The organism is Methylosinus sp. RM1 (genome assembly GCF_011378635.1).
In the GTDB taxonomy this organism is placed as follows: Bacteria; Pseudomonadota; Alphaproteobacteria; order Rhizobiales; family Beijerinckiaceae; genus Methylosinus; species Methylosinus sporium.
The window spans coordinates 1-55,086 of sequence record NZ_WOVC01000010.1; the positions used below are offsets into that span (position 1 = coordinate 1).

Annotated in this window: 55 protein-coding genes and 1 riboswitch; of the genes, 28 read left to right on the top strand and 27 right to left on the bottom strand. The window is 65.3% G+C overall.

Annotation, left to right across the window (positions count from 1 at the left end):
* Positions 1-86: 86 nt before the first annotated feature.
* Positions 87-347 (bottom strand): hypothetical protein, encoded by a 261-nt coding sequence (locus FMZ75_RS09060; RefSeq protein WP_166142330.1) that lies wholly within the window; start codon positions 345-347, stop codon positions 87-89.
* Between the two features lie 240 nt (positions 348-587).
* Here FMZ75_RS09060 and FMZ75_RS09065 point away from each other — a divergent pair, with 240 nt between their 5' ends.
* Positions 588-1,115 carry a gamma carbonic anhydrase family protein gene (locus FMZ75_RS09065; RefSeq protein WP_166142332.1) on the top strand — a complete coding sequence of 176 codons (528 nt, stop codon included), beginning with the start codon at positions 588-590 and terminating at the stop codon, positions 1,113-1,115.
* Positions 1,116-1,157: 42 nt separating this feature from the next.
* Here the strand turns inward: FMZ75_RS09065 and FMZ75_RS09070 are convergent, their stop codons facing one another.
* On the bottom strand, positions 1,158-1,775 hold the full coding sequence (locus FMZ75_RS09070; RefSeq protein WP_142861847.1) for a transglutaminase-like cysteine peptidase: 618 nt from the start codon (positions 1,773-1,775) through the stop codon (positions 1,158-1,160).
* A 387-nt stretch (positions 1,776-2,162) separates the two neighbouring features.
* Here FMZ75_RS09070 and FMZ75_RS09075 point away from each other — a divergent pair, with 387 nt between their 5' ends.
* Together FMZ75_RS09075 and FMZ75_RS09080 are read left to right on the top strand one after the other, a co-directional pair.
* Positions 2,163-2,654: a Spy/CpxP family protein refolding chaperone gene (locus tag FMZ75_RS09075; RefSeq protein WP_166142334.1), complete on the top strand. Its 492-nt coding sequence runs from the start codon at positions 2,163-2,165 to the stop codon at positions 2,652-2,654.
* Positions 2,655-2,706: 52 nt separating this feature from the next.
* Positions 2,707-3,150, top strand: a complete 444-nt coding sequence (locus tag FMZ75_RS09080; RefSeq protein WP_166142336.1) for a hypothetical protein — start codon at positions 2,707-2,709, stop codon at positions 3,148-3,150.
* A 16-nt stretch (positions 3,151-3,166) separates the two neighbouring features.
* Here the strand turns inward: FMZ75_RS09080 and FMZ75_RS09085 are convergent, their stop codons facing one another.
* From FMZ75_RS09085 to recA, 3 genes are all read right to left on the bottom strand, one after another.
* Positions 3,167-3,595 carry a universal stress protein gene (locus FMZ75_RS09085; protein ID WP_108917840.1) on the bottom strand — a complete coding sequence of 143 codons (429 nt, stop codon included), beginning with the start codon at positions 3,593-3,595 and terminating at the stop codon, positions 3,167-3,169.
* Positions 3,596-3,825: 230 nt separating this feature from the next.
* Positions 3,826-6,492, bottom strand: coding sequence for an alanine--tRNA ligase (gene alaS / locus FMZ75_RS09090; RefSeq protein ID WP_166142338.1), 2,667 nt, complete (start codon positions 6,490-6,492; stop codon positions 3,826-3,828).
* Positions 6,493-6,746: 254 nt separating this feature from the next.
* On the bottom strand, positions 6,747-7,826 hold the full coding sequence (gene recA / locus FMZ75_RS09095) for a recombinase RecA (protein WP_161912649.1): 1,080 nt from the start codon (positions 7,824-7,826) through the stop codon (positions 6,747-6,749).
* Positions 7,827-8,136: 310 nt separating this feature from the next.
* Here recA and pyrE point away from each other — a divergent pair, with 310 nt between their 5' ends.
* Positions 8,137-8,730, top strand: coding sequence for an orotate phosphoribosyltransferase (pyrE, locus tag FMZ75_RS09100; protein WP_166142340.1), 594 nt, complete (start codon positions 8,137-8,139; stop codon positions 8,728-8,730).
* Positions 8,731-8,742: 12 nt separating this feature from the next.
* Complete coding sequence (locus FMZ75_RS09105; RefSeq protein ID WP_246728869.1) at positions 8,743-9,075, top strand: cytochrome c; 333 nt, start codon at positions 8,743-8,745, stop codon at positions 9,073-9,075.
* Positions 9,076-9,079: 4 nt separating this feature from the next.
* Here FMZ75_RS09105 and FMZ75_RS09110 read toward each other — a convergent pair whose 3' ends face one another.
* The 3 genes from FMZ75_RS09110 to FMZ75_RS09120 form a co-directional block, all read right to left on the bottom strand.
* The gene (locus FMZ75_RS09110) at positions 9,080-9,508 is read right to left on the bottom strand and encodes a DUF3617 family protein (protein WP_207783358.1); all 429 of its coding nucleotides are present in this window, start codon (positions 9,506-9,508) and stop codon (positions 9,080-9,082) included.
* A 169-nt stretch (positions 9,509-9,677) separates the two neighbouring features.
* Positions 9,678-10,169 carry a peptidoglycan-binding protein LysM gene (gene lysM, locus FMZ75_RS09115; protein WP_166142342.1) on the bottom strand — a complete coding sequence of 164 codons (492 nt, stop codon included), beginning with the start codon at positions 10,167-10,169 and terminating at the stop codon, positions 9,678-9,680.
* Between the two features lie 84 nt (positions 10,170-10,253).
* On the bottom strand, positions 10,254-10,898 hold the full coding sequence (locus FMZ75_RS09120; protein ID WP_166142344.1) for a GDSL-type esterase/lipase family protein: 645 nt from the start codon (positions 10,896-10,898) through the stop codon (positions 10,254-10,256).
* A gap of 81 nt (positions 10,899-10,979) precedes the next feature.
* Here FMZ75_RS09120 and FMZ75_RS09125 point away from each other — a divergent pair, with 81 nt between their 5' ends.
* The 4 genes from FMZ75_RS09125 to FMZ75_RS09140 all read left to right on the top strand — a co-directional run bounded on the left by FMZ75_RS09125 (position 10,980) and on the right by FMZ75_RS09140 (position 15,149).
* Positions 10,980-11,474 (top strand): DUF2165 family protein, encoded by a 495-nt coding sequence (locus FMZ75_RS09125; RefSeq protein WP_166142346.1) that lies wholly within the window; start codon positions 10,980-10,982, stop codon positions 11,472-11,474.
* 123 nt (positions 11,475-11,597) lie between these two features.
* Complete coding sequence (locus tag FMZ75_RS09130) at positions 11,598-12,869, top strand: cytochrome-c peroxidase (RefSeq protein ID WP_166142348.1); 1,272 nt, start codon at positions 11,598-11,600, stop codon at positions 12,867-12,869.
* Positions 12,870-12,971: 102 nt separating this feature from the next.
* Complete coding sequence (locus FMZ75_RS09135) at positions 12,972-14,642, top strand: mucoidy inhibitor MuiA family protein (protein WP_166142350.1); 1,671 nt, start codon at positions 12,972-12,974, stop codon at positions 14,640-14,642.
* Between the two features lie 72 nt (positions 14,643-14,714).
* Positions 14,715-15,149: a heme-binding protein gene (locus FMZ75_RS09140; RefSeq protein WP_036292728.1), complete on the top strand. Its 435-nt coding sequence runs from the start codon at positions 14,715-14,717 to the stop codon at positions 15,147-15,149.
* Here FMZ75_RS09140 and FMZ75_RS09145 read toward each other — a convergent pair.
* Both FMZ75_RS09145 and FMZ75_RS09150 read right to left on the bottom strand, forming a co-directional pair.
* Positions 15,115-15,744 (bottom strand): GDSL-type esterase/lipase family protein, encoded by a 630-nt coding sequence (locus FMZ75_RS09145; RefSeq protein ID WP_166142352.1) that lies wholly within the window; start codon positions 15,742-15,744, stop codon positions 15,115-15,117. The genes FMZ75_RS09140 and FMZ75_RS09145 overlap by 35 nt on opposite strands.
* Before the next feature lie 159 nt (positions 15,745-15,903).
* Complete coding sequence (locus tag FMZ75_RS09150; RefSeq protein WP_166142354.1) at positions 15,904-16,608, bottom strand: RluA family pseudouridine synthase; 705 nt, start codon at positions 16,606-16,608, stop codon at positions 15,904-15,906.
* A gap of 140 nt (positions 16,609-16,748) precedes the next feature.
* Between FMZ75_RS09150 and FMZ75_RS09155 the strand changes: the two genes are divergently transcribed.
* Complete coding sequence (locus FMZ75_RS09155; RefSeq protein WP_036292732.1) at positions 16,749-16,931, top strand: hypothetical protein; 183 nt, start codon at positions 16,749-16,751, stop codon at positions 16,929-16,931.
* A gap of 44 nt (positions 16,932-16,975) precedes the next feature.
* On the opposite strand, the gene FMZ75_RS09160 is transcribed toward FMZ75_RS09155, so the two are convergent.
* Positions 16,976-18,094 carry a HupE/UreJ family protein gene (locus tag FMZ75_RS09160; RefSeq protein ID WP_246728873.1) on the bottom strand — a complete coding sequence of 373 codons (1,119 nt, stop codon included), beginning with the start codon at positions 18,092-18,094 and terminating at the stop codon, positions 16,976-16,978.
* A gap of 188 nt (positions 18,095-18,282) precedes the next feature.
* Here FMZ75_RS09160 and nikR point away from each other — a divergent pair, with 188 nt between their 5' ends.
* The 3 genes from nikR to FMZ75_RS09175 all read left to right on the top strand — a co-directional run bounded on the left by nikR (position 18,283) and on the right by FMZ75_RS09175 (position 22,576).
* On the top strand, positions 18,283-18,741 hold the full coding sequence (gene nikR, locus FMZ75_RS09165; protein WP_166142356.1) for a nickel-responsive transcriptional regulator NikR: 459 nt from the start codon (positions 18,283-18,285) through the stop codon (positions 18,739-18,741).
* Between the two features lie 104 nt (positions 18,742-18,845).
* Positions 18,846-21,119 carry a TonB-dependent receptor gene (locus FMZ75_RS09170; RefSeq protein WP_166142358.1) on the top strand — a complete coding sequence of 758 codons (2,274 nt, stop codon included), beginning with the start codon at positions 18,846-18,848 and terminating at the stop codon, positions 21,117-21,119.
* 251 nt (positions 21,120-21,370) lie between these two features.
* Positions 21,371-22,576 (top strand): DUF2235 domain-containing protein, encoded by a 1,206-nt coding sequence (locus FMZ75_RS09175; RefSeq protein WP_166142360.1) that lies wholly within the window; start codon positions 21,371-21,373, stop codon positions 22,574-22,576.
* A gap of 13 nt (positions 22,577-22,589) precedes the next feature.
* On the opposite strand, the gene FMZ75_RS09180 is transcribed toward FMZ75_RS09175, so the two are convergent.
* Positions 22,590-22,856, bottom strand: a complete 267-nt coding sequence (locus tag FMZ75_RS09180) for a BrnA antitoxin family protein (protein WP_166142362.1) — start codon at positions 22,854-22,856, stop codon at positions 22,590-22,592.
* A gap of 178 nt (positions 22,857-23,034) precedes the next feature.
* Between FMZ75_RS09180 and dnaG the strand changes: the two genes are divergently transcribed.
* The 6 genes from dnaG to FMZ75_RS09210 all read left to right on the top strand — a co-directional run bounded on the left by dnaG (position 23,035) and on the right by FMZ75_RS09210 (position 30,426).
* On the top strand, positions 23,035-24,951 hold the full coding sequence (dnaG, locus tag FMZ75_RS09185) for a DNA primase (protein WP_166142364.1): 1,917 nt from the start codon (positions 23,035-23,037) through the stop codon (positions 24,949-24,951).
* Between the two features lie 239 nt (positions 24,952-25,190).
* Positions 25,191-27,200 (top strand): RNA polymerase sigma factor RpoD, encoded by a 2,010-nt coding sequence (gene rpoD, locus FMZ75_RS09190; RefSeq protein WP_108917854.1) that lies wholly within the window; start codon positions 25,191-25,193, stop codon positions 27,198-27,200.
* A 107-nt stretch (positions 27,201-27,307) separates the two neighbouring features.
* Complete coding sequence (locus FMZ75_RS09195; RefSeq protein WP_142861877.1) at positions 27,308-27,580, top strand: DUF2442 domain-containing protein; 273 nt, start codon at positions 27,308-27,310, stop codon at positions 27,578-27,580.
* 43 nt (positions 27,581-27,623) lie between these two features.
* Complete coding sequence (locus FMZ75_RS09200) at positions 27,624-29,393, top strand: N-6 DNA methylase (RefSeq protein WP_166142366.1); 1,770 nt, start codon at positions 27,624-27,626, stop codon at positions 29,391-29,393.
* A gap of 39 nt (positions 29,394-29,432) precedes the next feature.
* Entirely contained in the window at positions 29,433-30,050 is a 618-nt protein-coding gene (locus FMZ75_RS09205) for a Uma2 family endonuclease (RefSeq protein WP_142861868.1), read from the top strand.
* Between the two features lie 4 nt (positions 30,051-30,054).
* The gene (locus tag FMZ75_RS09210; RefSeq protein WP_166142368.1) at positions 30,055-30,426 is read left to right on the top strand and encodes a DUF983 domain-containing protein; all 372 of its coding nucleotides are present in this window, start codon (positions 30,055-30,057) and stop codon (positions 30,424-30,426) included.
* Positions 30,427-30,447: 21 nt separating this feature from the next.
* On the opposite strand, the gene FMZ75_RS09215 is transcribed toward FMZ75_RS09210, so the two are convergent.
* From FMZ75_RS09215 to xoxF5, 5 genes are all read right to left on the bottom strand, one after another.
* A complete protein-coding gene (locus FMZ75_RS09215) occupies positions 30,448-32,913 on the bottom strand; it encodes a TonB-dependent receptor (RefSeq protein ID WP_246728875.1) in 2,466 nt (821 codons plus the stop codon).
* A 142-nt stretch (positions 32,914-33,055) separates the two neighbouring features.
* A complete protein-coding gene (locus FMZ75_RS09220; protein ID WP_166142370.1) occupies positions 33,056-33,631 on the bottom strand; it encodes a PQQ-dependent catabolism-associated CXXCW motif protein in 576 nt (191 codons plus the stop codon).
* Positions 33,628-34,539 (bottom strand): substrate-binding domain-containing protein, encoded by a 912-nt coding sequence (locus FMZ75_RS09225; protein WP_166142372.1) that lies wholly within the window; start codon positions 34,537-34,539, stop codon positions 33,628-33,630. The genes FMZ75_RS09220 and FMZ75_RS09225 overlap by 4 nt, the downstream gene beginning before the upstream one ends.
* A 14-nt stretch (positions 34,540-34,553) precedes the next feature.
* Positions 34,554-35,033 (bottom strand): c-type cytochrome, methanol metabolism-related, encoded by a 480-nt coding sequence (locus tag FMZ75_RS09230; protein WP_108917883.1) that lies wholly within the window; start codon positions 35,031-35,033, stop codon positions 34,554-34,556.
* Positions 35,034-35,170: 137 nt separating this feature from the next.
* Entirely contained in the window at positions 35,171-37,006 is a 1,836-nt protein-coding gene (gene xoxF5 / locus FMZ75_RS09235; RefSeq protein WP_108917860.1) for a lanthanide-dependent methanol dehydrogenase XoxF5, read from the bottom strand.
* Between the two features lie 311 nt (positions 37,007-37,317).
* Between xoxF5 and FMZ75_RS09240 the strand changes: the two genes are divergently transcribed.
* The gene (locus tag FMZ75_RS09240; RefSeq protein WP_207783361.1) at positions 37,318-38,241 is read left to right on the top strand and encodes a quinoprotein relay system zinc metallohydrolase 2; all 924 of its coding nucleotides are present in this window, start codon (positions 37,318-37,320) and stop codon (positions 38,239-38,241) included.
* Between the two features lie 51 nt (positions 38,242-38,292).
* Complete coding sequence (locus FMZ75_RS09245; protein ID WP_166142374.1) at positions 38,293-39,141, top strand: quinoprotein dehydrogenase-associated SoxYZ-like carrier; 849 nt, start codon at positions 38,293-38,295, stop codon at positions 39,139-39,141.
* On the opposite strand, the gene FMZ75_RS09250 is transcribed toward FMZ75_RS09245, so the two are convergent.
* From FMZ75_RS09250 to FMZ75_RS09280, 7 genes are all read right to left on the bottom strand, one after another.
* Positions 39,107-39,754 carry a thiamine phosphate synthase gene (locus tag FMZ75_RS09250; protein ID WP_166142376.1) on the bottom strand — a complete coding sequence of 216 codons (648 nt, stop codon included), beginning with the start codon at positions 39,752-39,754 and terminating at the stop codon, positions 39,107-39,109. The two genes, FMZ75_RS09245 and FMZ75_RS09250, sit on opposite strands and share 35 nt — an antisense overlap.
* Before the next feature lie 394 nt (positions 39,755-40,148).
* Positions 40,149-40,943 (bottom strand): thiazole synthase, encoded by a 795-nt coding sequence (locus tag FMZ75_RS09255; RefSeq protein ID WP_142861873.1) that lies wholly within the window; start codon positions 40,941-40,943, stop codon positions 40,149-40,151.
* Between the two features lie 44 nt (positions 40,944-40,987).
* A complete protein-coding gene (locus FMZ75_RS09260) occupies positions 40,988-41,212 on the bottom strand; it encodes an integrase (RefSeq protein ID WP_166142378.1) in 225 nt (74 codons plus the stop codon).
* A gap of 53 nt (positions 41,213-41,265) precedes the next feature.
* Complete coding sequence (gene thiS, locus FMZ75_RS09265) at positions 41,266-41,463, bottom strand: sulfur carrier protein ThiS (RefSeq protein ID WP_166142380.1); 198 nt, start codon at positions 41,461-41,463, stop codon at positions 41,266-41,268.
* Positions 41,384-42,445 (bottom strand): FAD-dependent oxidoreductase, encoded by a 1,062-nt coding sequence (locus FMZ75_RS09270; RefSeq protein WP_166142382.1) that lies wholly within the window; start codon positions 42,443-42,445, stop codon positions 41,384-41,386. Before FMZ75_RS09270 ends, thiS begins: the two co-directional genes overlap by 80 nt.
* 27 nt (positions 42,446-42,472) lie before the next feature.
* A riboswitch (TPP riboswitch) is annotated at positions 42,473-42,622 on the bottom strand.
* 55 nt (positions 42,623-42,677) lie between these two features.
* Positions 42,678-44,966, bottom strand: a complete 2,289-nt coding sequence (locus tag FMZ75_RS09275) for a YfhO family protein (RefSeq protein ID WP_166142384.1) — start codon at positions 44,964-44,966, stop codon at positions 42,678-42,680.
* Positions 44,967-45,052: 86 nt separating this feature from the next.
* Positions 45,053-45,463 carry a helix-turn-helix domain-containing protein gene (locus FMZ75_RS09280; RefSeq protein ID WP_108917866.1) on the bottom strand — a complete coding sequence of 137 codons (411 nt, stop codon included), beginning with the start codon at positions 45,461-45,463 and terminating at the stop codon, positions 45,053-45,055.
* Positions 45,464-45,540: 77 nt separating this feature from the next.
* Between FMZ75_RS09280 and FMZ75_RS09285 the strand changes: the two genes are divergently transcribed.
* Positions 45,541-46,158, top strand: a complete 618-nt coding sequence (locus tag FMZ75_RS09285) for an FMN-dependent NADH-azoreductase (protein ID WP_166142386.1) — start codon at positions 45,541-45,543, stop codon at positions 46,156-46,158.
* Positions 46,159-46,282: 124 nt separating this feature from the next.
* Here FMZ75_RS09285 and FMZ75_RS09290 read toward each other — a convergent pair whose 3' ends face one another.
* Positions 46,283-46,477, bottom strand: a complete 195-nt coding sequence (locus FMZ75_RS09290; protein WP_108917868.1) for a hypothetical protein — start codon at positions 46,475-46,477, stop codon at positions 46,283-46,285.
* A 409-nt stretch (positions 46,478-46,886) separates the two neighbouring features.
* On the opposite strand from FMZ75_RS09290, the gene mch reads away from it, so the two are divergent.
* The 5 genes from mch to fae (FMZ75_RS09315) all read left to right on the top strand — a co-directional run bounded on the left by mch (position 46,887) and on the right by fae (FMZ75_RS09315) (position 51,117).
* The gene (gene mch / locus FMZ75_RS09295; RefSeq protein WP_166142388.1) at positions 46,887-47,864 is read left to right on the top strand and encodes a methenyltetrahydromethanopterin cyclohydrolase; all 978 of its coding nucleotides are present in this window, start codon (positions 46,887-46,889) and stop codon (positions 47,862-47,864) included.
* Positions 47,818-48,789 (top strand): RimK family alpha-L-glutamate ligase, encoded by a 972-nt coding sequence (locus tag FMZ75_RS09300; protein WP_166142390.1) that lies wholly within the window; start codon positions 47,818-47,820, stop codon positions 48,787-48,789. The genes mch and FMZ75_RS09300 overlap by 47 nt, the downstream gene beginning before the upstream one ends.
* Positions 48,782-49,645, top strand: a complete 864-nt coding sequence (locus tag FMZ75_RS09305) for a triphosphoribosyl-dephospho-CoA synthase (protein WP_166142392.1) — start codon at positions 48,782-48,784, stop codon at positions 49,643-49,645. The genes FMZ75_RS09300 and FMZ75_RS09305 overlap by 8 nt, the downstream gene beginning before the upstream one ends.
* 137 nt (positions 49,646-49,782) lie before the next feature.
* Positions 49,783-50,292 carry a formaldehyde-activating enzyme gene (gene fae, locus FMZ75_RS09310; protein WP_108917871.1) on the top strand — a complete coding sequence of 170 codons (510 nt, stop codon included), beginning with the start codon at positions 49,783-49,785 and terminating at the stop codon, positions 50,290-50,292.
* A gap of 258 nt (positions 50,293-50,550) precedes the next feature.
* Entirely contained in the window at positions 50,551-51,117 is a 567-nt protein-coding gene (gene fae / locus FMZ75_RS09315; RefSeq protein WP_108917872.1) for a formaldehyde-activating enzyme, read from the top strand.
* 443 nt (positions 51,118-51,560) lie between these two features.
* Here fae (FMZ75_RS09315) and FMZ75_RS09320 read toward each other — a convergent pair whose 3' ends face one another.
* Positions 51,561-52,271 carry a HisA/HisF-related TIM barrel protein gene (locus FMZ75_RS09320; protein ID WP_166142394.1) on the bottom strand — a complete coding sequence of 237 codons (711 nt, stop codon included), beginning with the start codon at positions 52,269-52,271 and terminating at the stop codon, positions 51,561-51,563.
* Positions 52,272-52,438: 167 nt separating this feature from the next.
* Positions 52,439-53,041 (bottom strand): TetR/AcrR family transcriptional regulator, encoded by a 603-nt coding sequence (locus FMZ75_RS09325; RefSeq protein WP_108917874.1) that lies wholly within the window; start codon positions 53,039-53,041, stop codon positions 52,439-52,441.
* A gap of 101 nt (positions 53,042-53,142) precedes the next feature.
* Here FMZ75_RS09325 and FMZ75_RS09330 point away from each other — a divergent pair, with 101 nt between their 5' ends.
* Positions 53,143-54,570 (top strand): coniferyl aldehyde dehydrogenase, encoded by a 1,428-nt coding sequence (locus FMZ75_RS09330; protein ID WP_166142396.1) that lies wholly within the window; start codon positions 53,143-53,145, stop codon positions 54,568-54,570.
* Positions 54,571-55,086 lie beyond the last annotated feature (516 nt).

Consider the following 55,086-nt stretch of genomic DNA (forward strand, 5'->3'; position numbering starts at 1 on the left):
GGAGAATCGCCGGTGGCCGCCGCAAGCCGCTCGCTCGCTACGGCGCTATGAAAAGCGCGCGTCGCAAGCGGCTTGCTCCCGAGCTGCTACACCACCGGTGGGGGCACGACCTCGACGATATCTAGAAGCCCGACAGCCACCCCTCCACGCTTTGCCAAAAATGCATATTTGTGGCGCGGTTCGAATCCGGGCGGGAGAGCATTCAAGAACTCATGGGCCGCATTACTGCGTTTCGAGACACCATCGACACGCAGAGAGTAGTTGGTGAGATCATCGAATATACCGTCTATTTCGCTCAGATCGCCCGAAGTGACTGGCGAAAGAGATACGGTGATATCGTCTTGCATAACGTCTCCAGCATTTTTGTCGCGAAACTGCCAACTGGTCGACACTTGTTTTCTGTTTTTCGTAATGTCGGAGAATAGAGAGTCTTGCGACGACCGCAATGACCGCTTCTGGCGCATTGGCGAAATTCAAACCGACCCATAACGCGGTTTCCTCTTCGCGGCAAAAACTCTAGAAAGTCCGGCGAAGCCCCTGCGCGTCTCTCCGAGACGTCGCCGAAAGGGGCGCGGGAGACGAGGATCATGCCGCTCTACAAGCTCGACGGCGTCGCGCCGCGCGTGCCGGCTTCCGGCCGTTTTTGGGTCGCGCCGGACGCTCGGATCATCGGCCGCGTGCAGCTCGAGGAAGACGCCAACATATGGTTCGGCTGCGTGCTGCGCGGCGACAATGAATGGATCACCGTCGGCGCCCGCACCAATGTCCAGGACAACTGCATTTTCCATACGGATATGGGCTTTCCGCTGACCATCGGCGCCGATTGCACCATCGGCCATGGCGTCATTCTGCACAGCTGCGTCATCGGCGAGGCGAGCCTCGTCGGCATGGGCGCGACGATCCTCAATGGCGCGAAAATCGGCCACAACTGCCTCGTCGGGGCCAATTCGCTGGTGACGGAAAACAAGGAATTCCCGGACAACAGCCTGATCGTCGGCTCGCCGGCCCGCGTCGTGCGCACGCTCGACGAGGGCGCGCTGGCGCGCAATCTCGAATCGGCGAAGCATTATGTCGAGAACGCCGAGCGCTATGCGAAAGGGCTGGAGGCGATCTGACCGTCCCGGCGCGCCCTTCGCAGGGGCGCGCCGACCGCCGGCTCAGCGCGCGGCGAAGCGGGGCGCGTTCGGATCGTCGATCGCCACCCAGACATTCTGATCGAGCTGCGACTGCCGCTTGACGAAACGATAGGGCGTGTTGGTCCAAGGGCGCACGGCGTCGTTCATATTGTCGAGGACGAACTCGCCGCGATTGGTCTTGACGGTCAGAATCGCGTGACCGTCGCCATTCTTCTCCTTGACCACCGTCATCAGCAGCGCGGCGCGCGGATAGCCGAGCTCGACCAGCAGACGGCGCTTCATCAGCGCATAATCCTCGCAATCGCCCTTGCCGTCGGTGGGATAGTCCCAGCGATCGACGACGCCCCAATGCTCCATGTCGGAGACGGGCTCGATCGCGTGATTGACCTTCGCGTTGATGCGCTGGAGGTCCTTGTAGGCCTTGGCGGTGAGATCGATATCGCGCGGAGCGGAGGCGTCGACGTCGCATTCGCCGCGATAGCGATGACAAAAGTCCAGCCATCCGTATGGGACGCTGGTCTCGGCTCCGAGAGCCGCATGGAGCAGGGGCTCGGAGGCTGCGCGCGCAGGCGCTCCCCAGAAGGAGAATGCGCCGGCCAGCGCCGCGCTCATCGTCAGTCTCGCCACTCTACGCAACATTCTCGTCGTCTCCCCGATGTGAAGACGAGAATAGATTTATTGTTTTGCCCGCTCCGTAAGTAGATAGCTCAGTTTTTCAGCGAACACGTTTAGATTTTATGGGTTTTTTCGTAAGTATAACGAATTGCGCCCGAAATAGGCGAAATTTCGCGGTATTTTCGATATGCTATTGAAAATATGCGATATCGATGGCCGCCCGAGGGGCCGCCGCGGATCGTTCGAGGCGCCACGCCTGCCCTCGCGGGGCCCATTCGTTAACGCCGGAGCCCTATTCGTCGTTAACGGGCTCGCCTCGGCGGCGGCGGGGGAAATCACGGCGGCGGCCATGGTTCGGTCTCAAAGGCGGCGTAAGAACTCAAGCCGGGTTTCCATCGGGGTTCGACGACGATGTTGCTGCGCTTTGCAATTGCCTTGGCGGCGAGCTTTCTCGCCTTCGTCGTCTGCGACGCGCCGATCGCCGAGCCGCTCAACCGTGTGGCGGAAAATCCCTTTGTCGCGCGCCGCAGCCCGCTCGAGAGCCATATGGACGAATGGCGGCTCGCCCTGCGCCTCTCGGGCGAGCAGGACCGGCTGTTCTCCACTTTCGCGGAGCAATTGCATGTCGTGGTTCGGGACCGCGACGCCGCCATCGTCGCCGCCGCGATCGACCGCAATCGGGAGGGCGCGCCGCGCGATCCCGGCGAGCCGCTCCGCGCGCGCGCCGATCGTCTGAGCCGCCATGTGGAGAATTTACGCGCGCTCGCCGACGCCGAAACGAGCTTCTTCGCCTCTCTGTCCGTCGAGCAGCGACGCACAGCGGATCGCGTCATGCCGCGCGATGTGCTCGGCGCTCATGACCTGTTCCGCCGCCGCGGAATTCGCCCGGACCGAAATGGCTAGAATTTCCATGCGCACGCTCGCCGCAGCCCCCTCCCCTCGTCGGACGCAGGGAATGAAATCCGTTTCGGACGCCCGCGCCGCGCGCTGTGGGGGACTTCGGGTTCTTTTGGCCTGCGTTCTCTCTATGATGGCGCTCGCGCCTGCGGCCTCCGCCGCCAACGGCCCCGACAGGCCGCCGACCTTCGAGCCCGCCGCGCCGCCGGCGCTCGCCGGAAAATCGGCGCAGCCGGCGCAAGCGCGCAAGCGCCTGACCAAATTCGAGGCGCGACGCATTCGTCACGCCTGCCAGGGGCGCGCCAATGAGCGCGGCCTCGGCGGCCCCGAGCGCGAAGCTTTTTTGGGTCGCTGCTATTTCGGCCGCGTCTCGACCCGCGTCGAGCGCCAGCAATGCCGCCAGGAGGCGGCGGCGCGCGGCGTCGAGCGAGGGAGCCTGCGCGCCTATATCCGCGACTGCGTGCGGGACCGGCTGCGCGCCAGGGAAGAGAGAAAGAACTGATAGGCGGCCGGCGCGCTCAGCGCCGCACCACCAGCACCGAGCATTTGGCGTGGCGCACGATCGTCTTGGCGTTGGAGCCGAGAAGATAGGTCGACATCGCCGGCCGATGCGAGCCGAGCACGATGAGATCGGCGCCCCACTCTTGCGCTTCCGCGAGCACCTCCGGATAGATGGCGCCGAAACGCACCACTGTCGTCACCTTGTTCTTGGGATAGTCGAGCTTGGCGGCGACATCGGCGATTTCCTGCTCCGCCGCGGTGCGCAATTCCTCGTCGAAATTCGGCGGGATGTAATCGAGAAACGCCACCGGCACGAGAGATTGCACATTGACGAGGCGAAGTTCGGGCTGCGCCTGGCCTTTGGCCAATGCGAGCGCTTCGTCGAGCGCGAGGCGCGTCAGCTCCGGCTCTGTCAAATCGAGGGGAATGAGGATTTTCTCATGCATGGGCGCTCCTCCGCTCGGGCAACCAACCGATCATGGCCCCGAGATCGTGATGTAAGGCTCGCGCTCCGGCGTTTTTAGCGCTCGAGCGCGCGACCGAACGTCGCGCGGCCTCTTACGATGGGACGACGTCGGCCGGCGCGCCGCCAGCCGATTATATGGCGTCCGACTCGCGATTGCGCTGCGGGAAAATATTTAGGAGACGAGTGACGCCGGCGCGATCGCCCTCGGCTTCACTGCGCGGCCTTTTGGCGGAGCGTCTCCTCGACCGCCGCGAGCGCCGCATCGAGCGCCGAAGCGTCGGGACCGCCGGCCTGGGCGAGATCGGGCCGCCCTCCTCCGCCCTTGCCGCCGAGCTTCTCGGAAGCGGCGCGCACCAGATCGATGGCGTTGAAGCGGGCGGTGAGATCGGCGGTGACGCCGACGACAACTCCGGCCTTGCCGTCCGTGGAGGCGTTGGCGATGGCGACGACGCCGGAGCCGATCGTCTTCTTGGCCTCGTCGACGAGGGACTTCAAATCCTTCGCGTCTATGCCGCCGACGGCTTTGGCGAACAGCTTGATTCCAGCGACGTCGCGAACAGGCTCCGCCGCGCCATTGCCGCCGCCGCCCATGGCGAGCTTGCGCTTGGCGTCGGCGAGCTCGCGCTCCAAAGTCTTGCGCTCCTCGATGAGGCTGGCCAGCCGCGCCGGGGCTTCCTCGACGGAGGTGCGGACGAGAGCGGCGATCTCGCGCAGCGCCTTGGCCTCGGAGACGAGCTGCGCGCGGGCGCCTTCCGCCGTCTTCGCCTCGATGCGGCGCACGCCCGAGGCGACCGCGCCCTGCGAGACGACGCTGATGAGGCCGATGTCGCCGGTGCGGCGCACATGCGTGCCGCCGCAGAGTTCGACGGAAAAGGCGCGATCGGCGTCGACGGGCGCATGGCCCATGGCGACGACGCGCACCTCGTCGCCATATTTTTCGCCGAACAAAGCGCGGGCGCCGGAACGAATGGCCTCGTCCTGGCCCATCAGCCGGGTCTCGACCGGGGCGTTGTCCTGCACCACTTCGTTGGCGATCTGCTCGACGGCGGCGATCTCTTCCTCGGTCAATGGCTTGGGATGGGTGAAGTCGAAGCGCAGCCGATCCGGCGCGACGAGCGAGCCCTTTTGCGCGACATGATCGCCGAGCACGCGGCGCAGCGCCTCGTGCAGAATATGCGTCGCCGAATGATTGGCGCGCACGGCGTTGCGGCGAGCGTGCTCGACCTCGAGCTCGAGCGCGAGACCCGGCGTGAGCGCGCCCTCCTCCACCACGCCCTCGTGAACGAAGAGGCCGTGAACCTTCTTTTGCGTGTTGGTGACGCGAAAGCGCACGCCCTTGGCGCGCATCACGCCGATGTCTCCGATCTGGCCGCCGGACTCCGCATAGAAGGGCGTCTGATTGAGCAGCACGGCGCCGCGCGCGCCGGTCTCGAGCCGGAAGGTCTCCGCCCCTTCGTGGAGAAGGGCGACGATCTGGCCCTCGGACTTTTCCCGATCATAGCCGAGAAACTCCGTCGCGCCGAGACGCTCCTCGAGCGCGAACCAGACGGCCTCGGTCGCCGTCTCGCCAGAGCCGGCCCAGGCCTTGCGCGCCTCGGCGCGCTGGCGCTCCATGGCGGTCTCGAAAGCGGCCTTGTCGACGACGATGCCGCGCGGTCGCAGCGCATCCTCGGTGAGATCGAGCGGAAAGCCGTAAGTGTCGTAGAGCTTGAACGCCGTTTCGCCGGAGAAGCTCGCGCCGGCCGTGAGCGAGGCGCTCTCCTCGTCGAGGATCGAGAGGCCGCGCACGAGAGTCTGGCGGAAACGCGTCTCCTCGGTCAGCAGAGTGTCGCGAATGAGGCTTTCGGCGCGGGTCAGCTCGGGATAGGCGAGGCCCATTTCGGAAACCAGCTCGCGGACGAGGCGATGCATCAAAGGCTCGGCGGCGCCGAGAAGCTGCGCATGGCGCATGGCGCGGCGCATGATTCGGCGCAGCACATAGCCGCGGCCCTCATTCGAAGGCGTCACGCCATCGGCGACGAGAAAGGCCGACGCGCGCAGATGATCGGCGATGACGCGGTGGCTCGCCGCCTGTGGTCCGGCGGAATCGACGCTTGTCGCCTCCGCGACGGCGCCGATGAGGCGCCGGAAGAGATCGACCTCGAAGACCGATTGCACGCCCTGCAGCAGCGCGGCGATTCGCTCGAGGCCCATGCCCGTGTCGATGGAGGGACGCGGCAGCGGCGCGCGCTCGCCCGGCGCGGTCTGCTCATATTGCATGAAGACGAGGTTCCAGAACTCCAGGAACCGATCGCCATCCTCGTCCGGGCTGCCGGGCGGGCCGCCGGCGACGCTGTCGCCCTGATCGAAGAAAATCTCGGAGCAAGGGCCGCAGGGGCCGACGTCGCCCATGCTCCAGAAATTATCCGCGGTCGGAATGCGGATGATGCGATCGTCAGAGAAGCCGGCGATCTTTTTCCACAGCGAAAAGGCTTCGTCGTCGTCGTGATAGACGGTGACCAGCAGCTTCTCGCGCGGCAGGGCCAGCTCGCGGGAGACGAAATTCCAGGCGAGCTCTATGGCGCCTTCCTTGAAATAATCGCCGAAAGAGAAATTGCCGAGCATCTCGAAAAAGGTCAGATGCCGCGCCGTATAGCCGACATTGTCGAGATCATTGTGCTTGCCGCCGGCGCGCATACATTTTTGCGCGGTGGTGGCGCGCGCGTAATGGCGCTTCTCGAAGCCGGTGAAGACATTCTTGAACTGCACCATGCCGGCGTTGGTGAACATCAGCGTGGGGTCGTTCTGCGGGACGAGCGGCGAGGATGCGACTTTCTCGTGTCCATTGCGCGAGAAATAGTCGAGGAAGGTCGAACGGATCTGGTTGACGCCACTCATATCGGTTCTTGTCGCCCGCTTGTTCGGCTCGAAAAGCCATCGAACGCGCGCTCGGCCGTAACCGTCGCAGGGAAAAGGAAAAGGCCCGGCGCGAACCGAGCCCTTCTAGAGCATTTGTCCGCGAAGTGGAACAGGCGGCGCGGCTCGCGGAAGGGGATGACGCTTCGGAAGTCTTCGCGCCGCGACCCCACCCCGGACGGCTGCGCCGTCCGACCCTCCCCCTGAAGGGGAGGGTGGGCGTTCGCTGTCTGCGATCAGTCCTCGGCGCCGTCGCCCTCGCCCTCGCCGCCGGCGTCGAGAATGCGCTCGGCGATGAGGCCGGAATTTTCGCGGATCGCCTGCTCGATCCGCTCGGCCGCCTCTTTGTTCTGCTTGAGAAAGGTCTTGGCGTTCTCGCGGCCTTGGCCGAGTCGCTGGCTGTCGTAGGAGAACCAGGCGCCGGATTTCTCGACGACGCCGGCCTTCACGCCGAGGTCGATCAACTCGCCGACCTTGGAGACGCCCTCGCCATACATGATGTCGAACTCGACCTGCTTGAAAGGCGGGGCCACCTTATTCTTGACCACCTTCACGCGGGTCTGGTTGCCAGTGACCTCGTCGCGGTCCTTGATGGAGCCGATGCGGCGAATGTCGAGACGCACGGAAGCGTAGAACTTCAAGGCGTTGCCGCCCGTGGTCGTCTCCGGCGAGCCATACATGACGCCGATCTTCATGCGGATCTGATTGATGAAGATGACGAGCGTGTTGGAGCGCGAGATGGAGGCGGTGAGCTTGCGCAGCGCCTGGCTCATCAGGCGGGCCTGCAGGCCGGGCTGCACCTCGCCCATCTCCCCCTCGATCTCGGCGCGCGGCGTCAGCGCGGCGACCGAATCGATGATGAGCACATCCACCGCGCCGGAGCGCACGAGCGTGTCGGTGATCTCCAGCGCCTGCTCGCCCGTATCGGGCTGGGAGATCAGCAGCTCCTCGAGATTGACGCCGAGCTTGCGGGCGTAGACCGGATCGAGCGCATGTTCGGCGTCGACGAAGGCGCAGACGCCGCCCTTCTTCTGCGCCTCGGCGATCACATGCAGCGCCAGAGTGGTCTTGCCCGAAGATTCCGGCCCATAAATCTCGACGATGCGGCCACGCGGCATTCCGCCGACGCCGAGCGCTATGTCGAGCCCGAGCGAGCCGGTGGAGATCGTCTCGATCTCGACGGCCTTCTGATTCTTGCCGAGCCGCATGATCGAGCCTTTGCCGAAGGCCCGCTCGATCTGCGACAAAGCGGCGTCCAGCGCCTTGGTCTTGTCCACGGATGTTCCTTCCACGAGGCGGAGATTGGCTTGGCTCACGGCGATGATTCCTTCTGGCACGGGGCGGGCGGCAGGCGCAACGCGAGATGCGGCCCTGAAGCGAAAGAGCGGTGAAAGACTTGTGAGGATCGGACCGGTATCGGACGCGAAGATCGGATGGGCAGATTGTATCGCATTTGTTCTCTTCGCCAAGTTCTTTTTTTGTTCCGCTTGCATTTTTCGCCCCGCCTCCCGCGCCGGCGCGGGCCGAGGGAAGGAACCGGCTTGAAGTCCGCGAGTTCCTCGGCGTAAGGGACGCGAGCCGGCGCAAGGCGCCGTTCTTCTATCGACAGCGGAGTTTCGACAGCCAATGAGCGATTTGCGCGCTTCCCGTCCCGACGCCGTTCTCGATCCCGCCGATCCGCGCTGGGGGCGGCTGCATCGGCTGATCGACACGCATTCGCTGCTGCGCGGCGATTTCACGCTCTCCTCGGGCCGCAAGAGCAATTATCTCTTCCAGCTGCGCCAGACGACCATGCTGCCGGAGGGCGCGTATCTCATCGCCGATATCGTCGTCGACTATATGAGGGCGCAGGGGATAAAGGGCGTCGGCGGGCTGGCCGTGGGCGCCGTGCCCATGGTGGCGGCCATCGCCGCGGTGAGCTTTCCCAAAGGCGCGCCGGTCGAGGCTTTCTTCGTGCGCAAGGAGGCCAAGGGCCATGGCGCCAAGGAGCGTATCGACGGCTATGTGCCCAAGGGCGGCGAATCGCTGATCGTGGACGATGTGGCGACGACGGGCGGCTCTATATTGGAGGCCATCGCCGGCATGACGGAAGAGCATCCAGAGGCGAAAGCGACGCGCGCGCTGGTGGTGATCGACCGCGAGGAAGGCGCCGCGGAAAAGCTCGCCGAAAAGGGAATCACGCTGGCGTCGATCTTCAAGCGGAGCGACTTCACCATATAGAGGAGCTGCGACATGATTTGTCCGAAGCCGATGATTTTTGCGTTATTCGCTTCCACGGCCGTCGCGGCGCCCGCGGCCGCGCAATCGAGCGATCCGACGGCCGGGCGACGCCTCGCCGCCTCGCTCTGCGTCGAATGTCACCGCATAGACGAGAAGACGCCGGCCGAGAACGAGGCCGCCAAGGCGCCGAGCTTCGTCGATGTGGCGCGCATGCCGTCGACGACGGAGCTGGCGATCAAGGTCTTTCTGCGCAGCTCGCATCGCAACATGCCCAATCTCATCCTCACGCCGGATGAGATCGACTCGCTCTCCGCCTATATCGTCGGCCTCGCGCCCAAGCGTTGAGGCGTCACGGCTTCGGGCATTCGGGCTGCAGAAATTTCGCGTCGATCGTGAAGCCGGAGCGCTCGCGCGTGACGCCGCTCTTTTGCGTGAGCGTCGTCTTCGATTGCGCGCGATACCAGCTCGAGAAATCGCCGGTGAACAAGAGACTCGTCACTTCGCGCGCGCCATGGAGATCGCATGAGAAGGTGACGATGACCTCGCCGCCCTGCGCGGATTCGACCGTCGGCTTCGTGCAATTGTCCTGCGGAACGCCGAGCAGGCCGTCGCTCGCCTCGATGCAGACGTCATGCGCCTGCAATCCCACTTCCGGCGATATGGTCTTTATGCGCCAGAAGCCGGGCCGACGCTGCGGGAGACTATCCGCCAACGCGCTCGCGGCAAGCGGCAATATCACGGCGATGAGCGTCGCGCGACACACAGTATGGAGGTTCAACTCTTCGCCTCGATGACCGATGATCTTATACCGCGCGGAATATGTGACGCGCGCCTTTGCGAGGCAATTCGTTTTCGATATCGCGCGCGATTTCGAGAATAGCTCCCGCGCGCGCATCCCTATTTTTCCCGCATGACGCGGCCTCCCGAAGGAGGCCGCGCGACAGAGATCAGGCCTGGCCGGCGGCGCCTTGGGCCTTGGGAATGCGCAGCACCTGACCGGGATAGATCTTGTCGGGATCGGAGAGCAGCGGCCGATTGGCGGCGAAAATCTCCTCGTATTTTCCGCCCTTGCCCTGGCCATATTGCGTCTCGGCGATCTTCCACAGCGTGTCGCCCTGGCGCACCTTGTAGAAGAGCGATTCGGTCTCCTGCTTGCCGACGACGATATTGCTCTCGACCTGCGAGACGCCCTTGGTGTTGCCGACGGCGAGCACGATCTTCTCGGCGTCGCTGGTGGAGGCCGCCTTGCCGCCGAGCTTCACCTTGTCGCCCTCGACCGAGATTTCGATCTTGGAGGCGTCGAGACCCTTCTTCTCGATCTCCTTCTTCAGCTCATCGGCGGGCGCAGCGGCGTTCTCGGTCGCGCCCTTGGGCGAAGGCGCATTCTTGTCGATCTTGTCGCCGCTCTTCGAGTTGTTCCAGAAATTGAAGAGACCCATTTTCTCGACCTCCTTCGCGCTTTGGCGTGAGCGCGAGCGCCGGTGGAATTGCGCCCGCGCCGCGTTACATAGGGCGCGCCGCGCTCAGGCGAGCCCATCGCGAAGAAGGCGCTCTTTCGCCGCCCGCACCCATAGCTTCGCGGCGAGCGGCGAGAAATGCAGGCCGTCATCGGTCATCTCCGGCAGCCGCACGCCCTCGTGCGAGAGCTGCGTCGCGAGATCGACGGCGGCGAGCCCGCGCGCCTCGGCGAGCGCGCGCATCAGCGCATTGATCTCGTCTATGCGCGGCGCCATCGCCGCATCGGCGACATGGGGCGCGAGCATCAGAACGCCGCGCGCATCCTCCGGCAGGCGGCGCAGCAGCGCACGAAAATCATTTTCGATCTGCGCGAGCGGCGCCGCGTCGAAGAGAAGATCGTTCAAGCCGCCGTCGATGACGAAGCAGCGCGCGCCCATCATGCGCGCCTCGACGATTTGCGCGCCTATATCCTTCAGCGTCGCGCCGCCGAGGGAAAGGCGCAGCACGTCGAAGGGACGCCGACGGAGCGGGCGCCAATCGCATTGCGCCGCGAGACTGTCGCCGACAATAGCGTAGCGCGGCGGCCGCAGACGCGCGACCCGCCGATGCAGCGCGATACGAAAGGCGCGCCGCGCGCCGGCGTCGGAGACGACGAGCAGCGCGCCGAGGAGCAGCAGGAGAAAGACGAAAATGAAAAGAATTTGCGTCACTGTCGCGATCATCGCCCTCGCCGCCTCGCCCGCGTCATCGGCGGGACATAGATCGGAATCGACTCCGGGGAGGACCCACGCATGATCGCCCGCATCGCCAAGATCCTGCTCACCGCCTGCGCCGGCCTGCTCGGCCTCGTCACCGGGCTCGGCAATATTTTCGATTATGGCACGAATTTCGAGGTCCTTCGCCATGTCGTCTCCATGGACACGACTCACGCCGACGCCGCGCTGATGAGCCGCGCCATTCTCTCCGACACGCTGCAGCGGCTGCTCTATGCCGGGATCATCGCGACGGAGCTCGCCTATGGGGCGCTCTGCCTCTATGGCGCGCTGCGGCTTTTTGGCGCACGAAAGGGCGATGCGGCGCGCTTCGAAACGGCGAAGCAATGCGCCATAGGCGGGCTCGCGCTCGGCTTCGCGCTCTATTTTTTCGGCTTCATGATCATCGGCGGCGAATGGTTCCAAATGTGGCGTTCCATTGATTGGAACTTCCAGCAGCCGGCGTTTCGATTCATCGGCTCGCTCGGCCTCATCCTGCTCTTCGTCGCTCAGCCGGAGCCCCCGCGCGGCTGAAGCGGCGAGAGCATTGTTTGGAAGCGATCCAATCTATGGAGTTTGACGGAATTAGCGCCTCTTCACTAGATTTCGCGCGCCTCGCTCATTCGGAGAGTCCGCTCTCCCGATCGGAGACTCTCAATGGCGCTCGCCATTCGATCGCGCCTCTCGATAGTGTCGCGCGCCTTTTTCTTTCTGCTCGCCGCGGCCGCGCCGGCGGCGAGCTTCGAATCGACGACGAGCGACGCGCGGGCGGCCGATGAAGCCGGCCTCACGCCGCGCGAGCTGCTGGGCAAGCGGATTTTCGAGGACAAGAGCCTGTCCGAGCCCGCCGGCCTCTCCTGCGCCTCCTGCCACGATCCCGCCAAGGCGTTTCAAGGCAATAACGGCTCGCCCATCACGGCGCTGGCGCGCGGCAGCCGGCCGGATGCGCTCGGAACGCGCAAGACGCCGTCGCTCGCTTACGTCTCCTTCAGCCCGCGCTTTCATTTCATGAAGAAGGAGGACGAGGAGACCGGCGCGACCGAGCTCGTTCCCGCCGGCGGCCAATTCTGGGACGGACGCGCCGATGATCTGGCTGCGCAAGTGGAAGGGCCGCTGCTCAATCCGCGCGAGATGAACAATCCGTCGAGAGCCGCCGTCGTCGAGAAGATCAAATCCGGCGCCTATGCCGATCTCGCGCGGCGCGTCTATGGCGCGAAGATTTTCGACAGCGACGCCGCTTTCGATAAATTGGCGCGCGCCGTCGCCGCCTATGAGAGCAGCGCGCGCTTTCATCCCTTCTCGTCCAAATTCGACGATGTTCTGCGCGGACGCGAGAAATTGACCGCTGAAGAAGCGAAGGGCTTCGCTCTGTTCAAGGACAAGAACAAGGGCAATTGCCTCGCCTGCCATGTCGGCGAGGAGAAATCGCGCCGGCCGCAAGACTGGCTGTTCACCGATTTCAGCTATGACGCGCTGGGCGCGCCGCGCAACGCCGCCATTCCCGACAACAAAGACCCGGCCTTTGTCGATCTCGGCCTCTGCAAGCGCGAGGGCCTCGCGAAGATCGCGCCGAAAGGCTTCGACATCGACAGTCTCTGCGGCCAGTTCAAGGCGCCGAGCTTGCGCAATGTCGCCGTGACCGGCCCCTATCTGCACAATGGCGTCTTCGCCAGCCTGCGCGATGTCGTCGCCTATTATGCGACGCGCGACACCGACCCTGCGCGCTGGTATCCGAAAAAGGACGGCGCGACCGCGAAATACGACGATCTGCCGCAAAAGTTCCACGACAATGTGAACGTCAAGGAAGTTCCCTATGATCGCAAGCCGGGCGAAACGCCGCGGCTCGACGAAGGCGAGATCGACGCCATCGTCGCCTTTCTGCGCACGCTGACCGATCGGCCCGCGCCGGTCGCCAGAGCCGAGAAATAAAGCCGAGAAACAGAACGTCTCCGGCCGAAGCGCCGGCTCCGCCGCGAAAAGGACATAAGCATCGGGCCGGATGGCGCCGTCTTTCCTCGAGGAGGCGGCCCCATGCGGCTTCGTGTTTCCGCTCTCGTTTGCGTATCATCGATCGCGCTGTCCTCCGCATGGGCGAAGGAGACGATCATCGAGGCGGCCTCGGCGGTCGACGGCGTCGTCGTCCATCCCGACGCCGCGACGGTGACGCGCAGAGCGACGATCGATCTTCCCGCGGGGGCTTCGACCATCGTGCTCGCGAACCTGCCCGCCGGGCTCGACGCCGATTCGCTGCGCGTCTTGGGCGAAGCCGATGGCCGTGCGACGATCGGCGCCGTCGAGACGCGATTCGCTCCGGCGGATGCGCGCGCGCCGGATACGGCGATCGAGATCAAGCTGAAGCAATTGCGCCGGGCGCGCGAGAGCCTGCAGGCGACGCTGGATGCGCTCGCCGGCAAGCAGGCGATGATCACGCGCTATTCACAGGCCGGGCCGGAGAAGCTCGGGCCCGAGGCGCGCCCTCTCGCGATCGGCGAATGGAACGCCGCTTTCGAGACGATCGGCGCCGCGCTCGCCAAGACCGGCGAAGAATTACGCACGGCGCGCGCCAGGGCCAAGGATCTCGACGATGAGATTCATGCGCTCGAAGCGGGAGGCGGCGAACGCAAAATGCAGCGCCCGGCGCGCGAGGTCGCGATCGCCGTAGAATCGGCGAGCGGCGGAAAGCTGCGATTGACGCTCACCTATCTCGTCTCCGGCGCCTCTTGGCGGCCCGCCTATGACGCGCGGCTCGACACCGGCGGCAAGGACGGCAAGCCGCAGATCGAGCTCACCCGTCGCGCCGCGGTGACGCAGAACACGGGCGAGGATTGGAGCGACGTCGCGCTCTCCGTCTCGACGACGCGTGCGCATCGCAGCGCATCGGCGCCGGATGTGCAGCCGCAGCGCGTCGGCTTCTACGAGCCGCCCGTTCTCTATGCGGAAAAGCTCGCCGCTCCGGTCGCCGCAGCGCCCGAGCGCCAATTGCGCAGAGCCGACGCCAGGGCTTCGGCGCCCGCGCCCGTCCCCTTGGAACAGCAGACGGCGACGCTCGAATCCAACGCCTATCAGGCCAGCTTCAACATCGCGGGCCGCGTCGGCGTGCCCGGCGACGGAAGCTCGAAGAGCTTCATTCTCTCGTCGCGCCGCATCGAGCCGACGCTCGCCGCGCATATCGCGCCGGCGCAAGATCCGACCGCCTTTCTCGAGGCGCGCATCGTCAATGACGAGGACGCGCCGCTGCTGCCCGGCCCCGTCGCCGTGCAGCGCGACGGCGTTCATGTCGGGCAGAGCCGCATCGCTTTCGTCGCGCCCGGCGAGGCGGTCGAGCTCGGCTTCGGCGCCGACGACAAGATCAAGGTGACGCGCGCGCCGGTCAAGCGCGTCGAAAACGAGCCGAGCTGGTTCGGCCAGACCAAATATGAGACGCGCGACTTCAAGACGACGATTCGCAATCTGCATGATTTCGTCGTCCCGGTGACGGTGGTCGATCGAACGCCTTTTTCCGAAAACACGGCCATTACGGTGGAGACGCTGCCACAGACCACCGCGCCCACGACGAAGCAGGTGGCGGACAAGCGCGGCGTGATGGCCTGGAGCTTCGACGCCAAGCCCGGCGAGACGAAAGAGCTGCGCCTCGCCTATCGGGTCAAATGGCCGGCGGAGCGCGACATTGTGACACAGCCGGCGCCGATCGCGCAGAGATGACGGACTTGAAAGGGACTTCGGCGTAGCCATTTGTGTGGTGTCGCGGCGCTCGCGCGACGAGGAGAGTCCCTGATGCATGTCAATATCGCCGCGGCGGAGGCCGCCATCACCGCCGCGCGCAAGCGCGCCGCCGAGCTCGGCACGAAAATGTGCATCGCCGTCGTCGATTCCGGCGCCGATCTGAAAGCCTTCTATCGCATGGACGACGCCTGGGTCGGCAGCATCGACATTGCGATCAAGAAGGCGAAGACGGCCGTCTTCTTCGGAATGCCGACCGGCGAGATCGGCAAGCTGTCGCAGCCGGGCGGCCCGCTCTTCGGCATAGAGCATTCCAATGACGGGCTCATCACCTTCCCCGGCGGCCTGCCCATCGTCGATGAGGATGGCGTGCTGGTCGGCGCGATCGGCGTCAGCGGCAGCTCGGTGGAGAATGACCATGCCGTCGCGCAGGCCGGCGTCGCCGTCGTCGGCGTCAGCGATCTGCCGGCGCATCCTTGGCGAACGTGAGTCCGCGGTCGAGCCACGCGCGCCATTGCGGCGCCGCGCCGATGAAATCGGCCAGCGCCGCATAGCCGCCGCAATTGGGGTGGGCGCCGTCGCCGGCGGCCGCCTCTTGAAGAAGCACGCCGCAGCTCGCGGCGAAGCCGCGCATCTCGATATAGGGAATGCGCAGCTCGGCGCAGAGCTTTTGCAATTGCGGGCACAGACGATCGATGCGCGCGGCGCCGGGCAGAAACGGCCCGACCATCAATACGGGCGCGAGCGGCACGGCCTCGCGCAGCATTTGCTTCGCATTGGCCAGCGTCTCCTCGAGCGGAACGCGCGCGCGGTCCGCTTCCTCCTCCACGCAATCATTGGCGCCGAAGGAAAACAGCAGACGCGCGTCGCAATCTTCCGGCAGACGACCCCGCGCCTCCTCCCGCCAGCGCGCGGCGATATCGGCGCTGGTGTCGCGGCGGACGCCGAGATTATAGGCGGTGACGTCTCGCCCCGCCCGGCGCTCGCGCGAGACGAGCCGGCCCACCCAGCCGAGACCATCATCGTCGCCGGTTCCATTGACGAGGCTGTCGCCGAAAAAGCAGATGCGAACCGGCGTGGTCATGCGCGCCCCCGGATAGATTTGCGCGGCGTCGCCGCTTCCTTCTCCCCGCTCGCGGGGAGAAGGTGAGGATGAGGGGCCAGGGCATGAGCCACAAACGGAAAACGCCCCGAGCCCCTCACCCCGGCCCTCTCCCCGCTCGCGCGGGGAGAGGGAGAATTTTCATTCTCCTTCCGCGCGCCATCCGCAGAGCGCCAGCGCTTCGCGCATATGCGCGGGCGCCGGGGCGCGCACGACGATGCGCTCCTTGTTTTCGCGCATCGGAATGTCGATCTCGCGCGCGTGAAGATGCAGCGGCGGCGCGCCTTCGCGCTTGCCATGGCCATAGACGGGATCGCCGAGCATGGGCCAGCCCATGGCCTGGCAATGAACGCGCAGCTGATGCGTGCGGCCGGTCTGCGGCCTCAGCTCGAGGAAGGCGAGATCATTGCCCTGCGCGTCGCGAGCGCGGCCCAGCACGCGCCAATCCGTCTGCGCCGGCAGGCCCAGCGGATCGGGCCGCATCCACCAGCCGCGCGTCGAATCGAGCCGGCCGAGCGCCATGTCGATATGGCCCTCCTCCGCGGAAGGCGCGCCTTCGACGATCGCCCAATAGGTCTTTTTGATGCGCCCGTCGTGAAACAGTCTGCCGAGCCGCTCCAGCGCCTTGCGGTGGCGGCCGAGCACGAGGCAGCCGGAGGTGTCGCGATCGAGCCGATGGGCGAGCGCCGGCGCGCGCGGCAGGCCGAAGCGCAGAGCGTCGAAATGGTCCTCCAGATTCTCGCCGCCCTTGGGGCCGCGATGCACGGGCAGGCCGGCGGGCTTGTCGACGACGAGCATCAGCCCGTCCCGATAGAGGAGGCGCGAGACGAGATCATCCGGTGTCATGGGCGTCATCCTGATCGAATCGGCGATTTCGCGTGAGGGAAGGCGTCCCGCCCTTGCCGCCGTGTGGCGCGCGCTAGCTAGAGACATGCGGAGCCAGCCCTTCTCCCGAGGGCCAGCGATAGAGAACAACGGAGAGCACCATGGCCGAAGAAGACCAAGTCGACCGCCTGATGACGCGGAACGCTTATATTTTCGCGGGGGTCGGAGCCGTGCTCGGCGCCGTGATGGGCGCTGGCGTCGTCGGCTTTCCCGCCGCGATCGGAACTGTGATCATCGGCGCGCTGCTCGGCGGCATTCTCGGGTCCTTCATCGTCACCAAGTGACCCGGCCGAGCGACACGGAGCGCGGCTGCGCGAAGCCGCCGCGCTCAGGCCGAATGGCCAAGATGCGCGAGCACGAAATCCAGCGCGCCGACGCGCTCCAGCAGCCAATAGGCGCCGAGCAGCGCGATCGCCGCCGACAGCGCATAGACGAGCTGCGGGCTGCGCTTGCCGCCGGTCTGCTTGTCGATGAAGAGCAGCGCCGGCACGAAGACCAGCACGATCGCCACCTGTCCGAGCTCGACGCCTATGTTGAAGGAGGCGAGCGCCGGCAGCACCGCATTCGCCGGCACGCCCAGCTCCTTCAGCCCGCTGGCGAAGCCGAAGCCATGGACAAAGCCGAAGAGAAACGTGTCGCGCCAGCGTCCATCGACGCGGCGCGAGAAGAAATTCTCGACCGCGACATAGATGATCGATGCGGCGATCGCCGCCTCGACCCATTGCGAGGGCAGCGTGACGATATCGAGCGCCGCCAGCGACAGAGTGACCGAATGCGAGACGGTGAAGGCGGTGACGATCTTCACCACCGGCCACACGCGCGTCGCCCAGAGAAGAATGGCGATGAGGAAGGAAATGTGGTCGTAGCCGGTGAGAATATGCTCGACGCCGGCCTGCACGAACTTCCACATCAGCTGCCACACCGTCTCCAGCGGCTTGGAGAGATCGAGCGGCGCATCGGCGGGATAGAGCATGGTCTCGCCGGCGTTGGCGCCGGTCAGCGTGACGAGATGCTTGGCCTTGGAGCCCGCGGCCGCCAGAAGCTCTTTCGCGTCGTAGAAAATCTGGCCGGAAACGCTGGCGCAGTCGAACGTCAGCGTCACCAATGCGCTGTCCGCATTGGTGGGGTCCTCTCCGGAATAGTCCACGCGGCCGGAACAGGCGTGGCCATCGGCGTCATGCATGGAGACCCGGCGCTGAATCAGCTTGCCGATCTCGGCCTCCAGCACACCGGGCTGCGATAGCTCGACGCCGGAGCGCTCCGCCATGGTCTGCGAGAAGATGCGCTCGAGATCGGTCGCCAGAAAGCCGACGTCGACCCGATAGGAATGGTCCTTCTCGGGCGTGATCTTGACGGTGGAAATATCCGCCGTATGGGCGAAGGCCGGCGCGATCGATGCGAGCAATGCGGCGACGACGAGCGGCAAGCATTTCAACGACCAGCTCATTTTCGAAGGACTCCGGGCAAGCCTGACGGGCGGGGCCGCGACAATGCCCGACGCCGCGAAAATGGACAAGACCGCGCGCCGCTCGGCCCGCGCGCGATTGCGGGGCCGCGCCTGGACGGGTAAAAACAACGAGATGCGGCCGGAGCTTTTCATTGGAATCCGGGACCGCCGCGAGGGGAGCGTCCGATATGCAGCGTGTCACCATGACCATCGACGACGATCTCATGGCCGCTCTCGACCAGTATATGGAGGCCGGCGGGCATCAGAATCGCTCGGAGGCGGTGCGCGATCTCGTGCGCGCGGGCCTACTGAAAAAGCCCGAGGCCGACGGCGGCGACCGCCCTTGCATCGGCGCGCTCGTCTATCTCTACGATCACGAGACGCGGCAATTGTCGAAGCGGCTGATGCACGACCATCACAGCCACGCCGACCTCTCCATCGCCGCCCTGCATGTGCATGTCGACGCCGAGACCTGCCTCGAGGTCTCGCTGCTGCGCGGCCGCAAATCCGAGGTGGAGCATTTCGCCCGACATGTGATCGGCGAGCGCGGCGTGCGCTACGGCCAGCTCGTCGTCGCGCCCGCCGAGGCGCATGCGCCGGAGAGCGCCTCCACGCAAAAGCCCCACCACGGCCACAGCCACGCCTGAGGCTGTGACACAAATGCAACGCTGCGGGTAAATCCGTAAGCGGGTCGTTGCCACGGCCGCACTCGTATGATCTGATAATAAAAAAATCATACGAGGGGGCGGAGATGATTGGCCGGCGAGTTGGCGAAGTTTCGGCATTGGCCCTGGCGACCGCCCTTTTCGGCGCCGCCGCCATCGCCCAGGAGGCGCTCCCGGACATAGACGTCGGCGCGCCCATCGCGGCCGCGACGCCGGCGGCGGCGGCCGCGCGCTCGGACGATGCGCAAAAGGCGAAGGTGCGGGTCGAGGCGGCCAGCGAAACCGTCTTCAGCGGCCAGCAGGTCAACGCCGTTCCCTTCGCCCGTCCGGGCGAGGCGCTCGAGATCGTGCCCGGCCTCTCGGTCACGCAGCACAGCGGCGAGGGCAAGGCGAACCAGTATTTTCTGCGCGGCTTCCAGCTCGACCACGGCACCGATTTCTCGCTGACGCTGGACGGAATGCCGATCAACATGCGCACGCATGGCCACGGCCAGGGCTATGCGGACGCCAATTTCCTGATCCCGGAGCTGCTCTCCTCCGTCGTCGGCCGCAAAGGTCCTTATTACGCCGACAAGGGCGATTTCTCCTCGGCCGGCTCGGTCGATATGCAATATATCGACAAGCTCGATCACGGCTTCTTCCGGGCGACGGGCGGCAGCTTCGCCTATGGGCGACTGCTCGGCGTCGACAGCTTCGAGGTGAATGGCGGCAATTTGCTCACCGCCATCGAATCGAGCATATACAGCGGCCCGTGGACGCGGCCGGACGAGATGCGCAAGATCAATTCCGTGCTGCGCTGGTCGCGCGGCACGCAGGAGGACGGCCTCTCGATCACGGCCATGGCCTACGCCAATCGCTGGTTCTCCACCGACCAGATCCCATCGCGCGCCGTCTATGGCAACGTCCTTCCGCTGTGGGGCAATATCGACAGCACCGACGGCGGCGACGCCTCGCGCTTCAGCCTCTCGGCGCGCTGGAGCCAGACGGAAGGCCCGCATTCCTCCCGCGTGGAAGCCTACGCGATCCGCTCGACGCTCGATCTCTACAACAACTTCACCTATTTCCTGTCGCATCCCGATATAGGCGATCAGTTCCGCCAGTTCGACCGGCGCACAGTGCTCGGCGTCAACGCGCAGCACGCCTATAAATACGAGGTCGCCGGCCTGCCGATCGAATCGCGCATCGGCTTCGAGAGCCGTTACGACAATATTCGCGTCGGCCTGCAGGACACATGGCGGCGCCAGCCCTATGACACGGTCGTCAACAGCCATGTCGCGGAAGGCAGCGTGGGCCTTTGGACCGACACGACGGTCCGCTTCACGCCCTGGCTGCGCGCCACAGGCGGCGTGCGTTTCGACTATTTCGCCGCCAGCGTCGGCAGCCTTCAAGATCCGCTCTCCGCGCCCAAGGACGGCAATGGCGATCCGATCTGGACCGGCCCCTGGAACAGCGGCTCCAAATCGGCGACGATGGGCAGCCCGAAGGTGGGCGTCGTCATCGGCCCCTTCGAGCAGACCGAGCTCTTCCTCAATTTCGGCGAGGGGCTGCATTCGACCGACGCGCGCGGAACCGTGACCCGGCTGAGCCCGGCCGACGGCTCGAATGTCGCGTCCATTCCCTTGCTGGTGAAGCAGCGCGGCGCCGAGATCGGCGTGCGGACCACGCGCCTGCTCGAGGGGCTCGAATCCTCGGTCGCCTTCTGGTGGCTGAACAATGATTCTGAGAATCAGTTCGAGGGCGATTCCGGCAGCACCGCCTTCGGCCGGCCGAGCCGGCGCTATGGCGTGGAAATCATCAATCACTACACGCCCACCTCCTGGCTGCGGATGGAGGGCAGCGTTTCGCTGTCGCATGCGCGTTTCCGCGGCGTCGACCAGCAGCAGGCGCTCGCCTGGATCGATCTTCTGCAGCCCGGCTCGTTCCAATATGGAACCTATGTCGGCAACGCGCCCGGCAATTACATTCCCGATTCGCCCAACATCGTCGCCATGGGCCAGATCGAAGTGGGCGAGACGACCGGCCCCTTCGCGGCGCTGCGCTATCGCTATCTCGGCGAGCGCCCGCTGACCGAGGACGGCGCCTTCAAATCGCCGGCGACCGGAACGCTCAATCTGCGCGCCGGCTATCGCTTCGACAATGGCTGGAGCATTCAGGCCGACGCTTTCAACGTCACCAATTCGCGCTCCGACATGATCACCTATGGCTATGGATCGCTGATCCCCTCCGATCCGCTCTATGGCCTGTGCAAGGCGGGCGTCGCGCCGGGCAATGTCTGCTCGGTCGGCGTGATGGGCCGTCATTTCAAGCCGATGGAGCCGCCGGCCGTGCGCGTGTCGATCACCGGCCCGCTGCCCTTCTGAGCTGCGGTCGCATCAGTTTCTCGCACCGATCTGGCGCCCCGCGGAAAGCTCGGCTAGGCTGAGCGTTTCGCTGGGCGGCTTTTTGCGCGCCGCAGCGATCCGCTAGAGTGATTCCGGTTCGGATCGAACCGGAATCACTCTCCTTGTTCTGCCGTGTTTTCTTCCCGCGAACCGGTTCCCACTTCGCTGGAAAACACTCTATTGCGGCGCGCGATTTTTTCGACGCTCCGGTTTTTGCGAAAGAGACGTTTATGACCGCGACCAAGCCCAAGAAGAAGCTCGTGATCTTTTGCGACGGCACGTGGAACGAGCCGACCGAGCGCGGCACCAATGTCGTGCGAATGCTGCAGGCCACCGATTTTGTCGACGCCGACGGCAATCCGCAGCTCACCCATTACATCGCCGGCGTCGGCACGCGCAAAGACGAGAAGGTCATCGGCGGCGCATTCGGCTTCGGCATCTCCGACAATATAAAGGACGCCTACGCCTTCATCGTCAGCAATTACGAGCCGGGCGACGAAATCTATCTCTTCGGCTTCAGCCGCGGCGCCTATACGGCGCGCAGCATCGCCGGGCTCATTCACAATCTCGGCGTGCTGAAGCGCTGGAATCTGCCGCTCGTCTCCATCGCCTATGACCATTACAAGGACAGGGCCGCGGAGTGGCGCCCGGGCGGCGCCTCCGCGCAGACATTCCGCGACGAGAATTGCCACCCCTATCCGACCAAGATCAAATTTCTCGGCGTGTGGGACACGGTGGGCGCGCTCGGCGCGCCCTATGGCGAAATTCTCGGCCGGCTGTTCGACAAGCTCTTCAAGACGAGCTTCCACGATGTGACTCTGAGCGCGAGCGTCGATTCCGCCTATCACGCGCTGGCGGCGGACGAGCGTCGCTGGCCGTTCCGGCCGACGCCGATCGCGCTCACCGATTATCATCTGGAGCGCGATGCGAAGAACATCGCCGAGAAAGGCTTTCCGCTCTACAAGCAGCGCTGGTTCCCCGGCGTCCACTCCAATGTCGGCGGCGGCTATCAGGAGCACGGCCTCTCCGACTATGCGCTGGTGTGGATGGCCGAACGCGCAGCGGAGAATGGCCTGAAGCTGTTGAAATTCGCCGATGTCAAATTCTCCGTCGACCGGCCCTTTTCACCCGATCCGACCGAGAAAATTCAAAACAGCCAGACGCTGGGCTACAAGCTCGCCACGACGCTGCTCGTCAAGCTGCCGGCGGCTTTCGGCCTGCCCTCCGTCTATCCGAAAGCGGATCAAGGGCTCGCGAAGCACGCCAGCTGGGGCGGGGATTACATCCGGCCGATCGGCCCCGACGAGGATTTCGCTCCGGTTCGCGAGAAGGCCGAGATCGACCCCTCCTATCGCCCGAAGCAGCTGACGACGATCGGCGTTCCCGTCGCGCAGGAACAGGAAAAGGCGAAGGAGAAAGAGCGCGAGCCTGCGTGAGAAGCGCCCGGGCTCAGCGCAGGCGCTCTCTCATATAGCCGCGCAGGACGGCGTTGATGCGCCGCTGATAGCCGGGACCTTCCTTCTTGAAGAAGTCGATGAGGTCCTGGTCCAGGCGGATGGAGATCGCCTGCTTCTTGGGCGGAATGACGACCTCGGCCTTGCTCCAGTCGATCGGCTCGAGTTCCGCCCAATCGGGATCGCTCGCGATCGCCGCGTCGATTTCAGCGTCCTCTCGATCGCCCGTGCGCTGCGCGGTCCCGCTCGATCTGTCCTTCATTCCGCTTCGCCCCGCATTCCGGTTCGCCCCGCGGCTCGAGCCTAGCGCTCGACGAAGGGATGCGTATATACAACCGCATTGCATGTCGAGTGGGCTGCCGACCGACCGTGTTGTGGGTAGCGGGCACAAAGCCGACGCCGCGCGCGCCGAATGCGTCGACAATGCTACTAGGGACACGATGCGATACCCTCCCTCCTTCCTCGATGAAATTCGCGCCCGCGTGCCGGTCTCGGCCGTGGTGTCGAAGAAGGTCAAGCTCAAGAAGGATCGGCGCGAATGGCGCGGGCTTTCTCCCTTTCAGGCGGAGAAGACGCCCTCCTTCTATGTCAACGACCAGAAGGGCTTCTTTCATGACTTCTCCTCCGGCAAGCATGGCGACGGCTTCACCTTTCTGATGGAGACCGAGGGCCTCACCTTCCCCGAGGCGGTCGAGCGGCTCGCCGGCATGGCCGGCCTGCCCATGCCGGTGGAGACGAAAGAGGCGCAGGAGGCGGAGCAGCGCCGCGGCTCTCTGACCGAAGTGCTGGAATGGGCGGCGCAATTTTTCGAGAAGCAGCTGCGCGGGCCCGCCGGCGCCGAGGCGCGCGCCTATCTCGCCCGCCGCGAGCTCGGGGAAAAGGAGCAGGCGCAGTTTCGACTGGGCTTCGGGCCGCAAGATCGCTTCACATTGCGCGACCATCTCGCCGCCAAGGGCGCCAGCGTCGAGACGATGATCGAGGCTGGACTGCTCGTCCATGGCGAGGACATCGCCGTCCCCTATGACCGTTTCCGCAATCGGATCATCTTTCCGATCTCAGACCGCTCCGGCCGCGTCATCGCCTTCGGCGGGCGGGCGATGGAGAAGGACGCCAAGGCCAAATATCTCAACTCGCCGGAGACGCCGCTCTTCCACAAGGGCGCCAATCTCTACAATCTGCACAACGCCCGCAAAGCCGCCCATTCAGCGGGAAACATCATCGCCGTCGAGGGTTATGTCGACGTCATCGCCATGACGGCGGCCGGCTTTCCGCAGACGGTGGCGCCGCTCGGCACGGCGCTGACGGCGGACCAATGCGCTCTGCTCTGGAATCACGCCGAGGAGCCCATTCTCTGCTTCGACGGCGACAAGGCCGGCCGCGCCGCCGCCTTTCGGGCGATCGACACGGCCCTGCCGCTGATCGGCCCCGGCCGCAGCCTGCGCTTCGTGCTGCTGCCGGACGGCCAGGACCCGGACGAGCTCTTGCGCTCCGCCGGCCCTTCCGCCTTGGCCGCGGCGGTGGCGGCGGCGCGGCCTCTGGTCGATCTCCTATGGGCGCGGGAGACGGAAGGCGTCCCGCTCGACACGCCCGAGCGCCGCGCCGGGCTCGAGCGTCGCCTCGCCGAGCTCGGCCGCGCCATCGCCGACGAGAGTTTGCGCCGGCACTATCAAAAAGAATTCTCCGACCGCTGCGATTCGCTGTTCGGCCGCACGCGCGGCCAATTTCAGCGTAGGCCCGAGGGGCGGCGCCCCGGCGGACAGCAGCAGCGCTTCCGCCGCGATGCGGAGCCCATGCGCGGCCCGCTGACCATCGGCGCGGCGCTCGCCAATTCCCCGCTCTATCGCGGCACGACGCCCGCCATCGCCCCGCGCGAGGCGCTCATTTTGTTGATTCTCTTGAATCACCCGGAGCTGCTCGCGGCCAATCTCGAGGCGGTTGCGGCGCTGGACTTCGCCTCCGCCGAAGGCGAGCGGCTGCGCGCCGTGCTGGTGCGCAGCCTCGCCGACGGAAGCGGCGCGCGCGAAGAATTCGCTCGCGCCGCCGCCGAAGCCGGGCTACAAGCATTTTGCGAGAAATTGGCCGGCATGGGAGCCCATGCGACGCTGTGGAGCGTGCGCGCAGAGGCGGCTCCGGCGGACGCCGGCGAGAGCTTGCGTCAAGCTCTCGTCTTGCAACATCGCGTGCGCGCATTAGATAAAGAACTTCGGAAAATCGAGGCGAGGTTGGCGATTGCCCCCAACGACCACGATTCCGCGCGTTTAAGCGATATTCAGGCGCAATTGAACGCGCTCGATGGAACCGAAGCCGCTCTCGACGGGTTCGGTTCCCAATCGGGCCGTTCGCTGAGAAGCCTTTGACCCGCAAGCCGAACGGCCGACGAGCCAAAGCTCTACGGATTTGGTTAGGCGGACGTTAAGCCCTGGCCGCGACTGTGGGCTGGAGCGAATCGGTCGGGTCCGTTGCGGTGTCCGCCGGCTTGTCATGCGGTCGGCGCTGTGGTTTTCGTTAAAATGCGGCGAGCGAGAAAGTAAACGATCCCGGCATGGCGCAGCCTTCGGCTCGGGAAGGCGGCGTGGGGTGGGGCTTGGAGCGAAGAATGGCGAAAAAAGACGACGAGAAGGTCGAAAACGAGGGCGCAGTGGCAGTGGAGACCGCCGACGGTCCTCTGCTCGACCTCAACGACGCCGCCGTCAAGCGGATGATCAAGCTCGCCAAGAAGCGCGGCTTCGTCACTTATACCGAGCTCAACGCCGTTCTGCCCTCCGAGGAAGTCTCCTCGGACCAGATCGAGGACGTCTATGCGATGCTCCAGGAGATGGGCATCACCGTCTCCGAGGGCGACGATCCGGACGACGCCGAGGGCGAGGAGCAGCAGGAGGAGGAGGAGGCCGAAGGCGGCGAGCTCGTCGAGTCGCCCCGCGCCACAGCCGTCGCCACGCGCAGCTCGGAGCCCGCCGACCGCACCGACGATCCCGTCCGCATGTATCTGCGCGAAATGGGTTCGGTCGAGCTTTTGTCGCGCGAGGGCGAGATCGCCATCGCCAAGCGCATCGAGGCCGGCCGCGAGGCGATGATCGCCGGTCTCTGCGAGAGCCCGCTGACCTTCCAGGCCATCATCATCTGGCGCGAGGAGCTCGAGGCCGGCAAGGTCCTGCTGCGCGACATCATCGACCTCGAGGCCACCTACGCCGGCCCCGAGGGCAAGAACGCCGGCAAGCCGCCGGTCACGCCGTCCGATCTCGCGCCGGCCACCGCGCCGCGCTCGCCGCCGGCCGCGCTGGGCGACGCCGGCGCGCCGCCGGAGGAGGCTTTCGAGGAGGAGGACGACCTCGAGAATTCCGTCTCGCTCTCCGCCATGGAGACCGAGCTGAAGCCCAAAGTGCTGGAGACCTTCGCCCGCGTCGCCGACGCCTATAAGAAACTGCGCCGGCTGCAGGATCAGAATGTCGAGAACAAGCTCAAGAACGAGACGCTGACCCCGGCGCAGGACCGCAAATACAAGCAGCTCAAGAAAGAGATCGTCACCGACGTCAAATCTCTCTCCTTGAACCAGAACCGTATCGAGGCGCTGGTCGAGCAGCTCTACGACATCAACAAGCGCCTCATCGGCTATGAGACCAAGCTGCTGCGCCTCGCCGATGCGCAGGGCGTGCAGCGCGAGGACTTCATCGACAAGTTCCAGGGCTCGGAGCTCGATCCGAAATGGATCATGCGCGTCTCCAAGCTCGGCTCGCGCGGCTGGAAGGAATTCGTCGCCAACGAGAAAGACCGGATCAAGGAGCTGCGCGGCGAGATTCACGCGCTGGCCACCGAGACGGGCCTCGAGATCGCCGAGTTCCGCAAGATCGTCCATATGGTTCAAAAGGGCGAGCGCGAGGCCCGGCAGGCGAAGAAGGAAATGGTCGAGGCCAATCTGCGCCTCGTGATCTCCATCGCCAAGAAATACACCAATCGCGGCCTGCAGTTCCTGGACCTCATCCAGGAGGGCAATATCGGCCTGATGAAGGCGGTCGATAAGTTCGAATATCGCCGCGGCTATAAATTCTCGACCTACGCCACCTGGTGGATTCGGCAGGCGATCACGCGCTCCATCGCGGATCAGGCGCGCACGATCCGCATTCCGGTGCATATGATCGAGACGATCAACAAGATCGTGCGCACCTCGCGCCAGATGCTGCACGAGATCGGCCGCGAGCCGACGCCGGAGGAATTGTCCGAAAAGCTCGCCATGCCGCTGGAGAAAGTGCGCAAGGTGCTGAAGATCGCCAAGGAGCCGATCAGCCTGGAGACGCCGATCGGCGACGAGGAGGATTCGCATCTCGGCGATTTCATCGAGGACAAGAACGCCGTTCTGCCGATCGAGGCGGCGATCCAGTCCAACCTTCGCGAGACGACGACCCGCGTGCTGGCCTCGCTCACGCCGCGTGAAGAACGCGTGCTGCGCATGCGCTTCGGCATCGGCATGAACACCGACCATACGCTCGAGGAAGTCGGCCAGCAATTCTCGGTGACGCGCGAGCGCATTCGCCAGATCGAGGCGAAGGCGCTGAGGAAGCTGAAGCATCCGAGCCGAAGCCGGAAGCTGCGGAGCTTCCTGGACAATTGAGCTATTGGCGATGCCGACGATCGCTTCGTTCTACGGCATCGCCATTCGGATGTACCTCGAATCAAACTGGCGTCGCCGCGAGACGTTGGAGCAGATCGATGGGTTCGATGCCGAACGAGGTCGTTCAGATCGCGGCAGTAGGCCATTACTGCATCGCTGTCCGTTTTCAGGATGGCGCCTCGGGCCTTCACGACTGCTCCTCGCTCCTTCGGGAGGAAGGTCCGATGGCAATTCCGTTTCGTGATCCCGAATTTTTTGCGAAGGTCCGGCTCGAGGACGGCGCGCCGACATGGCCGAACGGCTACGACATGTGCCCGGATTGGCTGCGGATGGAAATGGAAGCCGGCGGCGAATTGTCGGGGCCGCTCGCAGCGGAATAATTCGTCGCCGCTGTGAGCGGCAGCAGTCGGCGCATTCGCATTCATGGATGAACCAGTCTCCCGAGGACGACTTTCCGAAGGACGCAAGCGCCGCGGCGTCGTCTACACGCCCGCCCCCATCGCCCGTTTTCTCGTCGCCCGCACCATTGCGCTGTCGCTCGACGAGCGGCGCGCGGCGCTCCTCGCGCAGCATGGCGGATGCGAGACGCCCGCCTTCTGGCGCGCATGGCTCGACGCTCTTCGTTCCTTCAAGATCATCGATCCCGCCTGCGGCGATGGCGCGCTTCTCGACGCCGCCTTCGACGAAATGGCGCGACGCTATAAGGAGATTACGTTCGGCGCCATGATCGCGCTCGATGTGGCGCGCGAGACCATCGCCAATAATCTCTTCGGCGTGGACATAGATGCGCGCGCGGTGGAAGCCGCGCGCCGCACGCTATGGAGCCGATGCCCGCAGATCGCTCTCGATCCAAACAATCCGCACGACAATTTGCGCGTCGGCGACAGCCTCATCGACGATATTGCGGCGCGCGGCCGCTTCGATATCGTCATCGGCAATCCGCCCTATGTGCGGATGGAATATCTCAAAGCCGCGAAACCCTATCTCGCGAAACATTACGCCGTCGCCGCGGAGCGCGCCGATCTCTACGCCTATTTCTTCGAGAAAGGCGTGCGATTGCTGAAAGATGGCGGTCGGCTGGGATTCATCTCCTCGTCGAGCTTCTTTCGCACCGGCGCCGGCGAGAGCTTGCGCCGCTTCCTCACGGCAAATGCGATGATCGAGAGCGTCGTCGACTTCGGCGATTTGCGTGTCTTCGACGAAGTCGTCACCTATCCGGCGATCGTGACGCTGAGGAAGAGCGCCGAGCGCGGCGATCTTTCCTTTGTTTTGTTGAAGGAGCGCGCGCCGAAGGACCTCGAAACGGAGTTTGCGGAGAAAGCGCGGCGCATGCCGCAGGCTCGGCTCGGCGCCTCCGTCTGGCGTTTCGAGGAGGAGGCGCTGGCGCTGCTGCGCGACAAGATCGCGCGGGGCCGCAAGACGCTGCGCGAGGTCTATGGATCGCCGCTCTGGGGGATCAAGACGGGGCTCAACGACGCTTTCGTCGTCGATGGCGCGACGCGCGACGCGCTCGTCGCCGCCGATCCGCGCAGCGCCGAGATTTTGAAGCCCTATATGCGCGGCGCGAGCATCGGCCGCTGGCGCAGGGCGAGCGAGGACTGGCTCGTCGATGCGCCGAAAGGCGCTTTCGACATTGCGGAATATCCGGCCGTGGAGGCATGGCTCACGCCTCTGCGCTCGCGGCTGGAGCGCCGCGCCACGCGACAAAAATGGTTCGAGCTGCAGCAGGCGCAGCTCGCCTATCGCGCCGGCTTCGCGGCGCCGAAGATCGTCTTTCCGGACATTTCGCAAGGGCCGAAATTCGCGCTCGACGAAAGCGGCGGCCTCATCGACGCCACCTGCTTCTGTCTGCCCTGCGCCGATCTCGCGCTGCTCGCCTTTCTCAATTCACGGCTCTGCTGGTTCCTGCTGCATTCGGTGTCCAATCCGCTGCGCGGCGGCAAATGGCGGCTGCGGCTGAAGGCGCAATATTTGGAGCCGCTGCCGCTGCCCGACTGCGACCCGCAGGCCGCGGACCGGCTCACGGCGCTGGCGCGCGCCAATTGCGATGCGGCCGCCGACCCCGACGATGCCGAGCGCCTCGCCGAGATCGAAATCCGGGAGAGGGAGATCGATGCGATCGTCTACGATCTCTTCGGCTTGTCCGCGGCGGAGGCGGAATTGCTGGAAGCCTCGCTCGCCGGCCAATATTGACACGCGAAATCCCGCCGGGATTGCGCTATATTGCGCTGCATGAACCCGCATCTGCGCCCGATCGGCCTTCCGCTCGAGACTCAGGCCGCCGAGGGACTCCCCCGGCGCTGCTGGAGCGTGGCGGAAATCGAGGAGATGCTGCGCGCCGGCATCATCGATGACGACGAGCGGTTCGAGCTGATCGGCGGGGAGGTCGTGCCAATGTCGCCCAAGGGCGCCCGACACGAATGGGTGAAGGGCGAAGTCAATCGTTTCCTCCAGAAGGCGGCTCCCGCCCATTTGGCCATTATCCCGGAGACCACGCTGCGCCTCGACGCGCGCACTTTCGTCGAGCCGGATTTCTGCGTCTTTCCACGCGGCCTCCCGCTGACGGCCCTCGACGGGCCGGCGCTGCTGCTGGCGATCGAGATCGCCGATTCGAGCCTCGCCTATGACAAGGGCCGCAAGATCGGCGTCTACGCCGCTTTCGGCGTGCGCGAGGTCTGGGTCGTCGACGCCGTGCGGGCCGTGACCTTCGTTCATCGCCGGCTGGGCGCGGCGGGCTATGCCGAGATCGTCGAGCTCGCCGGCGGAGCGCGCCTCGAGCCCATGCTCGCGCCCGAGCTCTCCTTCAGCCTCGCCGAGCTCGGCGTGACGCCCGGCGCGGAAACGCAGTGATCCCATGACGCCGACGACGATCGCCCGGCCCTCGACGACCACCGCGCTGCTGCGCGGCTTTCTGCGCAAATGCCCCCGCTGCGGGCAGGGCGCGCTCTTCGACGGCTATCTGAAGCGCGCCGACGCCTGCCCGCATTGCGCGGAGAGTTTCATCGGCGTCGACGCCGATGATGGCCCGGCCTGGCTCACCATCGGCGTCGTCGCCCATATCATCGTGCCGCTGCTCATATTTCTGGAGACGCGCGCAACGCTGTCCTATGGCGCGGAGGCGGCGCTGGTGCTGTCCGCGACCATCGTCTCCACCCTGGCGCTGCTGCCGCTCTGCAAAGGCTTTTTCATCGCGGCGGTGTGGGCGTTGGCGAGAAAGGCCGGCTGATCGCCTCGCGCCGATCCTCGATCAGAAAAACTTCACGCGCAGCGTGCCGCCGACAGTCCGCACCGTGTCGGGCAAGCCGATCGTCGTCGGACTGGTCGCCGTGCCGGGACTGAAAGAGTCCATTGGCCGGACGTCGGCGATGTTCTTCGCCCAGACGTTGAGGCTGTAGCGGTCGTCGTCGGTGCGAACGCCGAAGCCGAGGTTGATCAAAGCGTAAGCGTCTTGCCAATAATGAATGACCGCGGTCGGGTCCGTGAGCTCGGATTTGTCGCGCCAGGCGACATTGGCGTAGGTGAATCCGGTGACAGGACGATTCGCCCAATCGCCGAGGCCGTCGAAAATCACGCCGAGCGGACGCTCGTAGTTGAAACCCACGTTGAAGGCGAACGTCGGCACATCGTTGAAGCGCGAATGCGACCTCGACACCTGGGTCGGCGCCGCCACGGTTCCGCCGCTCCATGTCCAGGCGGCGTCGAGCGGAGCATCGTCGAAGTCGATCCAACGCGGCTCGGTGATGGCTCCGGCGAAATTCACCCACAGGCCTTCATAGGCGTTCCAGCGGCCGTCGAACTCGAAGCCGCGCAGGCGGGCGTGCTTGGCCGTGCCGAGATAGGTCTGCCGCGTCGGCACGCCGTTGGCGTCGACGACGGAGGTGTCGACGAAATTGGTCTGGAAATTATAGAGATCGTTCCAATAGAAATTCGCATTGATGATCAGCGTCTCGTCGAACCAATTGGTCTTGACGCCGATCTCATAGTCCCATGAGGTCTCGGGTTTGGTGATGACGGGCTGGAACTTCTGGAACACGCCGCCGACGAATATGGCCTGCGCGCCGGTGTTGACGGCGCCCGCCTTCTCGCCGCGTCCGACGAGACCGTAGAAAGTCACATTCTCGGTCGCCTTGTATTGCGGATTGAAAATGCCGGTGAGCGCGTTGAGCGTCGCCTTCTGTCCGCCTGTGTCGTAGAAGCGCTGCCCGCCGCCGGCGACGATCGCATCGACCTGCTCGACGATCGTGCCATTGCCCGGAACGATCGTGTTCCAGCTGAAATTGGAGCCCGAGCGCACCTCCCAGCTGTCGCGGAGCCCTAGGGTCAGGCTGAACTGCTCGTCGATATGATAGGTGGCGTTGCCATAGGCGGCGATCTGCAGGTCTCGCGCCTTGCCGTCGCGATTGTTGGTCATGTCGCGCAGCAGACGCGGTGCGCTGAACCAAGCCGCGGCGTCCGAGCCGAAATTCGTGTAGGACCGGTTCCAGACATATTCGTAGAAGGAGAAAAGGCCCACCTTCCACTCCACTGGCTGGTCCTCGGGGGAGGAGAGTCTGAACTCCTGGGAGAACTGCTCCACATAAGTGTTCGAGGCGGTGTTGGTGATCTCGGTCAGATTATTGCCGCCGGTGTTGCGCGGCAGCAGGCGGAACTTGCCGAAGGCGGTGATAGACGTGAAAATGTTCCGGCCGACCTCGACGTTCAGCTCGTTGGAGACGAGATGCTGGCGCTCGTCGAGCGTGCCGAGCCTGGTGTTGAGCGACTTGTAGGGATCGAGCGTCAAGACCGAACGCCCCAGCCGGCTCTGGAGATTTTGGAAATAGCTGCGGGCCGGCGTCGTGCCATTGGCGTAGATCAACGACGTGTCGCCGATCGGACCGCTGGCGCTGTTGTTGTATTCGTGCGAGGCCGAATAATTGAAAATCAGCCGGTCGGTGAAATTCTCGCCGACATAATAGAGCTGCCCGCGCACGCCCCAACGATTGTCGCCCGGCATGCTCGCGCCCGATATCTGATCGAAGAAATAGCCGTCGCCCTTGTCGTAATAAGCGGCGATGCGATAGGCGAGCTTGTCGTCGATGATCGGCCCGGTGGCGTTGAACTGCTGGAGAACATGCAGATGATTGCCGAACTGGGTCTCGAAGACTTCTTTGCGCTGGAAGGACGGAAGCTGCGTGCGGATCACGATGGAGCCGACCGTCGTGTTCTTTCCGCCATTCGTTCCCTGCGGGCCGAGTGCGACCTCGAGCGATTCGGTGTCGATGAAATTCGCCCATTGAAAGCCGACATGCTTCAGGAACACATTGTCGACCATGAAGCCGGTGTCGAACTCCGATCCGTCGCCGGCTCCCGCGCCTTTGGCGACGCCGCGGATCGCCGGACGCGAGGTGCGTGGATTTCCGAGGCCCGGATTGTAGCTCGGCAGTTTTTGGGCGAAATCGCGCAGATTGTAGAGCTGCTCGCGTTCGGCGGTCTTGGGATCGACGACGACGATCGGACGCGGGATTTTCAACACCTCGACCTTTCGCTTCGACAATTCGCCCGGGAGCCCCGGGTCGCCGGCTCCGACGACGACATCGGCGATTTGCGCCTCCTCGGCGCGCGCGAGAGCGGCGACGGCCGCGGCCAAAGCGAGCGCGGACGACATGGTCAGCATCGCGCGCAGAAGCGCGGGGTAGGCGAGGAAGCAGCGGCGCGGCGCGAGTTCGAAAGTCATGAAGGCCCCCATATATATCTATAATCATACTAGATAAATATATTTATGTGACGCGTGCAAGCACGAATCGTCTGCAGTGCCGCGTTCGATGTCGGCCGCTCGCTCGTCGAGCGAGGCTATTATCCCATCACTGCAACAGGATTTAGTCCGGGCGCAGCGCCGGCTCGCGCAGCTCCAACGGATGGCCGGCGGCGGACCAGCCATCCGTGCCGCGAGAAAACCAGGAGACATTCGAATAGCCGAGCGCGAGCGCCCGCTTGGCGGCGTTCCACGACATCCAGCAATCGGCGAGGCAATAGAAGACGAGCGGCCGGCTTTTGTCTTCGGCGGTCGCCCTGGCGAGGCCGCTTTCGAAATAATGCAATGCGGCCGGCGCCAATTCGCCATAGCCGGTCTCGGGAAGCCAGACGCTGCCCGGAATGTCGAAACGCGGCTTGTCGCGCCAGACGGCGTCGGGCGGCAGGCCGGCGGGCCTCGGCGGGCGCGGCAGAACATCGACGAAAACCGCCGCCTTGTCCCGCCAGATCGCGAAAGCCTGCGGCGTGTCGATGACGCGGGCGCCGCGCAGAGTGGCGGGAACTGCCGCGCGAAAATCCGACATCCTGTAGCCGTCGGGCTCCGGGACGGTCTCGGCGGCCGCCGCCGTCGCGGCGAGCAGCGCGAGGCCGATCGCGGCGACGAACCCACGGGCGCCGGTCGGCCGCCGCCGCCGCGTCATGGGGCGGGCGTGACCGGGGCGGGCGTGATCGGCGCGGGCGTGATGGGCGCGTCCGCCTCATCGATCATCGGCACGCCGAAATCGGCGAGCAGCCTGTCGATCTCGTTCTGATTTTGGGCGATGAGCCGATTGAGTTCGCGTTTCCATTCCTGGTCGGAATGGCGCACCCCCATGGCGATGCGAAAGCTCATGCGCGCGCCCTTGTCCCCCGAAAGCAGCGCCAGCTTCAGCCGGCCCGCGGATTTTTTCGCATGATAGCCGGCGATCGGCCCCCAGAGAATAGCGACGTCGATCGCGCCGCTTTCGAGATCGCGGATCATATCGGCGCCCGGCGCGTCGACGCGCGTGTCGACGACGAGCGGATAGGGCTTCACGGCTCCGAGCAGGCCATAGCGCGCCAGAAGATTGCCCGGCGGCGTGTTGGCGACGAGGCCGATGCGCTTCGCCTCGGCGAGGCGCGGATCGGCGAGAGAGGTCAGCCCCTCGAGGTCGGAGCCGGCGCGATAGACCGCCGCATAGGAGGTCCGATAATATGGATTGGTCGGCTGAACGAGATCGTCGCCCTGCGGCATTCCCATCACCACATCGCACAAATGCGCGTTGAGCGTGTTGCGGATGAAGCCGGTCGCGCCCGGATAATAGGAATAGGCGAGATCCTTGCCGAGCTTCTTGGCCAGCAACGCCGCCAGCCGATTCTCGAAGCCGTCGCCGGCGCGGTCGGAGAAGGGCAGATTGCTGGGATCGGCGCAGACGCGCAGAACTTTGGGATCGACGAGCTCGATCGAGCCGCGCGCGTCATCGGCGGCGCCCCGAGGGCGCGCGACGAGCCCCGGCGATTGGGAATGGGCAGGGGCCGTCGCGAGCAGGCTCGCGACGGCGACCAGGGAAAAAGCGAGACGGCGCGACATGGCGCGCGCGGACGCTATTTGGCGCTCATGCACTTCGATTCGGCCTCGGCGAAAGCCGCGGGCTTCTCGGCCTTCTTCTCCGGACGACCGCGGCCGACCGCCTCGGTCGAGCGGGCGCGGATGTAGATGTAGAGGTCGTCGATATAGCACATGGCGTTCTTATTGTCGGCGAAAGCCGGCATGACGCTGTCATTGCCCGCCTGCTTGTTCTCGCGACCGCCGACGACGATGCCGTAGAATTCTTCATAGTTGAAGTTCTTCAGCGAGTTCTTCAGCGCCGGAGCATAGGTCGAGCCTTCGGCGTTGGGGCCGTGGCAGACGTGGCATTCGGCATGGTAGCGGCGATAGCCGGAGAAAGTGTACCAGTCGACCGTGCCGTCCGCCTGCACCTTATAGGTCGGCTTGCCCTGGGCGTCGAACCACTTGCCGTCCACTTCCTTGACCGCGGTCGGGTCTCCCGGCGCTTCGGCGCGCGCGGTCGTTCCAACACCCATGAAGACGCTCAGGGCGAGGGCCCCGACGAGCGGCAGTCTCATTACTCCATCCTCCAGCTTTCCATCCACTTAAACACGAGGCGCCCGGCGACGCGCCACGGGGCGTTCGCCGAGCGCCAATCTTATTTTTGGCCGTATCAGTTCGCCGGAGCGACGATCGGCAGCGCGTAGTCGGGCAGAGCGAAGACGGTCAGCACGCCGCCGAGGGCGGTGTAGTCGGACAGCGCCTTATAGCCGCCGACCGCGCCGAGGCCTTCATTGCTCTTGGACAGGCCGGCCGCGAGGCCGATGCCGGCCCAGCCGCCGACGCCGGACAGAACCGCGACATACTGCTTGCCCTTGTGCTCATAGGTCATCACATTGCCGATGATGCCCGACGGAGTCTTGTACTTATACAGCTCCTTGCCGGTCTTGACGTCGACGGCCTTCAGATAGCCCTCGAGCGTGCCGTAGAAGGCGAGACCGCCGGCCGTGGTGACCGTGCCGGACCAGACCGAGAACTGCTCCTTGTTGGACCAGACGATCTTGCCGACGCGAGCGTCCCAAGCGATGAAATTGCCCATATTGGTGTCGCCGGGCGGCGGGAACATCTCCAGCGTCGCGCCGACATAGGGCTGACCCGCCGTGTAGCTGACGCGGAAGGGCTCATAGTCCATGCAGACGTGGTTGGTCGGCACATAGAACAGGCCGGTGTCCGGGTTGAAGGACGCGGGCTGCATGTCCTTGGAGCCGAGAGCCGCCGGGCAGACGCCCTTGGTGTTGACGTCCTCGCCGTTCTGCTGCGTCGAATATTTCGACACGACGAGCGGACGGCCGTAGGTCTTGGAGTTCTTGTCCATGTCGACCTTGGTCGCCCAATTGACGGCCGGGTCATACTTCTCGGCGACGAGCAGCTCGCCGGTCACGCGGTCGAGCGTGTAGCCGAAGCCGTTGCGGTCGAAGTGGACGAGCGTCTTGCGCTTGGCGCCGCCGATCGTCTGGTCGGCGAGGATCGTCTCATTGATGCCGTCATAGTCCCACTCGTCGTGGGGGGTCATCTGATAGACCCATTTGGCGACGCCGGTGTCGAGATCGCGCGCCCAGATCGTCATGGACCAGCGATTGTCGCCGGGACGCTGAGACGGGTTCCAGGTCGAGGGATTGCCCGAGCCGTAATAGACGAGGTTCAGCTCCGGGTCATAGGAATACCAGCCCCAGGTCGTGCCGCCGCCGATCTTCCACTGATCGCCTTCCCAGGTGTTCAGGCCCGAGTCCTTGCCGACCGGCTTGCCGAGATGGGTGGTCTTCTCGCCGTCGATCAGCGTGTCGCTGTCCGGGCCCATGGAGTAGCCGCGCCAGGCGAGCTTGCCATCGGCGACATTATAGGCCGTGATGCTGCCGCGCACGCCGAACTCGCCGCCGGCGATGCCGACGAAGACCTTGTCCTTGAAGACATGCGGAGCGGCGGTCGAAGTGGCGCCCTTGGACGGATCGCCGTTCTTCACCGACCAGACCAGCTTGCCGGTCTTGGCGTCGAGAGCGACGAGGGTGGTGTCGGCCTGGGCGAGGAAGATCTTGCCGTCGGCATAGGCGAGGCCGCGGTTGACCGTGTCGCAGCACATCACCGGAACGACGCTCGGATCCTGCTTGGGCTCATACTTCCAGAGGATCTTGCCTTCGTTGTTGAGGTCGAGAGCGTAGACGATGTTGGGGAAAGGCGTATGCAGATACATCACGTCGCCGAGGACGAGCGGGGCGCCTTCGTGGCCGCGCAGCACGCCGGTCGAGAAGCTCCAGGCGGGAGCCAGCTTGCCGACGTTCTCGGTGGTGATCTGCTTCAGTTTCGAGTAACGCAGATTGGCGTAGTCGCCCGTCGGCGACACCCAGTCCTTCGGGTTCTTCTGGAGCTCGAGAAGCGCGTCGGCGGCGTTCGCCACGCCGGCCCCGAACAGCGCGAGAATCCCCACCGAAGTCGACAACAACAGCTTATGCATGAGCTTTTCCTCCTGACGACATCACCGTGCGAAAGGCCCGGCGACGCCGCCGACATCGCGCCTTTTCGACGCCCTAAGGCTTTGGGAAGCCGTTTCCTCGTTTTTGCCACGTCGATCAGACGGAACGCCGCGCCCGCAGCCCCGCCAACATCTCCGTCGAGACGCCTTCCGGTTCCCGGCCGGAAAGCCTCTTTTAGGTCGGAAACGGCGGGATAATATGTCGCACAGAATTGAAGCGCAATCCCCAAAACAAGTTCCCGACTTTCCTGATTTCGTGCGTGAAACCGGCGAAAAGCGAGGCTGAAAAACCGATGCTGCAATGCACTATTCGACGGCTCGCCATCGCGTGTCTCTGCCTCGTCGCGAGCGGCGCGAAAAGCTTCGAGCTGACAGAGATCGCGCCCGGCGTCTTCGTCCATCAGGGCGAGACCGCTTTGATGTCTCGCGACAACTTGGGCGGTATCGCCAATCTCGGGGCGATCGTCGGCGAAGAGGCGATCGCTGTCATCGACACCGGCGGCAGCCGCGCCGAGGGGGAAGCGTTTCTCGCTGCGTTGCAGCAGCGCTCGACCAAGCCCATCCGCTATGTGATCGACACCCATGTCCATCCCGATCATATTTTCGGGAATATTGCCTTTCGAGACACGGGAGCCGTCTTCGTCGGGCACAAGAATCTTCCTCGCGCCATGGCGGCGCGCGGCCCGCATTATCTCGCTTCGTTTCGCGAGACGATGGGAACGCTGCTCGACGATGTGAGTCTGGTCCCGCCGACCCTCACCGTCGAGCGCGAGACGACACTCGATCTCGGCGGCCGCAAAATCGTGCTGAAAGCCTGGCGCACCGCTCACAGCGATAGCGACCTCACCGCGCTCGATCCGCAGAGCGGCACGCTCTTTACCGGCGATCTGCTGTTTTTGCAGCATGTTCCGATCGTCGACGGCAGCCTTTTGGGGTTTCTCTCCGTCATCGACGAATTGCGGAAGATCGCGGCGGTGCGCGTCGTTCCCGGCCATGGGCCGGCGGTCGCCCCCTGGCCGCAGGCGCTCGACGCGCAAAAGGCCTATCTCGACCATCTCACCCGCGATTTGCGCGCCTCTATCGCCAAGGGCGAGAGTCTCGCGCGCGCGGCGGCGGCCGCCGGCCGCAGCGAAAAGCCCAATTGGCTTTTGTTCGAGGATTATCACACGCGCAACGCCACGGCCGGCTTCGCCGAGCTGGAATGGGAGGCCCCTTGAGCGGCCCGCGCGCAGGGCGCTATGATTTTAAAAAGCGCCGGAGGAAGCCAGATGAGCCCTTGGACCGCGAGCCTTCAGGCTCGCAAATCGCCGAATGAGAGCGAGCCTCGAGGCTCGCGGCCCGGTCTCCTTCGTGTCGCGACGGCGGCGGCCCTCTTTTGGGCCGGCGCGGCGCTGGCCCAGGAGCCCAAGATCGATCCCTGGCCGGGCCTCGTCACCGATATTTTTCACGACCGCGCGATAAAGGAGCATGAGGGCGTCGTCGCGCTCGATGCGCCGAAGCGGGCCGAGGACGCCGCCATCGTGCCGATGACCATCACGCTCCTCGAGCCGGGCCTGCGCGCGGCGACGCTGGTCATCGACGAGAATCCCATGCCCATGGCCGCCGCCTTCTCCTTCGGCGTGGGCGCCGGCGTCACGAAGATCGAGACGCGCGTGCGCGTGAATTCCTACACCAATGTGCATGTCGTCGGCCAAACGGCCGATGGCGCGCTGCATTCGGTGGCGAAATTCGTGAAGGCGTCCGGCGGCTGCTCGGCCCCAGCGATCAAGGATCAGGACGAGGCCGCCGCCAATCTCGGCAAGATGAAATATCGCGAGTTCACGAGCGAGACCCCCGCGCTGCGCGAGGCGCAGATCATGATCCGCCATCCCAATAATTCGGGATTGCAGATGGACCCGATCACCCGCGCCTATCTCCCCGCCCATTATGTCGACAAGGTGGAGGTGCGCCAGGGCGAGGCGCTGATCTTCTCCATGGAGGGCGGGATTTCCCTGTCGGAGGATCCGAGCTTTCGCTTCGTCTACAAGCCCAATGGCGCCAAGGTGATGCGCGTCGAGGCGCGCGACAATCAGGGCAATGTGTTCAAAGGGGAGTGGCCGATCGGCGGGGCGTCGTGAGACGCTTTTCGTCCGTCGCCTCCACCCATTCCCGCGCCCGCGCCTCCGGCTCGGCGGCGCGCAGAACGTCGGTGACGACGCAGGCGCTGTCCGCCCCCGCAGCCAGCGCCGCGCGGGCGCGCTCCGGCGTCAACCCGCCTATGGCGACGAGCGGAATCGCGCCGATGCGGCGTTTCCATTGGCCGATCTTGTCGAGGCCCTGCGGGGCGAAGGCCATTTGCTTCAGCAGCGTCGGATAGATCGGCCCCAGCGCGACATAATCCGGGTCGAGCGCCAGCGCCCGCTCCAGCTCCGCCTCGTCATGCGTGCTGACGCCGAGCCTTATTCCATGGGCGCGAATGGCGACGATATCGGCCGTATCGAGATCGCCTTGGCCGAGATGCACGAAATCGCAGGAAAGATCGATGCCGAGCCGCCAATAATCATTGACGACGAGCAGCGCGCCATGGGCCGCGCAAAGATCGCGGGCGCGGGCGATCTCCTCGCGCAGCGCCGCCTCCGCGCGATCCTTGACGCGCAATTGCACGAGCCGCACGCCCTGCGGCAACAGCCGGGGCAGCCAATCGGCGGAATCGACGATGAGATAGAAGGGATCGAGCAAAAGCGCGCTCATGACGGGATGACGCTCGATCGAGAGGCGCGCCCCACCCTCCCCTTCAGGGGGAGGGTCGGCCTGCGCAGCAGGACGGGGTGGGGTGCAATCCCCGAGCTTCGGGGGCTCACCCCCTCCCGAGCGCCTTCGGCGCTCGACCTCCCCCCTGCGACGTCATGGCCGGGCTTGTCCCGGCCATCCACGCCAGGACGCCGAGGCGTCTTGGAAGTTCGGCGTGACGCCGAAGCTCCGGCGGCGCCCGACATGGGATGTAATCCGTCGATGGCTGGCGCTTTCCTTCGGTGTCGCGGCTGCTTGGCGTGGATGGCCGGGACAAGCCCGGCCATGACGGCCGTAGTGTTTCGCAATGTGTGAATCCGATAGCCTCCAGGGGGAGGTGGAAACGAAAGCGCGCTCATGCCTCGAGTCCATCGTCGAAGGCGCGACCGAGCACGGGCGTCGAGGGCGCCGCCATGTCGCGCGGCTCCATCAGGCCGGAGAGATAGGCCGCCCGGCCCGCCTCTATGGCGAGCGCGAAGGCCCGCGCCATGGCCACGGGATCGCCGGCGCGCGCCACCGCCGTGTTGAGCAGCGCCGCGTCGAAGCCGAGCTCCATGACCGCCGCCGCCTGCGAGGGCGCGCCGAGGCCGGCGTCGACGATGAGCGGCGTATCGGGAAAATGCGCGCGCAGCGCCCGCAGACCGAAGAGATTGTTGATCCCGCGGCCGGAGCCGATCGGCGCCGCCCAGGGCATCAGCACGCGGCAGCCGGCGTCCAGCAGTTTCTCCGCGACGACGAGATCCTCGGTCGTATAGGGAAAGACGCAAAAGCCGTCGTCGCTGAGGATGCGCGCCGCCTCGACCAGGCCGAAGACGTCCGGTTGCAGCGTGTCCTCCTCGCCGATCACCTCGAGCTTGATCCAGCTGGTTCCGAACAGCTCGCGCGCCATTTGCGCGGTGGCGACGGCCTCCTTGGCCGTGCGGCAACCGGCCGTGTTGGGCAATACGCGCACGCCGAGCTCGCGAATGAGCCGCCAAAAGCTCTCCCCCGCGCGCGAGCCCCCCGCCTCCCGCCGCAGCGAGACGGTGACGATCTCCGCCCCCGCCGCGCGGATCGCCTCGGCGAGAATGGCGGGCGAAGGATAGCGCGCCGTGCCCAGCAGGAAGCGGGAGGATAGGACCTCGCCATAGAGGAGGAGAGACGCAGTCATCGCATTCGGCTGGTTCGGGGCTCGACCGGAAACCGCATCGGCCATCAGTGCAGGAACAGCTTTCCGAGCACCAGAAGCGTGAGCGTGATATTGGTCGCGAGCATCCATTTCACGGTGCTGAACTCGCCCTTCAGCAAAGCGAACTCATGCTGAACGTCGCTGTTCTTCGAGTCGAAATTAGCGACGACTTCCGCAGCCTTGCGCGCTTTCTCCTCGCTCGCGCCGGCTTCTCGGAGGGCGTCGTAGATTTCCGTGACGATCGTGCTCATGGGCCGACCCTAACATGGAGTTCGTGGAGGAGGTAGCAAGTTCGACAATCCCCTCACCCTCCCTGCCGCGGCGTGACGATCTCGATCGTATCGTCCTCGACCAGCAGCGTCTCGCCGCGATCCTTGCTGCGCACGAATTCCTGGTTGACCGCCGTGGCGACGGTCTGCTCGCTAAAGCCCAATTCCTCGATGAGGCACTCCAGCGTCGGCGCCTCGACCTCGAGCGTCTGTCCATTCACCCTGATTCGCATTCATGACCTCCGGGAAGATCTCGCCCGCGAAGAGAAAACGCGCGACGCGACGCGCCAGCGCCGGCGCCAGAAGAAAACCATGCCGATAGAGCCCGTTCACATAGAGCGTCCGGCCCTGGCGCGAAATGCGCGGCAGATTGTCCGGGAAGGCGGGCCGCACATCCGAGCCCGTCTCGACGATCTCCGCCTCGGCGAAAGCAGGATGAATGGCGAAAGCCGAATTGACCAGCTCGACGATGGAGCGCGCGGTGACGCGCGAGCGCTCCTCATTCTCGATCATCGTCGCGCCGATCATGAACACGCCCTGCCCGCGCGGCACCACATAGACCGGATGACGCGGATGCAACATGCGGACGGGGCGGGACAATTCGATCTCCTCGCTGCGCAGCGCCAGCATCTCGCCCTTGACGCCGCGCAGCTCCGCCAGCTCGCCGCGCGCGGCGAAGCCGCGGCAATCGACGATCCAATCCGCCTGCGGAACCGAATCGGCGCAGAGCCGGATGCGGACATTGTCCATTGTCTGCAAACGTTCGAACAGCGCCCGCATCGCCGCCCGCGGCTCGAGATGCGCCTCCTCGCGAAAATAGAGCCCGCTCGAAAAGCGCCCGGCCAGCGCCGGCTCCAGCGCCGCGAGAGCGTCCGCGTCCAGCCGCTCGAACCGCCGGGTGCGGCGGGAGAATTCGGTCAGCTCGGCGCGGTCGCGCGGCGGCGCGACGACGAGGCTGCCGGCGACTTTCGCGACGGGAATGTCCTTGGTCCAGAAGGCGAGCGCCTCCTCGCCCAGCGTCGCCACAATGGGCTCGGCGCTCTCCAATTCGCACCAGGGCGCGATCATGCCGCCGGCGTAATGCGAGCAGCCGCGGCCGGGCCCCGCCGCTTTCTCGATCAGCTCGACCTCGGCGCCATGGGGCGCGCCGGCGCGGGCGATCTCAAAAGCCGCAGTCAGGCCGGCGACGCCGGCGCCGATCACGCCGATCAGCATCGATGCGACCCGGTAGGGCCGAGGAAAATCAGGAACATGCGGCCTCCCTACGCCAGCGCGAACTGGATCAGGTTCGAAGGGTCGCCGAGCCGCTTTCTTTTAAAAAAAGCTCTTCGGCCTCTCAGCCTCTTGCCGCGCGCAGGGCGCGCCGACGGCGAGGCTCCCCCGGGCGTTGCGAGAGTCGCGCAGGAATGGCGATGCGTCAAGCGGGGCCGCAACAGCTAGACGCCGGCTAGCCCCCGGATCGCCCCGTCAGCCGCCGCCACAGGCTGAGAAACGGCCGATAGACGAACCGCACCTCATGCTTGCCCTGCGGCGCGGCGACGGCGCGGAACATCACATTGGCGCGCATGATCTCCGCCGGCTCGCCGTCGATCTGCGCCGTCCAGGACGGGTGAAAAATATCGTTCAGCACCACATAGCCGCCGCCCTGCGGAACATCGGCGTCGATGACCACCTCCGTATTGGAGTAGGAGCGGATGCGCGCGCCGCTCGCCTCTCCCGGCTCGGGGCGCGAATGGCGGCAGACGGGCGGCTCCTCCAAGAGCACGCTGGCGCGATAGTCGAGATCGGGCCACACGCCATCCTCGATCATCTGCGCGAAATCGACGCGCGTGGCGCAGGTCGCGAGCAGCACGCGCGGCAACGCGCGCTTGTTCTCATAGACATAGGCGTCCTTGGTGCGCGCGATGAATTCGAGATCGCCCGGCTTCAAATTCTTGTCGATCTCCTCGATCGGAACGCCGGTCGCGATGAAGCGCAGGCCGATGAGATCGGCGAGCGTCGAGCGATAGGACGGATAGAGCTTGGAGAAGACGCGTTGATCGGGCAGAGCGAGATGATCGCCGACGCCGGTCGCCTCCTCGAGCAGGCGCAGGCGCACCGGATTGTAGCCGAACTCCTGATCGAAGCCATGCACCAGCGAAGCGTTGGGCCAATGGAAATCTATGCCCGCGAGCTCGACGCGGTCGCGCCGATCCGGCGCCGCCGTCGCGGCGAGACGCGCGCGCAAGAGAGCGATCGTGTCGTTTTGCGTGTCCGCGCGCAGCACGTCGAAATTCTGCGGCGGCAACGCGGTCGATTCATTGGGCCCGTTGTTGAAGGCGAGATCGAGCGTCATCGTCGCGCCGACGGCGGCGAGCAGCGCATAGCGGCGCATGGCTAGCTGCGGCGCGAAGGCGATGACGAGAAAGGCCAGCACCGCAAAGCCGGCGCTCTCGGCGAGCGGCAGGAGCGCCGCGGAAAGATGATCCTTGCTCCAGGCGAGCGCAAGAGCGAGCGCGAACAGCACGCCCAGCGCCGCCGCGAGATAGCGCAAGGGCGGCTTGCTCGGCGCATTGGCGACGACATTGAGGCCGAAGCCGGCGAGAATGGCGAGCACGGCGCAGAGCGGAAAGGTCGCGTCCGCCGGGCGGCGGAAGAGATCGACTCCCGGAATATGGAACATCAGCGCGAAGGCCGGCGTGAAGCGGCCGAGCGCATAGAGCAGCAGCGCCAGCGCTGCGGCGGTGAAAAAGCTTATCTCGCGATTGGACGGCAGGCCGTGGCGCGTCAGAGCGATGAGCGAGACCAGAGGCAGCGCGCCGATGTAGACGTCGCACATATTGCGCGCGAGGAAGAGATCCGGCGAGCCGAAGACCGCCGCCGGCGGACCCCAGAAATTCGCGAGCGGACCATCCGTGCCGAAGAGATTGGCCGAGACGAAAGTGAGCAGCGCCGCCGGATGCAGCGAGCCGCGCAGGGCGCCCTCGAGATCGATGGCCGGCCGATTGGATTGCGACGCCAGCTCCATCGTCAGCGCCAGCGGAACGATGATGACGGCGACGCCGCAGACCGCGCCGGCGGCGAGGGGCGCGACGGCGGTGGAAATCTTCGCATCGTCCGAGAAGACGCGGAAGACGGCGTAGGCCGAGAGGACGAGCACTTCGAGAAAGGCCACCTGATCGCGGCCGAGCACGAGAAAGGCCGCCGCCACGCCGGCATAGGCGCCCCATTGCGCCGAGCGGCGATCGAGCGCGCGCGCGAGCAGAAAGAGCGTCACCGGGAACCAGGCGAGGCTCATCACCTGCCCCGTATGCTGAATGCGCCAGGCGGCCGAGCCGCCGAAGGCGAAGGCGAGCGCGCAGAGCAGCGCGCCTTCCGCCGAAAATTTGCGGTCGCGGAAATAGGCGATGAAGGCGAGCCCGCCCATCGCCAGCATCGCGAAGACGATTGCATCCTCGAGCGCGAAAGAGGGCTCGGGAACGAGCCAGGCCGCGATGAGGAAGAAGGGCGAGAAGATCAGCGATTGAGGATCGGCGAGCTGCGGCGAGCCGGCAAAGACATTGGGCGTCCAGAAGGGCGATTGGCCGGAATGCAGCGCATGGGCGAGAAAGGCGAATTGCGGCTGGAAATGCGCCTTGGCGTCCCAGGGGACGGTGACGCGGCCGGACAGCCACGGAAAAGCGAGAGCTACCGCCGCCGCCAGAAAGACGAGCGCAGCGGCGCCATAGGAAACAGTGGTCTGCGGACGCTCGGTCACTCTCGGCTCACTCCGACGAATCTCGATCACGCGGCATTGCGCATGATTTTTTCAAAAGCGCAAAGGAGAAGGCCGCGCTGGCGCGCTCACGCGCCGACGGCGCGCTGCGGCCGTGGCGCCGCGGCCTGCTTTTCCGCCTCGCCATCGAAACGGCGCCGCGATTCCTCGATGGTCTCGACATTCTCGAGCGCCCAATCGCCCAGCCTATGCAGCGGCTCGCGCAGAGAGCGGCCGAGCGGCGTCAGCTCGTAATCGACGCGGGGCGGGATGGTCGGAAAGACGGTGCGCGTCACGAAGCCGTCGCGCTCGGCCGCACGCAGCGTCAGCGTCAGCATACGTTGCGAAATGCCGCCGATGCGCCGCCGCAGCTCGTTGAACCGCAAAGGCCCGTTCCCGAGCGATTCGACGACCAGCACGGTCCATTTGTCGCCGATGCGCGATAGAATGGCCGCAATACGCCCGCATTGGGCAGGAACATGAATGTGACCGCGTTCCAAAAATGTGCCTCCTTGCGCGCCGTCGCGACAGGGAGCAACCTAGCCTAAGTTACCTCTTTATACTAGGAGCGAGCCGCATGACCCACCTGTTGCACATCGATTCGAGCATTATGGGAGAAAAATCGCTCAGCCGCCGCCTCACCGCCGAGCTGGTGGAGAAGCTGCGCGGCGACATCCCCGGCCTCGAGGTCGCCTATCGTGACGTCGCCGCCGCGGCGCCGCCCATGCTCTCCAGCGCTCTCTTTTTCGCTCGCGGGGCCGGGACGGAGCCGGAGGACGCCGCGCTGCGGGCCGAGCTGTCCACCGCCCGCGACATTCTCGAGGAGTTTCTCGCGGCCGATATCGTCGTGATCGGCGCGCCAATGTATAATTTCTCCATTCCCACGCAGCTTCGCGGCTGGATCGACCATCTCGTCGTGCCCGGCAAGACCTTCGCCTATACGGCCGCCGGGCTTCAGGGCCTCGTGACCGGCAAGCGGCTCATCGTCGTCTCGACGCGCGGCAGCCTCTATGCGGGGAATGAGACGCTTTCGGCGCAGGACCATCAGGAGGCCTATTTGCGCACCACCTTCGGCAATCTGGGCGTCACCGATTTCGCCTTCATCCGCGCCGAGGGCGTCGGCCTCGGCCCGGCGCAGAAGGAGGAGGCGCTCGCTTCCGCCCGCCGCGACATCGCCGCTTTGGCGGCCGCCTGAGCAAAAAAAACGGCCCCACGGGCGAACGTGGGGCCGCGACCTGAAGGGGAAATGACTACGTCCTAGAATTCCGCACGACCGCCGGAAAAGCGGCAACTCGCGACGCCACACGCAACCGACGCGATCAATCGAACACGGAGCCCAGCGCCGCTCCGATGAGACCGAAAACCACTGCGCTGGCGAGAATGGCCGGGCCGCCCAGCAGGCCGTAGCCCACCACGCCGCCGATGACCGCCGCTATGCCGCCGACGATCAGCTTGCCCGTGTAATTGTCCTTCTTGCCGGCCTCGCCGGACTTTTCCGCGATATTGTCGGCCATTTGCGCTGCTCCTCGAGAAGGGTGAGCCCTCGACGCCGCATCACGGCTCTTCTCCTAGCAGGCGCGTGTAATGCTCTCGTGAGAGTCTCTTGACGGGGAAGTGACAGCGAGGCGATCGGGTGAAGGATAAAAAAATCCCCGGCCCTCATCCTGAGGAGCCGCCGTAGGCGGCGTCTCGAAGGATGGCCGCGTGGTGGAGCCCTTTGATTTCTCCTTCGACCGCCCTTCGAGACGCCCGCTTTGCGGGCTCCTCAGGACGAGGGAAAGGGGTTTATTCCTTCACCCGATCGCGCGGGGGAGTGACAGGCCTTTCGCCCGGCGCGGCTTTCGCCGGGGACGAAAGCTTAGTAAAGTCGCGCCGCAATTTCGGCCGGCGCGGGGAGCCGGTCCCCAATCGAGGACAAAAGACGTGACAGGGACATTGGATACGAGCGGGCGCGCCACGGCGAGCGTCAATGCGCTGGCGGGCGAGATCGTCGACAGGCTCGTCGCGGGCGCGGAGCGCTATCGCCTCGCCGTTTCGCGCGGAAGCCTCGGAGAGCTGCTGATCGACGCCGGCGCCGAGGTGGCGGGCGGCATAGACGCCGGCCTTCTGCTCACCGAGATCTGCCTCGGCGGCCTCGGCAAGGTCACGCTCTCGCCGGCGCCCGGCCAGAAGAACTGGCCCTTCTGGCTCACCGTCTCCAGCAATGACCCGGTCGTCGCCTGCCTCGCCAGCCAATATGCCGGCTGGAGCCTTTCCCATGAGAAATTCTTTGCGCTCGGCTCCGGCCCCGGCCGCTCGCTGGCGCGCAAGGAGGCGCTGTTCCAGGAGCTCCCCTATAAGGACTCCGCCGATCGCTCGACCATCGTGCTCGAGGCCGGCGCGCCGCCGCCGGAGGCCGTCGTGGCCAAGGTCGCCAATGATTGCGGCGTCTCGCCCGACAAGCTCGCCTTCGTCTATGCGCCGACGCAGAGCCTCGCCGGCAGCGTGCAGGTCGTCGGCCGCGTGCTCGAGGTGGCGCTGCACAAGGCGCATGAGCTGAAATTCCCGCTCGAGCATATCGTGGACGGCATCGCCGCCGCGCCGCTCTCGCCGCCTCACCCGGATTTCGTCACGGCCATGGGCCGCACAAACGACGCGATCATCTATTCCGGCCGCGCTCATCTCTTCGTGCGCGGATCGGCGGCGGCGGCCAAGGAGCTGGCCGAGAAACTGCCGAGCTCGACCTCGCGCGACTACGGACGGCCTTTCGCGGAAATTTTCAAAGCGTATAAGGGCGACTTCTACAAGATCGACCCCAGCCTGTTCTCGCCCGCCGAGGCGATCGTGACGGCAGTGGAGACAGGCGAGACTTTCCGTGGCGGAGCCATCGACGAAAAACTGCTCGAAGCCTCTTTCGGCTGAGCCCGCGCGCCCCCGTGAGGGGGCGCCGCGCATCGCGATCTTCACCGACGAGCTCGACTGGCATGTCGAGCGCCTCATCAAGGGCTTCGCGCGCCATGGCGCGCGGGCCGTTCCCGTGCGGCTTTCCGCCTGCAAGATCGACACGACGCGGCCGCAGCACATCGCCATTCCGGGCTTTCACGGCGGCCTGCCGGACGCCGCCGTCGTGCGCGCGATCGGCGACGGCTCGCTGGAGACGGTCACGCTGCGGCTCGGCGTGCTGCACGCGCTCGGCGCGCTCGGCGTTCCGCTGGTCAATAGCGCGCGTGCGATCGAGCGCTGCACCGACAAATCCGCGGCGAGCTTTCTGCTCGCCGCCGCGCGCATTCCGACGCCCGCGACTTTCGTGACCGGCTCGCGCGCCGAGGCGCTGCGCATCATCCGCAGCGAATGCGGGCGCGCGCCGCTGGTGCTGAAGCCGCTGTTCGGCGCGCAAGGCTGGGGCCTCAAGCTCGTTCGCCGAGAGGAGGATCTGCCCACGACGGAGGAAGCGCGCGGCGTCTTCTATCTGCAGCGCTTCGTCCCGCCGCGGGACGTCTGGTACGAAGATATGCGCATTCTCGTCTCCCATGGCGAGATCATCGGCGCGATGCGGCGGCGCTCGCGACGCTGGATCACCAATATCCGGCAGGGCGCAAAGCCTTGCGCCTGCGAGCCGAGCGCGCGCGAGCGCGAATTGGCGCTGCGCGCCGCCGCCGCGCTGGGCGCGGATTTCGCCGGCGTCGACATCATCGCCGGCGCGGACGGCCTGCCCATGGTGCTGGAGGTCAATAGTATGCCGGGCTGGAGCGGGCTGCAGAGCGTGACCCCTTTCCAGATCGCCGAGCGCCTCGCCGGCGACATAATGGCGGCGATCGGCGCCGCCGCGCGCCGCGCCAATGGCTGACGCGGAACAAATCGCGAGCGCCTTCATCGCCGCCTGCGCGGACGAGCTCGCCGCGCCCAAGCCCGGCAATGTTCATATCTATGCGCCGGGCCATGGCATGGAGGCCGCGGATTTCATCGCCAGCGCGAAGGCCGCCGCGCCACATATTTCCGCGCCCGGCGCGCGCGTCGGCGCCCGCATATCGGAGGCCGTGGAGGCGACCTGGACGCGCGTCGGCTGCAACACCAATCTCGGCATTATTCTCTTATGCGCGCCGCTCGCTCACGCCGCCTCACGAGCGGGCGAAGGCTCTCTCGACGAAAAACTCGCACAGACGCTGCAAGCGCTCGATTCTTCCGACGCCGATCTCGCCTTTCGCGCCATTGTGCGCGCCTCCCCCGCCGGGCTCGGCGCCGCGCCGCAGCACGATGTCGCCGCCCCGGCGCGCGTCTCCCTGCGCGAAGCCATGGCGCTCGCCGCCGATCGCGATCTCGTCGCAAGGCAATACGCCAACGGCTTTTCCGAGATTTTCGGCATGGGCCGCGAGGCGATCCGGCGCGCGCGAGAGAGAGGCCATGACAGAGAGACCACGACCCTGCTTCTCTTCATGACTTACGCGCGACATTTCCCCGATACGCATATCCAGCGGAAATTCGGCGAAAAAGTCGCGCGCGAGACCTTGACGCGCTTTCAAGAAGCGGCTTCTCTTATCGACGCCGTCGACGACAGAGACTCCATGTTCCGCATCGCGCTGGAACTGGATCGTTCTCTCAAAAAAAGCGGCTATAATCCGGGCGCCTGCGCGGACCTGACGGTCGCCGCGCTTTTTGTCGATTATCTGCTCGCCATCTTGCCGAACGTTCACAAAAATGGTTGAGTTCGCGCCGCGCGAGATGGTCTCGCGACCGGCTCGTCCGGCTCGGCCGCATTTCGGCCTGACGCCGGAGAGATGGGGGAGGCGCCCGCGCCGGCAGCCGCGCGGGCGACAAGTCGAGTTTATCGAAAGGAAGAAACATGGCCGTGATCAACAAGCTCCTGGTCGGCGAGTCGCTCGTCGGCGAAGGCAATGAAGTCGCTCACATCGACCTGCTGATCGGACCGCGCGGCAGCGCCGCCGAGACCGCCTTCGCCAATGCGCTGGTCAACAACAAGGACGGCTTCACCACGCTGCTCGCCGTCGTTGCGCCGAACCTGCTGGCCAAGCCGAACACGATCCTCTTCAACAAGGTCACCATCAAGAACGCCAAGCAGGCCGTTCAGATGTTCGGACCGGCGCAGGCCGGCGTCGCCAAGGCCGTCGCCGATTCGGTCGCCGAAGGCGTGATCCCGCTCGCCGAGGCCGATGACCTGTTCATCTCGGTCGGCGTGTTCATCCATTGGGAAGCGAACGACGACAAGAAGATCCAGGAGTACAACTATCAGGCCACCAAGGAAGCCATCGCGCGCGCCGTCAAGGGCGAGCCGAAGGCCGCCGAAGTCGTCGCCAAGCGCAACGACGTCAAGCATCCTTTCGGCGCCAACTGAGCTTTTGCTCGGTCGGCCGGCGAGCGACGGCGCGCATCCCGCGCGCCGCTGTCTCGCTGCGATGCGGCGCTCCGTCGCCGGATTTTCGAGGAGCCGTTCGCGGCTCCTCTTCGTCGACTCGAATTGAAGCGAATCGATCCGCGGTCGGCGCGTCACCAGTCGGCTTCCTGACGGAAGTTGCAGCGAGATTGGGGGGCCTCGCGCAGGCCGAGAACAACGCCGCCAAGGCGTGACGAACAGACCGAAAGGAAATCGAATATGGCTTCGATACTGGACAAAATTCTCGGCGCTCTCTTTCCGAAGGCCGGCGCCTCCTCCTCGACTCCGAAGCTGCTGGTCGGCGAATCGCTCGTCGGCGAGGGCAATGAGGTCGCGCATATCGACCTGCTGATGGGCCCGCGCGGCAGCTCCGCCGAGACGGCCTTCGCCAATGCGCTGGTCAACAACAAGGACGGCTTCACCACCCTGCTCGCGGTGGTCGCGCCGAACCTTCTGGTCAAGCCCTACACCATTCTCTTCAACAAGGTGACGATCAAGAACGCCAAGCAGGCCGTTCAGATGTTCGGCCCGGCGCAATATGGCGTCGCCAAGGCCGTCGCCGACAGCGTCGCCGAGGGGATCATCCCGATCGAGCAGGCCGAGGACCTCTTCATCTCGGTCGGCGTGTTCATTCATTGGGAAGCCAATGACGATCAGAAGATCCAGGAGTTCAACTATCGCGCCACGAAGGAAGCCATCGCCCGCGCGATGAAGGGCGATCCGAGCGCCTCCCGCGTCCTCTCCGAGCGCGTGACCGCCAAGCACCCCTTCGCCGCCGCCGAGTGAGGCGCGGACATATTTCGACCGATCAAAGAGGAGCCGCCGCCCGCGGCTCCTCTTTCTGTTTTGGCGGCGCTCATTTCCGCACGGCGCATTCATACGGTTTCCGTTGATCGGCTCGGCGCGCTCCCGCTCTCCCAGCGAGCGGCTATCGGATCGAGTATCGCGAAACTCTGCAGCCGTCTTGGCCGGGCTTGTCCCGGCCATCCACGCCGAGCAGCTGAGAGACCAAAGGAAAGCGCCGACCATCGACGGGTTCTATCCCATGTCGGACGCCGGCGGCGCTTCGGCGTTACGCCAAACTTCTACGACGCCTCGGCGCGCGCTGGCGTGGATGGCCGGGACGAGCCCGGCCAGGACGCCGTGGGGCGAGGAGCATGTGCATTCGATAGGCGCGAGCGGGGAGAAGGAAGCGGCGATTCCGCGCCGAGCGATCAGACGAAAACCCATCACATGACGCGACGCAGCTCCTGCGCCGACAGCCGCCCGTCATGCAGCGCCGAGGCGACGAGAACGCCGGCGACGCCGATGCGCGCCAGCGCCTCGAGATCGCGCGTGTCGCGCAGCCCGCCGGCGGCGTAGACCTCCCGCGCGCGAGGCGTGAGGGACGACAAGAGCGCGAGGTCCGGCCCGGCGAAGGCGCCGACGCGCCCGAGAGTCATGGCGATGATGCGCGGCGGCCAGAGTTGCGGATCGTCCAGAAGCGCGCGCGGGCCGAGAAATTCATCGCCGCGAAAATCGAGCGAGAGAATCGCCCCCGTCTCCCGCGAGAGATCTGGCGCGACAGTCCGCGCGAGACTTTCGCTGCCGATGACGGGCGCGAGATTGGCGAGCCCGAAGGCTCGCGGTCCAGGCGCCGCATCGGACCGCGCGCCTCCGGGCGCGCTTTCGGCGCCACTATCGACCCAGAAACGGATTTGCGGAAAGCGCCGCGCCAGCGCCTCGATCGCCGCGCCATGATCGCCGCATCGCTCTATGGCGTCGAGATCGGCGATATAGATCGTATCGAAAGCAAAGAGCCGCAGAAATCCCGCGACGATCGCCTCCGGCGCGCTGCCGGCGGCGAGCGGCGTGACGATCGGCGCATAGGCGGCGCGCTCGCCGCGAAAGGCGCGCACGACATGGCCGGCTTTCAGGTCGATGACGGGGATGATCCGCATGAGGGCGCGTTATAAGGGATGACCGGCGCCCGAGCGCCGGCGGGGTCGCGGTTTGAATTTCCATGATGCGCCATGAGCCGTCATTCGAGTGAATTCCGTATCGCACATCGAGGTCTTCATGCGTGGCGACTGGGTTGTTCCCGTGAGCGAGAAAGGTGGCGCGGCCGTTACTCCTCCAGACCTTCGAGCAAGGTAACGAGCGCCGCCTCGATGGCGTCCGGTCCGACTTTCTCCGGCCGGAGCAATCCGCCGATGGAAAGCATAGTAAGCCCGTGCACCAGCGCCCAGCATGTCGTCGCTTGGCCTTGAATAGCCCGTTTTCGCAAGACGCCTTCCCTCTGGCTGCGCTCCAGCGTTTCGAGCATGACGCCGAACGCGGCGAGCGCGCGTTCGCCCGAGTGGATGTCCGGCGCCTTGCCCGCATCCGCGCCGAACATCAGCCGGTAGAGCGCCGGACTGGAAGTTCCGAACCCGACATAAGCGTGCGCCAAAGTTAAGAACTCCTCGCGGTGCGAGGCGAAGGCGCCGCGCCTGGCCGCCGTCAGTTGTTCGCGGAGGCGGTCGAAGCCGAGCATGGCCATTTCAGCGAGCAGGGCGCCCTTGTCGGCAAAGTGCTTATAGGGAGCGGCATGGCTTACGCCAGCTCGACGCGCGACCTCTCGCAGTGTGAATTGCCACCCCTGCTCCTCGTCCAGCATGTCCATCGCCGTCTCGATAATCGTCCGTCTCAGATCGCCGTGGTGATACGGGCGCTCGGATGTCTCTTGCATGGCTCCTCGAAGTTGCCAGTGAAAACATATGTAGACACTGCCTACTTTTGGGCCTATGTCAATGGCGGGATGTTTTCGCTGTCAACATTGACGGAGGCGCCATGAGCTCTTCTTCCGAAATCCGAACCGACGCCCGGTTCCGCGACATCTTCGCCCGTCAGCGCGCCGCCTTCCTGAACGATGGCCCGCCTCCGCTCGGCCGACGCCGGGCTGATCTGAAGAAGCTCAGAGCCGCCGTTATAGCCCGGCGACTCGCCATCGAAACGGCGCTGAACGCGGATTTCGGCCATCGCTCGCGGCATGAAACGGCGATGATGGAGATAATGACGCTGGTCATGGGCATCGACTATCTTCACCGCAATCTGCGCCGCTTCATGCGGCCGACGCGTCGGCATGTCGCGCTGTCCTTCCAGCTCGGCAGCGCGCGCATCGAGTATCAGCCGCTCGGCGTCATCGGCGTCGTGTCGCCATGGAACTATCCCTTCTCGCTGGCGCTGACGCCGCTGGCCACGGCGATTGCGGCAGGCAATCGGGCGATGATCAAGCCGTCGGAGCTCACGCCTACGACAAGCGATCTGCTCGAGACGCTGCTCGCGGATATCTTCCCCGAGGAGCAGGTGGCCGTGGTGACCGGCGACGCGGCGGTGGGCGCCGCCTTCTCCGCCCTGCCGTTCGACCATTTGGTGTTTACCGGCAGCACCGCCGTCGGGCGCGCGGTCATGAAGACCGCCAGCCAGAATCTCGTTCCCGTGACGTTGGAGCTCGGCGGCAAGTCTCCGGTCATAATCGGCAAGGGAGCTGCGCTCGATCACGCGGCGGCGGGCGTCGCCTATGGCAAGCTCGCCAATGCGGGCCAAACCTGCGTCGCCCCGGATTACGCGCTCGTGAGCGAAGCCGACATCGACGCCTTCGTCGCCGCCTATGGCGCGGCGGTAGCCGCGCAGTATCCGGATGGTCCTTCGAGCGATGATTACACCTCCATCGTCAACGACCGACACTATGCGCGTTTGACCGGCTTGATCGATGACGCCCGCGCCAAAGGCGCGCGCATCATGGAGGTCGGACCGAGGCCGAACGAGGCGCGTGGCCGTCCGCACACGATGCCGCCGACGGTTGTCGTCGGCGCGACGGACGACATGGCGATCATGCAGGAGGAGATATTCGGCCCCATCCTGCCGGTGCTGCCCTATCGCGACATCGACGAGGCCGTCGCATACGTCAATGCTCGACCGCGACCGCTGGCGCTCTACTATTTTGGCGGCGACGGCGAGGACCGCCGTAAGGCGTTGACGCGCACCACCTCCGGCAACGTCACGATCAACGGCACGCTGATGCACTACGCGCAGGACGACCTTCCCTTCGGCGGCGTCGGGCCCAGCGGCATGGGCGCTTATCATGGCATAGAGGGCTTCCGTTCCCTCAGCCATGCCAAAGGCGTTTTCGACCAGGGTCGATGGAACGCGAGCACGCTTCTCCGCGCGCCCTTCGGACGAATCGCCGACAATATCCTCAGGCTGATGCTCCGTTAGGTCGTCCCGAAACGGCGCTGTCGGCGCGCGGGGGCGACGATCTACTGCAAAACTCTGCCGCCGTCCTGGCCGGGCTTGTCCCGGCCATCCACGCCGAGCGGCTGAGAAACCTTAGGAAAGTGTAACCGCTATCGATGGATTCGACCCGCTGTCGGAGGCCGCCGGAGCTTCGGCGCTGCGCCAAACTTCCACCATGCCTCGCGCGTGTTGGCGTGGATGGCCGGGACAAGCCCGGCCAGGACGCCGTGGGGCGAGGAGAATATGCGCATTCGACCTCGAGCCGGATAAGGAGAGGCGTTGGCGTCCGGCCACCACGGGTCTTCCATTCTCGGCCCTTGACATATCCTGAAAATATTCCTATCTCTCCCTCGCTCCCGCTGACGCAAGGGCGCGTTTCTCGGGTCAGGGAACGCGGGCGGGGGCCGGCTCCATCCGGGACGGCGACCCCCGTCCATGGACAGGCGGCGCGTCGCCGGATCGGTGTTTCTCTCCCGTCCACAGGGAAGAGCGAGAGCC

Coding starts and splice junctions, on each gene's coding strand:
- FMZ75_RS09060 (WP_166142330.1), bottom strand. CDS start 347: ATGCAAGACGATATCACCGTATCTCTTTCGCCAGTCACTTCGGGCGAT.
- FMZ75_RS09065 (WP_166142332.1), top strand. CDS start 588: ATGCCGCTCTACAAGCTCGACGGCGTCGCGCCGCGCGTGCCGGCTTCC.
- FMZ75_RS09070 (WP_142861847.1), bottom strand. CDS start 1,775: ATGTTGCGTAGAGTGGCGAGACTGACGATGAGCGCGGCGCTGGCCGGC.
- FMZ75_RS09075 (WP_166142334.1), top strand. CDS start 2,163: ATGTTGCTGCGCTTTGCAATTGCCTTGGCGGCGAGCTTTCTCGCCTTC.
- FMZ75_RS09080 (WP_166142336.1), top strand. CDS start 2,707: ATGAAATCCGTTTCGGACGCCCGCGCCGCGCGCTGTGGGGGACTTCGG.
- FMZ75_RS09085 (WP_108917840.1), bottom strand. CDS start 3,595: ATGCATGAGAAAATCCTCATTCCCCTCGATTTGACAGAGCCGGAGCTG.
- alaS (WP_166142338.1), bottom strand. CDS start 6,492: ATGAGTGGCGTCAACCAGATCCGTTCGACCTTCCTCGACTATTTCTCG.
- pyrE (WP_166142340.1), top strand. CDS start 8,137: ATGAGCGATTTGCGCGCTTCCCGTCCCGACGCCGTTCTCGATCCCGCC.
- FMZ75_RS09105 (WP_246728869.1), top strand. CDS start 8,743: ATGATTTGTCCGAAGCCGATGATTTTTGCGTTATTCGCTTCCACGGCC.
- lysM (WP_166142342.1), bottom strand. CDS start 10,169: ATGGGTCTCTTCAATTTCTGGAACAACTCGAAGAGCGGCGACAAGATC.
- FMZ75_RS09125 (WP_166142346.1), top strand. CDS start 10,980: ATGATCGCCCGCATCGCCAAGATCCTGCTCACCGCCTGCGCCGGCCTG.
- FMZ75_RS09130 (WP_166142348.1), top strand. CDS start 11,598: ATGGCGCTCGCCATTCGATCGCGCCTCTCGATAGTGTCGCGCGCCTTT.
- FMZ75_RS09135 (WP_166142350.1), top strand. CDS start 12,972: ATGCGGCTTCGTGTTTCCGCTCTCGTTTGCGTATCATCGATCGCGCTG.
- FMZ75_RS09140 (WP_036292728.1), top strand. CDS start 14,715: ATGCATGTCAATATCGCCGCGGCGGAGGCCGCCATCACCGCCGCGCGC.
- FMZ75_RS09145 (WP_166142352.1), bottom strand. CDS start 15,744: ATGACCACGCCGGTTCGCATCTGCTTTTTCGGCGACAGCCTCGTCAAT.
- FMZ75_RS09150 (WP_166142354.1), bottom strand. CDS start 16,608: ATGACACCGGATGATCTCGTCTCGCGCCTCCTCTATCGGGACGGGCTG.
- FMZ75_RS09155 (WP_036292732.1), top strand. CDS start 16,749: ATGGCCGAAGAAGACCAAGTCGACCGCCTGATGACGCGGAACGCTTAT.
- FMZ75_RS09160 (WP_246728873.1), bottom strand. CDS start 18,094: ATGAGCTGGTCGTTGAAATGCTTGCCGCTCGTCGTCGCCGCATTGCTC.
- nikR (WP_166142356.1), top strand. CDS start 18,283: ATGCAGCGTGTCACCATGACCATCGACGACGATCTCATGGCCGCTCTC.
- FMZ75_RS09170 (WP_166142358.1), top strand. CDS start 18,846: ATGATTGGCCGGCGAGTTGGCGAAGTTTCGGCATTGGCCCTGGCGACC.
- FMZ75_RS09175 (WP_166142360.1), top strand. CDS start 21,371: ATGACCGCGACCAAGCCCAAGAAGAAGCTCGTGATCTTTTGCGACGGC.
- FMZ75_RS09180 (WP_166142362.1), bottom strand. CDS start 22,856: ATGAAGGACAGATCGAGCGGGACCGCGCAGCGCACGGGCGATCGAGAG.
- dnaG (WP_166142364.1), top strand. CDS start 23,035: ATGCGATACCCTCCCTCCTTCCTCGATGAAATTCGCGCCCGCGTGCCG.
- rpoD (WP_108917854.1), top strand. CDS start 25,191: ATGGCGAAAAAAGACGACGAGAAGGTCGAAAACGAGGGCGCAGTGGCA.
- FMZ75_RS09195 (WP_142861877.1), top strand. CDS start 27,308: ATGCCGAACGAGGTCGTTCAGATCGCGGCAGTAGGCCATTACTGCATC.
- FMZ75_RS09200 (WP_166142366.1), top strand. CDS start 27,624: ATGGATGAACCAGTCTCCCGAGGACGACTTTCCGAAGGACGCAAGCGC.
- FMZ75_RS09205 (WP_142861868.1), top strand. CDS start 29,433: ATGAACCCGCATCTGCGCCCGATCGGCCTTCCGCTCGAGACTCAGGCC.
- FMZ75_RS09210 (WP_166142368.1), top strand. CDS start 30,055: ATGACGCCGACGACGATCGCCCGGCCCTCGACGACCACCGCGCTGCTG.
- FMZ75_RS09215 (WP_246728875.1), bottom strand. CDS start 32,913: ATGACTTTCGAACTCGCGCCGCGCCGCTGCTTCCTCGCCTACCCCGCG.
- FMZ75_RS09220 (WP_166142370.1), bottom strand. CDS start 33,631: ATGACGCGGCGGCGGCGGCCGACCGGCGCCCGTGGGTTCGTCGCCGCG.
- FMZ75_RS09225 (WP_166142372.1), bottom strand. CDS start 34,539: ATGTCGCGCCGTCTCGCTTTTTCCCTGGTCGCCGTCGCGAGCCTGCTC.
- FMZ75_RS09230 (WP_108917883.1), bottom strand. CDS start 35,033: ATGGGTGTTGGAACGACCGCGCGCGCCGAAGCGCCGGGAGACCCGACC.
- xoxF5 (WP_108917860.1), bottom strand. CDS start 37,006: ATGCATAAGCTGTTGTTGTCGACTTCGGTGGGGATTCTCGCGCTGTTC.
- FMZ75_RS09240 (WP_207783361.1), top strand. CDS start 37,318: ATGCTGCAATGCACTATTCGACGGCTCGCCATCGCGTGTCTCTGCCTC.
- FMZ75_RS09245 (WP_166142374.1), top strand. CDS start 38,293: ATGAGCCCTTGGACCGCGAGCCTTCAGGCTCGCAAATCGCCGAATGAG.
- FMZ75_RS09250 (WP_166142376.1), bottom strand. CDS start 39,754: ATGAGCGCGCTTTTGCTCGATCCCTTCTATCTCATCGTCGATTCCGCC.
- FMZ75_RS09255 (WP_142861873.1), bottom strand. CDS start 40,943: ATGACTGCGTCTCTCCTCCTCTATGGCGAGGTCCTATCCTCCCGCTTC.
- FMZ75_RS09260 (WP_166142378.1), bottom strand. CDS start 41,212: ATGAGCACGATCGTCACGGAAATCTACGACGCCCTCCGAGAAGCCGGC.
- thiS (WP_166142380.1), bottom strand. CDS start 41,463: ATGCGAATCAGGGTGAATGGACAGACGCTCGAGGTCGAGGCGCCGACG.
- FMZ75_RS09270 (WP_166142382.1), bottom strand. CDS start 42,445: ATGCTGATCGGCGTGATCGGCGCCGGCGTCGCCGGCCTGACTGCGGCT.
- FMZ75_RS09285 (WP_166142386.1), top strand. CDS start 45,541: ATGACCCACCTGTTGCACATCGATTCGAGCATTATGGGAGAAAAATCG.
- FMZ75_RS09290 (WP_108917868.1), bottom strand. CDS start 46,477: ATGGCCGACAATATCGCGGAAAAGTCCGGCGAGGCCGGCAAGAAGGAC.
- FMZ75_RS09305 (WP_166142392.1), top strand. CDS start 48,782: ATGGCTGACGCGGAACAAATCGCGAGCGCCTTCATCGCCGCCTGCGCG.
- fae (WP_108917871.1), top strand. CDS start 49,783: ATGGCCGTGATCAACAAGCTCCTGGTCGGCGAGTCGCTCGTCGGCGAA.
- fae (WP_108917872.1), top strand. CDS start 50,551: ATGGCTTCGATACTGGACAAAATTCTCGGCGCTCTCTTTCCGAAGGCC.
- FMZ75_RS09320 (WP_166142394.1), bottom strand. CDS start 52,271: ATGCGGATCATCCCCGTCATCGACCTGAAAGCCGGCCATGTCGTGCGC.
- FMZ75_RS09325 (WP_108917874.1), bottom strand. CDS start 53,041: ATGCAAGAGACATCCGAGCGCCCGTATCACCACGGCGATCTGAGACGG.
- FMZ75_RS09330 (WP_166142396.1), top strand. CDS start 53,143: ATGAGCTCTTCTTCCGAAATCCGAACCGACGCCCGGTTCCGCGACATC.